At 70.0% G+C, this 57671-nt stretch carries 45 protein-coding genes (2 of these 45 cut by a window edge); 25 read left to right on the top strand and 20 right to left on the bottom strand.

Translation table 11 applies throughout. The features are described 5' to 3' along the window. The 4 genes from HND91_RS16290 to HND91_RS16305 form a co-directional block, all read right to left on the bottom strand. On the bottom strand, positions 1-2405 hold the beginning of the coding sequence (locus HND91_RS16290) for a carbohydrate-binding protein (RefSeq protein WP_181707662.1). 13393 nt of this gene lie to the left of the window's left edge; the window shows 2405 of its 15798 coding nt (coding positions 1-2405); its start codon is at positions 2403-2405; the stop codon falls past the left edge of the window. Between the two features lie 339 nt (positions 2406-2744). After that, positions 2745-3386 carry a response regulator transcription factor gene (locus HND91_RS22475; RefSeq protein WP_210272753.1) on the bottom strand — a complete coding sequence of 214 codons (642 nt, stop codon included), beginning with the start codon at positions 3384-3386 and terminating at the stop codon, positions 2745-2747. 185 nt (positions 3387-3571) lie between these two features. Next, positions 3572-5635, bottom strand: coding sequence for a TRAP transporter permease (locus HND91_RS16300; RefSeq protein WP_181707663.1), 2064 nt, complete (start codon positions 5633-5635; stop codon positions 3572-3574). A gap of 75 nt (positions 5636-5710) precedes the next feature. Next, complete coding sequence (locus HND91_RS16305) at positions 5711-6694, bottom strand: TAXI family TRAP transporter solute-binding subunit (RefSeq protein ID WP_181707664.1); 984 nt, start codon at positions 6692-6694, stop codon at positions 5711-5713. 124 nt (positions 6695-6818) lie between these two features. On the opposite strand from HND91_RS16305, the gene dgcN reads away from it, so the two are divergent. The 4 genes from dgcN (at position 6819) to HND91_RS16325 (ending at position 9928) form a co-directional block, all read left to right on the top strand. Next, the gene (gene dgcN, locus HND91_RS16310; protein ID WP_181707665.1) at positions 6819-7826 is read left to right on the top strand and encodes an N-acetyltransferase DgcN; all 1008 of its coding nucleotides are present in this window, start codon (positions 6819-6821) and stop codon (positions 7824-7826) included. Between the two features lie 94 nt (positions 7827-7920). Next, the gene (locus HND91_RS16315) at positions 7921-8130 is read left to right on the top strand and encodes a hypothetical protein (protein WP_181707666.1); all 210 of its coding nucleotides are present in this window, start codon (positions 7921-7923) and stop codon (positions 8128-8130) included. 374 nt (positions 8131-8504) lie between these two features. Next, positions 8505-9584: a GNAT family N-acetyltransferase gene (locus HND91_RS16320; RefSeq protein ID WP_181707667.1), complete on the top strand. Its 1080-nt coding sequence runs from the start codon at positions 8505-8507 to the stop codon at positions 9582-9584. 131 nt (positions 9585-9715) lie between these two features. Continuing rightward, positions 9716-9928 (top strand): YMGG-like glycine zipper-containing protein, encoded by a 213-nt coding sequence (locus HND91_RS16325; RefSeq protein WP_181707668.1) that lies wholly within the window; start codon positions 9716-9718, stop codon positions 9926-9928. Positions 9929-10010: 82 nt separating this feature from the next. Here HND91_RS16325 and HND91_RS16330 read toward each other — a convergent pair whose 3' ends face one another. After that, positions 10011-11381, bottom strand: a complete 1371-nt coding sequence (locus HND91_RS16330; protein ID WP_181707759.1) for a hypothetical protein — start codon at positions 11379-11381, stop codon at positions 10011-10013. Positions 11382-11668: 287 nt separating this feature from the next. Here HND91_RS16330 and HND91_RS16335 point away from each other — a divergent pair, with 287 nt between their 5' ends. After that, positions 11669-11884 carry a hypothetical protein gene (locus tag HND91_RS16335; RefSeq protein WP_181707669.1) on the top strand — a complete coding sequence of 72 codons (216 nt, stop codon included), beginning with the start codon at positions 11669-11671 and terminating at the stop codon, positions 11882-11884. 57 nt (positions 11885-11941) lie between these two features. On the opposite strand, the gene HND91_RS16340 is transcribed toward HND91_RS16335, so the two are convergent. After that, positions 11942-13930: a BCCT family transporter gene (locus HND91_RS16340; protein ID WP_181707670.1), complete on the bottom strand. Its 1989-nt coding sequence runs from the start codon at positions 13928-13930 to the stop codon at positions 11942-11944. A 65-nt stretch (positions 13931-13995) separates the two neighbouring features. Next, positions 13996-15066: an FUSC family protein gene (locus HND91_RS16345; protein ID WP_181707671.1), complete on the bottom strand. Its 1071-nt coding sequence runs from the start codon at positions 15064-15066 to the stop codon at positions 13996-13998. Between the two features lie 166 nt (positions 15067-15232). Between HND91_RS16345 and HND91_RS16350 the strand changes: the two genes are divergently transcribed. From HND91_RS16350 to HND91_RS16360, 3 genes are all read left to right on the top strand, one after another. After that, positions 15233-16528 carry a cation:proton antiporter gene (locus HND91_RS16350; RefSeq protein ID WP_181707672.1) on the top strand — a complete coding sequence of 432 codons (1296 nt, stop codon included), beginning with the start codon at positions 15233-15235 and terminating at the stop codon, positions 16526-16528. Between the two features lie 49 nt (positions 16529-16577). Further along, positions 16578-17591 (top strand): ribonuclease Z, encoded by a 1014-nt coding sequence (locus HND91_RS16355; protein ID WP_181707673.1) that lies wholly within the window; start codon positions 16578-16580, stop codon positions 17589-17591. 144 nt (positions 17592-17735) lie between these two features. Further along, positions 17736-18242 carry a hypothetical protein gene (locus HND91_RS16360; protein WP_181707674.1) on the top strand — a complete coding sequence of 169 codons (507 nt, stop codon included), beginning with the start codon at positions 17736-17738 and terminating at the stop codon, positions 18240-18242. A gap of 333 nt (positions 18243-18575) precedes the next feature. On the opposite strand, the gene HND91_RS16365 is transcribed toward HND91_RS16360, so the two are convergent. Then, the gene (locus HND91_RS16365) at positions 18576-20180 is read right to left on the bottom strand and encodes an FAD-dependent oxidoreductase (protein WP_181707675.1); all 1605 of its coding nucleotides are present in this window, start codon (positions 20178-20180) and stop codon (positions 18576-18578) included. 652 nt (positions 20181-20832) lie between these two features. On the opposite strand from HND91_RS16365, the gene HND91_RS16370 reads away from it, so the two are divergent. Further along, positions 20833-21831 carry a transporter gene (locus HND91_RS16370; RefSeq protein ID WP_343057365.1) on the top strand — a complete coding sequence of 333 codons (999 nt, stop codon included), beginning with the start codon at positions 20833-20835 and terminating at the stop codon, positions 21829-21831. Between the two features lie 7 nt (positions 21832-21838). On the opposite strand, the gene HND91_RS16375 is transcribed toward HND91_RS16370, so the two are convergent. The 6 genes from HND91_RS16375 to HND91_RS16400 all read right to left on the bottom strand — a co-directional run bounded on the left by HND91_RS16375 (position 21839) and on the right by HND91_RS16400 (position 28672). Further along, positions 21839-22519, bottom strand: coding sequence for a hypothetical protein (locus HND91_RS16375; RefSeq protein ID WP_181707677.1), 681 nt, complete (start codon positions 22517-22519; stop codon positions 21839-21841). 240 nt (positions 22520-22759) lie between these two features. Further along, a complete protein-coding gene (locus HND91_RS16380) occupies positions 22760-23731 on the bottom strand; it encodes an NAD(P)-dependent oxidoreductase (RefSeq protein ID WP_181707678.1) in 972 nt (323 codons plus the stop codon). Positions 23732-23978: 247 nt separating this feature from the next. Next, the gene (gene sucD, locus HND91_RS16385; RefSeq protein ID WP_181707679.1) at positions 23979-24881 is read right to left on the bottom strand and encodes a succinate--CoA ligase subunit alpha; all 903 of its coding nucleotides are present in this window, start codon (positions 24879-24881) and stop codon (positions 23979-23981) included. Between the two features lie 11 nt (positions 24882-24892). Then, the gene (locus tag HND91_RS16390; protein ID WP_181707680.1) at positions 24893-26074 is read right to left on the bottom strand and encodes a malate--CoA ligase subunit beta; all 1182 of its coding nucleotides are present in this window, start codon (positions 26072-26074) and stop codon (positions 24893-24895) included. Positions 26075-26283: 209 nt separating this feature from the next. After that, a complete protein-coding gene (locus tag HND91_RS16395; protein WP_181707681.1) occupies positions 26284-27243 on the bottom strand; it encodes an HpcH/HpaI aldolase/citrate lyase family protein in 960 nt (319 codons plus the stop codon). A gap of 241 nt (positions 27244-27484) precedes the next feature. After that, positions 27485-28672, bottom strand: coding sequence for an aminotransferase class V-fold PLP-dependent enzyme (locus tag HND91_RS16400; RefSeq protein WP_181707682.1), 1188 nt, complete (start codon positions 28670-28672; stop codon positions 27485-27487). Between the two features lie 533 nt (positions 28673-29205). On the opposite strand from HND91_RS16400, the gene HND91_RS16405 reads away from it, so the two are divergent. Continuing rightward, complete coding sequence (locus HND91_RS16405; RefSeq protein WP_181707683.1) at positions 29206-31110, top strand: glycoside hydrolase family protein; 1905 nt, start codon at positions 29206-29208, stop codon at positions 31108-31110. A 22-nt stretch (positions 31111-31132) separates the two neighbouring features. On the opposite strand, the gene gcvA is transcribed toward HND91_RS16405, so the two are convergent. Then, complete coding sequence (gene gcvA / locus HND91_RS16410) at positions 31133-32020, bottom strand: transcriptional regulator GcvA (RefSeq protein ID WP_181707684.1); 888 nt, start codon at positions 32018-32020, stop codon at positions 31133-31135. Positions 32021-32229: 209 nt separating this feature from the next. On the opposite strand from gcvA, the gene amaB reads away from it, so the two are divergent. The 10 genes from amaB to HND91_RS16460 all read left to right on the top strand — a co-directional run bounded on the left by amaB (position 32230) and on the right by HND91_RS16460 (position 45747). Further along, positions 32230-33765: an L-piperidine-6-carboxylate dehydrogenase gene (gene amaB / locus HND91_RS16415; RefSeq protein ID WP_181707685.1), complete on the top strand. Its 1536-nt coding sequence runs from the start codon at positions 32230-32232 to the stop codon at positions 33763-33765. A gap of 10 nt (positions 33766-33775) precedes the next feature. Further along, a complete protein-coding gene (locus HND91_RS16420; protein ID WP_181707686.1) occupies positions 33776-34987 on the top strand; it encodes an acyl-CoA dehydrogenase in 1212 nt (403 codons plus the stop codon). An 870-nt stretch (positions 34988-35857) separates the two neighbouring features. Next, positions 35858-36205 carry a DUF559 domain-containing protein gene (locus HND91_RS16425; RefSeq protein ID WP_181707687.1) on the top strand — a complete coding sequence of 116 codons (348 nt, stop codon included), beginning with the start codon at positions 35858-35860 and terminating at the stop codon, positions 36203-36205. Continuing rightward, a complete protein-coding gene (locus HND91_RS16430) occupies positions 36202-37395 on the top strand; it encodes a CaiB/BaiF CoA transferase family protein (RefSeq protein ID WP_181707688.1) in 1194 nt (397 codons plus the stop codon). Before HND91_RS16425 ends, HND91_RS16430 begins: the two co-directional genes overlap by 4 nt. Next, positions 37392-39059 (top strand): thiamine pyrophosphate-binding protein, encoded by a 1668-nt coding sequence (locus HND91_RS16435; RefSeq protein ID WP_181707689.1) that lies wholly within the window; start codon positions 37392-37394, stop codon positions 39057-39059. Before HND91_RS16430 ends, HND91_RS16435 begins: the two co-directional genes overlap by 4 nt. A gap of 295 nt (positions 39060-39354) precedes the next feature. After that, positions 39355-40533 carry an NAD(P)/FAD-dependent oxidoreductase gene (locus tag HND91_RS16440; RefSeq protein WP_181707690.1) on the top strand — a complete coding sequence of 393 codons (1179 nt, stop codon included), beginning with the start codon at positions 39355-39357 and terminating at the stop codon, positions 40531-40533. A 164-nt stretch (positions 40534-40697) separates the two neighbouring features. Further along, positions 40698-42770, top strand: coding sequence for a penicillin-binding protein 1C (pbpC, locus tag HND91_RS16445; protein WP_181707691.1), 2073 nt, complete (start codon positions 40698-40700; stop codon positions 42768-42770). Between the two features lie 88 nt (positions 42771-42858). Continuing rightward, positions 42859-44208 (top strand): pilus assembly protein TadG-related protein, encoded by a 1350-nt coding sequence (locus HND91_RS16450; protein WP_181707692.1) that lies wholly within the window; start codon positions 42859-42861, stop codon positions 44206-44208. A gap of 46 nt (positions 44209-44254) precedes the next feature. Then, positions 44255-44929: a glutathione S-transferase N-terminal domain-containing protein gene (locus tag HND91_RS16455; protein ID WP_181707693.1), complete on the top strand. Its 675-nt coding sequence runs from the start codon at positions 44255-44257 to the stop codon at positions 44927-44929. Then, positions 44926-45747 (top strand): SGNH/GDSL hydrolase family protein, encoded by an 822-nt coding sequence (locus HND91_RS16460; protein WP_343057367.1) that lies wholly within the window; start codon positions 44926-44928, stop codon positions 45745-45747. Before HND91_RS16455 ends, HND91_RS16460 begins: the two co-directional genes overlap by 4 nt. Before the next feature lie 147 nt (positions 45748-45894). Here HND91_RS16460 and HND91_RS16465 read toward each other — a convergent pair whose 3' ends face one another. Next, on the bottom strand, positions 45895-47364 hold the full coding sequence (locus HND91_RS16465) for a catalase (RefSeq protein ID WP_181707694.1): 1470 nt from the start codon (positions 47362-47364) through the stop codon (positions 45895-45897). Positions 47365-47505: 141 nt separating this feature from the next. On the opposite strand from HND91_RS16465, the gene HND91_RS16470 reads away from it, so the two are divergent. Together HND91_RS16470 and ndk are read left to right on the top strand one after the other, a co-directional pair. Further along, positions 47506-48402, top strand: coding sequence for a LysR substrate-binding domain-containing protein (locus HND91_RS16470; RefSeq protein ID WP_181707695.1), 897 nt, complete (start codon positions 47506-47508; stop codon positions 48400-48402). A gap of 357 nt (positions 48403-48759) precedes the next feature. After that, complete coding sequence (gene ndk / locus HND91_RS16475) at positions 48760-49182, top strand: nucleoside-diphosphate kinase (RefSeq protein ID WP_181707696.1); 423 nt, start codon at positions 48760-48762, stop codon at positions 49180-49182. A 97-nt stretch (positions 49183-49279) separates the two neighbouring features. On the opposite strand, the gene HND91_RS16480 is transcribed toward ndk, so the two are convergent. Beyond that, entirely contained in the window at positions 49280-50038 is a 759-nt protein-coding gene (locus HND91_RS16480; protein ID WP_181707697.1) for a DUF2243 domain-containing protein, read from the bottom strand. 236 nt (positions 50039-50274) lie between these two features. Between HND91_RS16480 and HND91_RS16485 the strand changes: the two genes are divergently transcribed. Both HND91_RS16485 and HND91_RS16490 read left to right on the top strand, forming a co-directional pair. Continuing rightward, positions 50275-51951: a methyl-accepting chemotaxis protein gene (locus HND91_RS16485; protein WP_181707698.1), complete on the top strand. Its 1677-nt coding sequence runs from the start codon at positions 50275-50277 to the stop codon at positions 51949-51951. Positions 51952-52121: 170 nt separating this feature from the next. After that, a complete protein-coding gene (locus HND91_RS16490; RefSeq protein ID WP_181707699.1) occupies positions 52122-54209 on the top strand; it encodes a molybdopterin oxidoreductase family protein in 2088 nt (695 codons plus the stop codon). Positions 54210-54224: 15 nt separating this feature from the next. On the opposite strand, the gene HND91_RS16495 is transcribed toward HND91_RS16490, so the two are convergent. The 3 genes from HND91_RS16495 to HND91_RS16505 all read right to left on the bottom strand — a co-directional run bounded on the left by HND91_RS16495 (position 54225) and on the right by HND91_RS16505 (position 57072). Continuing rightward, complete coding sequence (locus HND91_RS16495) at positions 54225-54473, bottom strand: hypothetical protein (protein WP_181707700.1); 249 nt, start codon at positions 54471-54473, stop codon at positions 54225-54227. A 107-nt stretch (positions 54474-54580) separates the two neighbouring features. Then, positions 54581-55483, bottom strand: coding sequence for an alpha/beta fold hydrolase (locus HND91_RS16500; RefSeq protein WP_181707701.1), 903 nt, complete (start codon positions 55481-55483; stop codon positions 54581-54583). Between the two features lie 137 nt (positions 55484-55620). Then, the gene (locus tag HND91_RS16505; RefSeq protein WP_181707702.1) at positions 55621-57072 is read right to left on the bottom strand and encodes a UPF0149 family protein; all 1452 of its coding nucleotides are present in this window, start codon (positions 57070-57072) and stop codon (positions 55621-55623) included. A gap of 263 nt (positions 57073-57335) precedes the next feature. Here HND91_RS16505 and HND91_RS16510 point away from each other — a divergent pair, with 263 nt between their 5' ends. Continuing rightward, positions 57336-57671: the beginning of an efflux RND transporter periplasmic adaptor subunit gene (locus HND91_RS16510; protein WP_181707703.1), read on the top strand. 948 nt of this gene lie beyond the right edge of the window; only the first 336 of its 1284 coding nucleotides appear in the window; it begins with the start codon at positions 57336-57338; its stop codon lies beyond the right edge, outside the window.

Below are 57671 nucleotides of genomic sequence, written 5' to 3' on the forward strand. Positions count from 1 at the left end.
GGGACGCCCGCGGAGGCGAGCGTGCCGTCGGTGGCGAACACCTCGACCGCATAGGTGCCCGGCGCGACCGTGCCGGCCACGCTGAGCGCGCCGTTCACGACCGTGATGCCGACCGGCAGGGTGCCGCCGGCCGGAGCGCGCACGCCGAGGGCGAGGGCGTCGCCGTCCACGTCCGCGGCTACGAGGCCGGTCAGGTCGACCGTGCCGCCCGTCGACGGCAGGGTGGCGGCCGCCAGGGAGCCGGTGAGAGTCGGGGCGTCGTTCACGGCCGAGACCGAGACGGTGGCCGTGGAGGAGGCGGTCAGGCCGGCCGCGTCCTTGACGGTGTAGCTGATGGTGGCGGTGCCGTTGAAGTTGGCGGCCGGGGTGAAGACCAGGCTGGCGCCGTTCACCGCGACGGTGCCCTGGGCGGCGGGCACGCTGGCGGTGATGGTCAGCGCGTCGCCCGCGTCCGGATCGGCGATCGCGCCGGAGAGGTCGATCACGACCGACGCGTCCTCGGCGGTGGAGGCCTGCACCGCGGCGGCGGTCGGAGCCTCGTTCACGTCGGCCGGCGTGTCCAGCGCGACGACGATCTTGTCGATGTTCGGGCCGGTGATCTGGGACCCGAGCGAGGTGAGGCGCAGGGTGGTCGTGCCGGCAGGCAGGGTGACGAGCCGCGTCTCGGTCGTCCAGGCCTCCCAGCCGCTGACGATGGTGGTCGGGTTGGCGTCGTTGGTGCCGGGCGCGGTGTCGAGCTCGGTGATGTCGTGCGGCAGCCGCGCGGGCGCCGACCAGGCGGTGGGGCTGAACTGGAAGGTGGTGAGGAGCGCGGAGGACTGGGCGTCCACCAGTTCGAGCTGGCGACCGGCGTTGCTGCCGTTGGCGTAGGTGATGCTCACCGCGTAGGTGCCGGCTCTCGCCACGTCGACCGTGAAGTCCGCGAAGGCGGCGGCGCCGCCCCAGTCGAGGTAGGCCTCGCCCTCCGCGCCGACCCGGAAGGTCTCGTCGGACGTGGTGACGGCGTTCTTGGCGGCCATGAACGCCGGCGTGATCGGGCGGTTGGCGTCCAGGGACGTGGTGGGCGTGGCGGCGGGGGCGAGATCCTCGGCCTGGAAGACGAACACGTCCGGGTTGGGGGCGCGGACGTCCAGGTAGTCGATGTTCGGGCCGCTGTAGCCGTTCGAGGTCAGGCGGATGGTGTTCTCGCCGGCCTGAAGCTCCACGCGCGTCCAGACTTCCCGGTAGGTGGTGTTCGCGCCGGTGTTCGGCATGTCGAACAGGCGGTCCCAGAGAGCGCCGTTGACGTCGAGCCGCATCGGACGGTTCGCGACGCCGGCGGAGAAGAAGGCGTAGCCGAAGGCGAGGTCATAGGCGCCGGCCGCGTCCACCGTGAAGGTCCACTCCACGTATTCGCCGGCGCCGTTGTTGAAGTCGCCGTTGAGGCCGCTGAAATCCACATAGGAGTCGCCGTCGGCGGCGTCCGCGTTGGCGGCGTCGGCTCCGGTCGCCGTGCCGACGGACACGATGGTGGGCGTGGTCGCGATGGAACCGGTGCCCGAATTGCCGCGCACGGCGGATTCCGCCTGGAGGCGCATCGGCAGGGCCGCCGTCGCCTCGGCTTCGACCGCGAGGAGCGTCATGGAGGCGTCGGCGATCGCGGTGTCGCTGTCGAGCGGCTCCTCCACCGAAAGGGTCTCGATCTCCTCGACCGGAGGCAGGGAGCGGGCGACCATCTGCGCCGGGCGGGAGCCGGACGAGGTGGCCTCGTCACCGGCTTCGTCAGTCGTCGGCTCGTCTGTCGGAGCGGGGTCGTTGGTGGCGATCGACGATGTCGTCTCGCCGTCGCCGGACGGATCGCCGGCCTGGTCGTCGGACGCCGGGGGCACCGAGGTGTCCGGGTCGTCGAGGGTGGCGGCGTCGTCGGGCGCGGGCCGCGCGGAGGCTTCGGACTGCGCTACGGTCATCAGCGCGAGCGCCGCGATGGCGGCGACTTCGAGCGACGCGCCGTCGCCGCCGATCCCGCCCGGCAGGCCGGCGGCGGGCGTCTGGTCGTTCACCGTCAGGTCCAGGATGTCGGCGCCGGAGCCGTTCCGGCCGTTGAAGACCAGCTTGGACGCGCCGGACGGCAGGTCCAGGTGGATGGACAGGACCGCCGCCGTGGACCAGGAGCCGGTCGACGGGAAGGTGATGGACTCCGGCTTGCCGCCGGCCAGGACCAGGTCCACCGCGCGGCTGGTCGGCCAGCCGTTGGCGTAGCGGATCAGGATCTCATGCCGGCCCGCCTCCTCGACGACGACGTCGAAGCTCTGGGCGCCCTTCGGGGCAGGCGACACGTCGACGCCAAGGCTCGACTGCAGGTCGGCCACCGAGGTGTCGTGGCCATGAGCGTTAACGTTCGAGGCGTTGTCGAAGCTCTTGTCCATAATATCCCCCCGCGCGGAACAAATCGGTTCGCGCATTCTTGTAGAAAGGACTTGGTCGCTGAAAATCTGCAGCCAGTGGTGGAAGTCTCACCCGATCAACATCGGGACGAAATAGCGTATTCGATTGTTAACCGAGATCATTTTGGGTACCTGTTGTCGGTCCGATAAACGAAACGACTAGGTTACTGGTTGTTTTCGACGTGTCTTCCCGGTTATTTCTCTCCGGTTTGACTGACGGACACGGCGCAGGATCGGGCAAAATCGGCCTCGGCCGGCGAACAGGTCGCCGGGGAGCACAGGTCATCGACAGGGTGGGCGGCGGACCGGCCGCGACCGGCGTCAGCTGGGGGCGACGGCCGCGGCGGGTCTGGTCCTGGCTGCGAAGAGAGCCGCCTGGGTGCGGTTCTGCATGCCGAGTTTCTTCAGGATCGAGCGCACGTGCACGCGCGTGGTGCTGTCGCTGATGTCGAGCCTGCGGGCGATGGTCTTGTTGCTGGCGCCCTGGGCGATGAGGTCGAGGACCGTCTGCTCGCGCTCGGTCAGGCGGTTCAGGTCGTCAGGGCGCTCGGGCGCTTCGGGGCCGGAGGCCATCACCGAGGCCAGGATGTCCGACGGCAGGAGAACCAGGCCCTGGCGCACGATCCGTGCCGTGAGGGCGATCTCGTCGGCGGTGCAGTCGCTGGGCAGGATGGCGCCGACGAGCCCGACCAGCGATCGCAGGGGCGCCACGTCCTGGTTGCCGCGCAGCAGCAGGACGACGCGGCCGAGCTGGTCGGTTCCGGCGCCGTCGAGCGCCTCCGCGATCGCCGACGGCCGGATCGCCTCGACGATGTATACGGTTTCATCGTCAGGCTCGGCCGCCGCGACGTCATCGAGGCAGGACGTCGAGGCGACCCGCTCGAAGTATGGGGCGACGGATTCCCGGATCACGGACACCAGAATGGAGCTGTCGCTGACGATGCACGCTTTAGTCTCGGCCATCGAACTCATCCCGAGGACTGTTGCGTGCAATATGCATCTATTTTTATCTTTTGAGTTGCGAACCTGTTGTTAAGATTAAAGCGCAACGGAGAATTGCGGTGGCGTCCGGCTCGACCGCCTCTCCTTACGATATCCGGAGCTTGACGATCGCATGCAATGGACCTGGCGCGGTCGCCACCGCGGCGTCAGCCCGCGGCGAGCGCGTCGGCGCTTCGCCAGGCGGTCCACTGCCGGATCGCCACGGGTGCGATAAGGGCCGCGCCGACCAGGGTGGAGTAGAGCTCGGGCGCGACCAGGAGAAGCGACGCGAGCCCGAGGAGCACGCGCTCCCAGGTGGCCGTCCGGACCAGGAGCCAGCCGGAGATGGCGGCGCCGAGGCAGGCGATCCCGAGCATGCAGCCGACGAAGGCGAGCACGAAGGCCGTCCAGGTGAACCCCGTCGTGACCAGGAGGAGCGACGGGGAGAACACGAACACGAACGGCACCAGGACCTTGCCGAGACTGAGCCGGAAGGCCGTGTTGCCGGCCTTGAAGGGGTCGGCGGCCGCCATGCCGGCCGCCGCGTAGGCGGCGAGCGCCACGGGCGGCGTGATGTCGGCGAGGACGCCGTAGTAGAAGACGAAGAAGTGGGCCACGATCGGCTCCACGCCGAGGAGGCCCAGGGTCGGGGCCGCGATGGTCGCCATGATGATGTAGTTGGCGGTCGTCGGGATGCCGCAGCCCATCAGGATGCAGACGACGCCGGTCATCATCAGGGTGAAGAGGAGCGTCAGCGTCTGCGGCGCGAACAGGGCCGCCGGGAGGATCTGGCCGAGGGCGGCGGACAGGTCGGCGGCCGTGGACGTGACGATGAAGGAGATCTTGAAGCCGACGCCGGTCAGCGTGACGACGCCGACCACGATGCCCACCGTGGCGGCCGCGGCGCCGACGGCGAGCGCGTATTTCGCGCCGTCGCGCAGGCCCGCGAACACCTCGCCGATCGACATGCGCCGGCGCGGGTTGAGAAGGCCGACCGCGATGCAGAGGGTGATGCCCCAGAAGGCCGCCAGGTAGGGCGTGTAGCCGGCGAGGAGGATGCCGACGAGCACCACGAGCGGGATGACGGTCGGCCAGTCGCGCCGGAACGCGTCCTTCAGGTCCGGCATCTCGTCCGGGCGCAGGCCCCGGAGCCCGTTGCGCTTGGCTTCGAAGTGCACCTGCACGAGCACCCCGAAGAAGTGCATGAAGGCCGGCACGATCGCGGCCAGGATGATGGTCGTGTAGGGCAGGCCGAGGAATTCGATCATCAGGAAGGCGGCCGCGCCCATGATCGGCGGCGTGATCTGCCCGCCGGTGGACGACGACGCCTCCACGGCGGCGGCGAACTCGCGCTTGTAGCCGAGCTTGATCATGGCCGGGATGGTGAGCGACCCCACCGTCACCGTGTTGGCGACGGACGATCCGGAGATCATGCCGAACAGCGCCGATCCGAAGATGGAGACCTTGGCGGGCCCGCCGGCGTAGCGCCCGGCGACCCAGGCGGCGCAGTCCAGGAAGAGCTGGCCGAGGCCGATCCGGGTGGCGAACACGCCGAACAGCACGAAGTGGAACACGTAGGTGGAGACCACGCCGAGCGCGATGCCGTAGATGCCCTGGGTCGTCAGGTAGAGGTGGTCGACGAGCTGGGCGACCGTCGCGCCCGGATGGACCAGGATGCCCGGCATGGACGGGCCGAAGATGGCGTAGCTCATGAAGATGAGCGCGATGATCGGCAGCGGCCAGCCGACGGAGCGCCGGGTCGCCTCCAGGAGGAGGAGGATCAGCACGCCGCCGAGGACCACGTCGGCGGTGGTCGGGTTGCCGACCCGGAAGGCGAGGGCGTCGAGCGGGATCAGCGGCACGTGGAGCACGGCCACCACGGCGGCGGCGGCGAGCGCCCAGTCGTAGAGCGGGATGCCGGTCGGGCGGAACCAGGAACCGGGACGCGCCTCGAACCCGCGCCGCGTCGCCGGGAAGACCAGGAAGACGAGCCCAAGCACCAGCGACAGGTGGATGCCGCGATGGACCATCTCGGACAGGAGCCCGAAGCCGGCGGTGTAGTAGTGGAAGATTGACAGGGCCACCAGGATGCCGCCGACCAGCCAGTTCGCCCGCGGTGAGAGCGGCCGGAACCGGATCTCGGAATCGAATCTCTCCTCCAGCTCGCGCGCCTTCGCCTCGTCGAGTTCGAGGGGCGGAAGCGTGGTGTCCGGATTGGTGGGTGACGTCATGGTCTGGGTCCGGTCGGCAAGGGAGATCCTGGGAAGGTCCGCGGCCGGCGGCCGCGGACCCGAGGCGTCGGCGGCTTACTTCAGCACGCCCTTCTCGCGGTAGAAGCGCTCGGCGCCCGGATGAAGCGGGATGCCGAGGCTGGTGGTGGCCGTGTCCAGCGTGATCAGCTTGCCCTTGGCGTGGCCGGCGTCGAGGGCGGCCCGGGAGGCGTCGTTCCACAGCACGCTGACGATGTTGTAGACGAGATCCTCCGGCAGCTTGGCGCTGGTGACCCACTGGGCGGCGACCGCGATGGTCGGCGTCTCGCCGACGCCCGCATAGGTCTCGGCCGGGACGGTGTCCTTGCTGAAGAAGGTGTACTCGCCGATCAGCTTGTCGATCTCCGGCCCGGTGATGGGGACGAGCTCGATGCCGCTGGAGGTGGCGAGTTCGGAGATGGCGCCGGTCGGATAGCCGCCCACGAAGAAATAGGCGTCGAGGGCGCCGTCGCGCAGACGGTCGCCGGCCGGGCCGGGCTTCAGGTATTCGGCCTCCACGTCGTCTTCCGACAGGCCGAACGCGCCGAGCACCAGACGGGCGTCCACCAGGGTGCCCGACCCGGGCTCGTCGAGCGACACCCGCTTGCCCTTGAGGTCCGCGACCGACTTGATGCCGGATCCCTTGGCGGCCACCAGGTGGATCGTCTCGGGATAGAGCGTCGCGATCAAGCGAAGATCCTCCACCTTGCCCTGGTCGGCGAACAGGCCGGTGCCGGTGTAGGCCCAGTAGGCCACGTCCGACTGGCTGAACCCGGATTCCAGCGAACCGCCCTTGACCGCGTTGATGTTCGCGACCGAGCCGTTGGACGCGACGGCGGTGGCGACCAGGCCCTCCACGCCCTTGCCCTCGGCGCCGGAGATCGCGTTCGCGATGAGGCCGCCGATCGGGTAGTAGGTGCCGGCCGTGCCGCCGGTGCCGATGCGGAAGAACTGCGGGCTCTGGGCCATCGCCACGCCCGCGGTTGCGGCGACCGCGCCGACGACGGCGACGGCTGCTATCTTTTTCAGGACCGTGAACATCGGGACTCCTCTCCTGTACAAAGGAAGGAAGCTAGCATGTATGACGCATAAGTCACCGCCCTTCCTGTACCGATCCGCGTTTTCGGTGGTAACGGTCGAAACCCAGCCGTAAAGGTCGCCGTCGATGGAACTGAAGCAGCCCTATTTCCTCTTCCTCGGAGACGTGCAGGACCAGCTCGCCGCCAAGGTGGCGCATGGCCTGGTGGAATGGCGCCGCGACTGGTGCGTCGGGCAGCTGCGGCTGCCGGGGTGCCAGGCGGACACCGGCATGCCCGACCTGACGATCCGGGAGGCGGCCGACCGCGGCGCCCGGACCTTCGTGGTCGCCGTCGCCAACGCGGGCGGGTTCATCGCGCCGTCCTGGGTGCCGACCATCCTGGAGGCCATCGAGGCCGGGTTCGACGTGGCGTCGGGGCTGCACACGCGGCTGTCGTCGGTTCCCGAGATCGCCGCGCGGGCGGCCGAGCGGGGCGTCGCGCTCCACGACGTGCGCCACGCGGAGCGCACCTTCGGGACGGGCAAGGGAACGATCCGGTCCGGTCGCCGCCTGCTGACGGTCGGGACGGACTGCTCGGTCGGCAAGAAGTACACCGCGCTCGCCCTGGAGCAGGAGATGCGCCGCCGGGGCATGGACGCGGACTTCCGGGCGACCGGCCAGACCGGCGTGCTGATCTCCGGCAGGGGCGTCGCGATCGACGCCGTGGTGGCGGACTTCATCTCGGGCGCCGTGGAATGGCTCTCCCCGGCCGCCGACGAGGACCACTGGGATCTGGTCGAGGGGCAGGGCTCGCTGTTCCACCCGTCGTTCTCCGGCGTGTCGCTGGGCCTCCTCCACGGCGCGCAGCCGGACGCCTTCGTGGTCTGCCACGAGCCCACCCGGCGGACCATGCGCGGCGTGCAGACGCCGGTCCCGTCCATCGCGGACGTGGTGGACATGACATTGCGGCTCGGCCGGCTGGTGAACCCGGCGATCCGCTGCTGCGGGATCGCGGTGAACACGGAAAAGCTCGACGACGCCGCGGCCAGGGCCTACCTCCGCCGGACGGCCCAGGAGCACGCCCTGCCGGCCACCGACCCGATCCGGTTCGGCGTGGGTCCGATCGTCGACCGGCTGGCCGACCTGTCGATCTGACGGCGCGGGCTGGGGAGCGCGCGACGGGGGCCGCGCGCGGAACCTCGGCCGGGCGGACCTGTTCGTCAGGGGTGGCACGAGCAGGAGAGAGCTGATGAGCCCGAACCGGAAGGAAGTCGCCGACCAGGTGACGGACGAGGACAAGGCGTTGATCGAGAGCGACCCCGAGGCGGACCTCGCCCGCGGCCGCGCGCGCCCCGAGACGCCGCCGACGGAACGCGCGCAGCACAAGGGCGACATCGTCCACGAGGAACTCGACCCGATGGAGCCCTCGCCGGGGCACAAGCCGCGCAGCCCGATCTGACGTCGGCCGGCGCCCCGCCTGTCGGGGCGCCTCGGCCTTCGGCCTGATCCGGTCGGGGGGGCGTGGCGCTCGCCGGCGGCGCGGCGGCCGTCTGATTAACGAAGACTAAATGTGCAATCGGTGTCTGCTGACACATACAGTTTAGAAAATGTATTGTCGGCGCCTCTGCAAAGGGGCGCACACGCATGCTGGGCATCGATAGTCCGTCCGCCGTTGCCGATGCCGCGTCGGCGCCGGGGAGTCCCTTCCCCGACGGGCTGCGGGCCAGCGACGCGGACAGTTTCTCGGCACGGGCCGTTCGGGACTTGGACGACCCGGCGCTGCTGTCCTTCCTTGGCTGCGCCCCCCGATCGGCGCCGACTCCCTTCCAGGACATGGATTTCCTGGCCGACGTGTTCGCCACCCTGGGCCGGGAGGCGAACGCGGAGCCGCTGGTGGTTGTCGTCGCCGACCGGACCGGCGAGCCGGTGCTGGCGCTGCCCTTCGCCCTCCGCCGGCGAGGGCCGTTCCGGGTGGTGGAGGGCATCGACTTCGACGTCTGCGACTACTGGATGCCGCTGCGGTCCGCCCGCGCCCACTGGACCGACGCGGAGATGACCTCCGTCTGGGCCGCCGTCCGGGCGGCGCTGCCGCCGGCGGATGCGATCACGCTGAAGAAGGTGCCCCTGTCGGTCCACGGCACGCCGCATCCGTTCGCCGCCTGGTCCAGGCTGAAGCCGATGGGCGCCATCGCGACGCGGGTGCCGCTCGTCGGCGAGGACGGCGCGCCGGTGGCGCTCTCGTCCCTGTCGGTGGTGAAGGAGACGCGGCAGAAGCTGCGCAAGATCGAGAAGTCCGGCCTGACCGTGGTGGAACTGGCCGCCGACCCGGCGACCGTCCGGAGCCGGCTCGACGACATGTTCCGGCAGCGCCGGGAGCGGTTCAGCCGCAAGGGGCGGCCGGATCTCCTGTCCCGCGAGACCGCCGAGACCTTCTACCGGACGCGCGCCGAGAAGGGCCTCGTCGACGGCTCCGTCCGGGTCTTTTCGCTTCGGGTCGGGGACGAAAGCCTCGCGGTCGTCTACGGGCTCAGCCACGGCGGCGTGTTCACCATCCTGATCCCCACCATGACCTCCGACGAGCGCTGGCGGACGGCCTCGCCGGGCCTCGTGCTGTTCGTGAAGACGATGGAATGGGCCCAGGCGAACGGGCACCACCTGTTCGACCTCAGCGTGGGGGCGCTCGCCTACAAGGCCCGCTTCGGCGGGATCGAGACCGACCTCGCCGAGCTGCAGCAGGCCCTCACCCTGAAGGGCGAAGCGCTCGTGCTCGCCGAGGCCGGCAGGCGCGGGCTCCGGCGCTTCGGCCGCAGCCACCCGGCGGCCGACCAGTGGATGCGCGACCCGACCGGGATGCTGGACGCCGCCTGGCGCCGCCGGGTCGGCGGAGCCTCGGGCTCGACGCCGAGGACGTGACGGGCGGGCGGATCGGCGCGTATGCAGACCGCGGCGGTGCGATCCGTGTGGAGCCGATACCTCGTCGGGAACAGTTGGCGGCTCAGCCGGTTGCGGGCTTGTCTGACGGTTCTTGCAAGGGATGGTTCGTCATGAAGCACCTCATTACGTTCGCCGCCGTGGTCTCGCTCGGTCTCGGGCTCGCGGGCTGCGGGAACACGCAGGGTCAGCGCACGGCGACCGGCGCTCTGATCGGCGGCACCGGCGGCGCGGTCGTCGGCAATGCGGTCGGCGGCACGGGCGGGGCGATCGTCGGCGGCGTCGCCGGCGGAACCGCCGGCGCGGTGGTCGGCAACAGGATGTGACCGGACGGGCGGGGCCGGCCCTTCGGCCAACCCCGCCCGGTCCCACTTCTCCTGCATCAGGCTTTCGGGCCGATAAGCCCGGTCACGGCGTGGCCGGGGCGAGCGGCGTCTCGGTCGCGACCGCCGCGTCGTCGGCGTCCGCCACCAGCGTGGACGTATCCGCGTCCGTTGATGCCGTATCGTCCGTGACGTCGTCGGCCGGCGCATCGACCACGTCCGTCGGATCGTCCGTCACGGCGCCGTCCGTGACGTCGTCGACATCGTCGGCCGGCGCGTCGACCACGTCCGTCGGATCGTCCGTCACGGTGCCGTCCTCGACGGGCGCCGGGGCCGGGGCGGCGGCCTGGTCGCGGAGCGTGTCCATGTAGCCGCTCTCGTCGATCAGGCGATCGACTTCCGCCTGGACGAGTCCGTCCTCGGTGATCTCCCCCGGCTTGTTCGCGGCGGCCTTCAGGGCGTCGAGTGCGCCGGCGGCGGCGGTTTCCACGGCGAGACCCGCCGTGGCGGCGTCCGCCGCGGCGAGCGCCTGGGCGTCCGCGGCGGTGGCGAGCGCGGCCGCTTCCGGGCTGGCGAGGGCGGCCCCGATGGCGTCTCGGCGGGCGGCCTCCTCGGTGGTCGGGGCGGTCAGCGACGACAGGGCCGCGTACTCCGCCTCCAGCGCGTCGAGCGAGACGCCGGCCACGTCCGGATGGGCGGTGCCGAAGGCCGCGGTCGCGTCGGTCACGGCGAGATCGGCAGCCGCCAGAGCCGCCCCGGTGGCGGCGGCATCGGTGACGGCCTGTTCGGCTGCGAGGCGGGCCGCCGCATAGGCGGCGATGCGGCCGACGCGCGAGTTCGGGTCGGCGTTGACATAGGCGTTCAGGTTGGCATGGGCCGCGTTGAGGGCGCCGAGGCGGGCCGCGAGCGGCTTGGCCTTGGGGCCGGACGGCTTGGCCGGCGGGGTCGGCACGGTGGCCGGCGAAAGGGCGACGGTCTCGGTGCGGGCCTTCTTCGTTTCGGCCTTGGTCACCTTGGTGGCGCGCTTGGCGCGAGTCTCCGCGGTCTCGCGCTTCTTCGCCTTGGCGGTCTCGGCCTTGCGGGACTTGGTGGTCTCCGGTTCGGGAGAGCGGAAATAGTCCGCCAGGGAGCGGATCTCGCGGCCGCTCTCGCGGCGGGAGCCCTTGGCGTCGCCCTTCCGACCGGCGGAGCCGGCGTCCGCCGACGAGCCGCGGCCACCGCCGCCGGCGCTCCCGCCGCCGCCGTTGCCTTTGCCGCCGCCATTACCGTTGCCGCCGCCGTTCCCGCCGCCATTGCCGCCACCGTTCCCGCCGCCATTGCCGCCGCCGTCCTTGGCGTAGGCCGACGGGCCGCCGATGCCGGCGACGTCCGGCATGGGAATCGTGGTGAGAACGAGCGCCAGGGCGGCGCCGAGAGAGAGGGAGCGGGCGAAGGCGCGAATGGCAGTCCGGGTCATGACGAGGTCTCCAGGGGAGCGTGGCCTTCTGTCATACAATTGACCCGAGGAGCCGTGGTGGACGACCGCGCAATGCCGTTCACGAACCGTCAACGACACCGGTCGAGTTCGACCGGTCGCCCGGGGAAAGGCGCCACCGCCCGACCCGCCGGGCTGGCGACCTCGGGCGGGATCGGGCGGAGTGGGCGCTGAAATCGGCCATTTCGCCGGGCCGGTTTGATCGACATCAATGTCACGATATGCGTCATGCACGACTGTCCGGGCCGGGGGCTGTGGAGGATCGGGTCATGGATGTGCGTGCGGAGCAGCTTGTTCAGGCGATCGAATCGGTCGGAGGGACGATCACGGCGGTCGGCCCGGCCCACTATGTGATCGAGCCGCCGAACGCCCCGGGCGAGCGGGAGAAGATGGAGCGGGTGCTGGTCCAGATCGGCAACCGCGAGCCGTTCCGCGGCGATCTTCTCCGCTACCTGATCGGCACGGGGCGCATGATCGGCCTGTGAAGCGCCCCACCCCTCCGACTCCCGGTCCGATCGGGATGCGGGCGGCGGCGGCGGAGGTCAGACCCTCGCCGGATCCGGCGAGATGGCGAAGAGGGCGGTACCCTCCGACGTCACCAGGTGCTGGTAGACCTCGAACTGGCCGAGCACGTCGGCCACCAGTTCGTCGCCGGTGAAGCCCATCACGTCATAGCCTCGACTGCCGTCGTTGAACCGCGTCTGGGCCAGCCACATCGACGACGACGTGGACCGTCCGCGCCCGGTGTCGGCGGCGCTGAAGGCCGGCAGCGGACGGGACGCGGGCACGACCGCATAGATGAAGCTGCGCACCGTCTCGCTCGGAACGACGAGGGCGAACCCGCCGTCGTCATGGGGCTCGGTACCGGCCGCGATGCCGCGCTCGCGCAGGGCGGCCGCCACCTTGGTGAGGTTGGGCTCGACCACGGACCGGATGAAGGTGTCCACGTCGGAGCGGGCGGGCTCCTCCAGGATGCGCTCCAGACGCCGGGTCCACGGGATCTGGGCGACCGGATGGGCGACGAGCGGTCGCGCGCCGCCGCCGGAGCGGGCCGCGTCGGCGGCCATGCCGCGCAGGAGCCCGACCGTGAGGGCGATCATGATGAAGGTGAAGGGCAGGGCGCTGATCAGCGTCATCGTCTGGAGCGCGCCGAGCCCGCCGGACAGGAGGAGGAGCGCGGCGGTCACGCCCTCCAGCGAGCACCAGTAGACCCGCTGCCAGACCGGCGTGTCCTCGGCTCCGCCGGCGGCGATCTTGTCGATCACCAGGGATCCGCTGTCCGACGAGGTGACGAAGAAGACCGCCACCAGGATGATGGCGAGCGTGGACGTGACCGCGCTGAAGGGCAGGAGGTCCAGGAACCGGAACAGCGCCACCGGCACGTCCTCGGCTACCGCCGACGAGATGGCGCCGGCCGCGGAGCCCATGTCCAGGCTGATGGCGCTGTTTCCGAACACGGTCATCCACAGGAAGGTGAAGGCGGCCGGCACCAGGAGGACTCCGACGACGAACTCGCGCACGGTCCGCCCGTAGGAGATGCGGGCGATGAACATGCCGACGAAGGGCGACCAGGAGATCCACCAGGCCCAGTAGAAGAGCGTCCAGCCGCCGATCCAGTCGGTGGGCCGGTAGGCGTAGAGGTTGAACGACACCCGCATGAAGGCGTCGAGGTAGGCGCCGATGTTCTGGGCGAAGGCCTGGAGCAGGAAGGCCGTCGGCCCGACGGCGAGCACGAACAGCATCAGGACGACGGCGGTGACGAGGTTGAGCTCGGAAAGTCGGCGGATGCCCGCGTCGAGGCCGGTGAGGACCGACACGGTGGCGGCCGCCGTGACCACGACGATGAGGAGGACCTGCACGGAGGCAGTGTTCGGGATGCCGGTCAGATAGCTGAGGCCCGCGTTGATCTGGAGCACGCCGAAGCCGAGCGAGGTGGCGATGCCGAAGAGCGTGCCGCACACCGCGAAGATGTCCACCGCGTTGCCGACCGGCCCGTGAATGCGCTCCTTCAGAAGCGGATAGAGGCCGGACGAGATCGTCAGCGGCAGGTTGTAGCGGAAGCCGAAATAGGCGAGCGACAGGCCGACGATGCCGTAGATGCCCCAGGCGTGGACGCCCCAGTGGAAGAAGGTGATGACCATCGCCTCGCGGGCGGCCTCGACGGTGCCGCCCTCGCCGACCGGCGGCGACGAATAGTGGAGGACGGGCTCCGCCACCGCGAAGAACATGATGCCGATGCCCATGCCGGCGGCGAACAGCATGGCGATCCAGGACAGGTAGGAGAATTCCGGTTCGCTGTCGTCCGGGCCCAGCTTGAAGGTGCCGTAGCGGCTCGCCCCCACGTAGACGACGGTGAACAGGAAGCCGGCCACGGCCAGGATGTAGAACCAGCCGAAGCCGTGGAAGATGCCGGACTGGATGGCCGTGAACACCCGGTTGCTGCCCTCCGGCATCAGGATGCCGACGAGCACCAGCGCGACGATGATGGCGCTCGCGCCGATGAAGACGGGTGGGTTCATCCTGGTGGTCATGGGGGCCTCCCGCGGACGGCCGGTTCGGCTCGTCGTCCGCTTCCGGCCCGGATCCTTGCTAACAGCTACTGTGCTGGAACGTTCCTGGGGTGAACGGCCGCCTCGTCGCCGGCCGGCGTCACGAGCGCCTCCACGTGGCGGGCGACCTCCTCCAGCGCGAAGGCGAGCGTCATCACGTGGACCATGTCCTCCTGGTCGAGGCCGGTGAAGGCCGGCTTCCCTCTGAGTGACGCCAGCGCGTCGTTGACGGCCGAGACCTCGCCCGAAAGGTCGGTCGGCTTCGGCGGGCGGCCGTGCTCCGTGTCCGAGGCAATGCGCCTGATCGCCTCGGCGGAGGACCGGCCGGCGGCGGCGATGCGGCCGGCGAGGTCGGCGCCCACGGCGGCGGGAATGCGCTGGGCGCTCAGCCGGTCGAGGACCGCGAGGGTGTACCAGAGCCGCTCGGCGGCGGCGTCGGTCGGCACCGGCCCCGAGCGCCGGCCGCGCAGCCGGCGCTCGCGCCGCGCGGCCGGGTTGGTTCGGCGCGCCCTCTCGAGCGCGGCCTCGATCGACTGGTGCACGGCGAGAAGGTCCCGGCGCTCGCCATGAAGGGTCGCGGCAAGCGAGCGGTCCAGGAGTTCGGCCGAACCGCGGAGGACCTCCGCCACCGCCCGCCGGGCCTCGCCGACGGCGCTCCTCGGGAAGACGACGACCGACGCGAACGCGCCCGCCGCCGCCCCGGCGACGATGCCGGCCGACTGCTCGATCGCGCTTTCCAGGACGTCGAAGCCGGGAGCGACGACCAGCATGGCGGTGGGGACGAGGCCGTAGGACGTGGACGGCGCGTAGCCCGACACCAGGGCCATCACGCCGATGCCGATCGCGAGCGACACGACCGTGTGCCAGCCGCCGGTCCCGACCGTGTGAGTCACCGCAAGCGCCACCAGGACGCCGATCATGGTTCCGAGCAGCCGGTCGAGCGCAATCCCCAGGGTGCCGCCCACGTTTCCGCTGATGACGAACACGGCCGAGAAGACCGCCCAGGATTCGGAGTCCTTGCCGATCGCGCTGCCGAGCGCATAGGCGAGCGTCGCGCCGACGGCGGTCTGGACGGCGAGCCGGACGGGCTCGTGTCTGTACGGGAAGACATGGGGCATCGTGAACCGCCTCGCCAGAACGCCAGGGGATGCGCGGCCCGGACCGCGCCGAAGGTCAACGCGACCGGGAGGGCATTGCTCCCGCGAGCGGCTGGCGCCACGGACGAGACGCGCAGGACGACCTTCGGCGAGAGGAACGCAATCGGCGGCGGCACGTTCGCGGCTCATGGATTCCTATATCGTCGTCCTCACCGGTTTCGGTGTCATCGTCCTCCTGACAGCCTGGCTTCCGATGGTGCTGAGGGAGTTGCCTCTGTCGCTGCCGATCTGCTGCATCGCGCTCGGCGCGGCGGTGTTCTCGCTGCCCGCGCTGCCCGGCATCGCCCCCGACCCGCTGGATCATCTGGCGCTGACCGAACGGCTGACCGAGTTCGTGGTCATCGTCGCCCTGATGGGCGCGGGCCTGAAGCTCGACCGGCCGCTCGCCTGGTCGAGCTCGGCGCTGACCTGGCGGCTCCTGGTGATCGCCATGCCGCTCACCATCGCGGCCATCGCGGTGCTCGGGGTTGGCATGCTCGGGCTCGGGACGGCGGCCGCGATCCTCCTCGGCGCCGCGCTCGCGCCGACGGATCCGGTGCTCGCCAGCGACGTGCAGGTCGGCGCGCCGGGCGAGGGCAAGGAGGACGAGGTCCGCTACGCGCTGACGAGCGAGGCGGGGCTCAACGACGGGCTGGCCTTCCCGTTCGTGCACCTCGCCATCGCGCTCGTGGCGCTCAAGGACGGCTGGTTCGTCGACTGGGTGTCCTACTCGGTGATCTGGAAGCTGGCGGCGGGCGTCGCCATCGGCTGGGTGGTGGGGCGTGTGCTCGGCTGGGTCACGTTCCGGCTGCCGAACCGGGCGCGCCTGTCCCGCACGGGCGACGGCTTCGTGGCGCTCGGCATCACGGCCATTGCCTATGGCCTCACCGAGATGGCGAGCGGCTACGGCTTCCTGGCGGTGTTCGTGGCCGCCATCAGCTTCCGTTCGGTGGAGCGGAACCACGACTACCACGACCGCCTGCACGACTTCATCGAGCAGCTGGAGCGGCTGCTCATGATGGCGCTCCTGGTGATCTTCGGCGGAGCGCTGGCGGCCGGCAACCTTCTCTCCGAGATCAGCTGGCCGGTGATCGGCTTCGCCGTGCTGGTGCTGTTCGTGGTGCGGCCCGTGATCGGCTGGATCAGCCTGATCGGCAGCCCCCAGTCCGCCGGCGAGAAGGGGATCATCAGCTTCTTCGGCATTCGCGGGCTGGGTACGGCCTACTATCTCGCCTACGCGTGCAATCACGAGAATTTCGGGCAGACCGAGCTGCTCTGGACAGCCGCGTCGGTGATCGTGCTCTTCTCCATCGTGCTCCACGGCGTGACGGTGACGCCGGTGATGCGGCGGCTCGACCACCACCTGGCGACGAAGCCCGAGCCGGACGGGCCGGACGCGCCGGAGCCCGCGCTCCTCCACGACGACGGGGCGCGACCGGCGTGACCGGCGGGCGCGCGTCCGGGCCGGCCGGCTCCGGATCGGGGAGGGCGTGATGGTGGGGCTCGTGGAGGCGCGTCTGACGAACCCGGCGTTCGGCGATCCGGGCTTGGTGCTGGACGTGCGCTTCGGCCGGCAGGCGGTTCTGTTCGACATCGGCGACATCCGCGCGCTGCCGACGCGGATCCTGCTGCGGGTCGACACGGTGTGCGTGTCGCACCGGCACATGGACCATTTCTCCGGGCTCGACGACCTGCTGCGCCTCCGGCTGAACCGGCCGGGCGTCCTGCGGATGTTCGGCCCGGCGGGGTTCGTCGACGGGGTCGCGGCCCGGCTCGGCGCCTACACGTGGAATCTCCTCGGCCCTCGCAGCGCCGACTTCCGCATCCTGGCGAGCTCGATCGACGACACCGGCGAGACGGAACGGGCGCTGTTCGCCGCCCGGGAGGGCTTCCGGCGGCGGGATCGTCCGGCGGACCTCCCGCCCGGCCTGCTGATGGACGGGCCGGACATGCGGATCGAGACCACCGTGCTCGACCACGGCACGCCGGTGCTGGCCTTCGCGCTCCAGGAGAGCCGGTCGGTGCACGTGATGCCGGAGCGACTGGCCGACCTTGGCCTCGCAGTGGGGCCGTGGCTCGGCGCTGCCAAGCGCCTGGTCCGCGGGGAGGCAGCCGACGACACGCCGGTGGACGTGGGCGGCGGGACGATACCGCTGGGGCTGCTGCGCGACAGGGCGTTCCGGATCGATCGGGGCCAGCGCATCGCCTACGTGACGGACGTCGCGTTCACGGACGAGAACGCCCGGCGCATCCGGGCGATCGCCGCGGGGGCGGACCAGCTCTTCATCGAGGCGGTGTTCCTGGACGAGGACCGCGCGTTGGCGGTCGCCCGAAAGCACCTGACGGCCGGCGACGCCGGGCGGCTCGCGGCCGAGGCGGGCGTCCGCCGGGTGACGCCGTTCCACTTCTCGCCGCGCTACGAGACGCGCGAGCAGGACCTGATCGACGAGGTTCAGGCGACATTCGCGGCCGGGACGGCTGCGATGGTGGCGCTCGTGGCAGGATGAGGCGCCGGCCGGCTTCGCGACCGGGCGGAGGCCCGGTCCAGAGCGCTGCTCACGCCGACCCGGGCGCGCGGACCGGCGGAAAGGCGCGGACGGGCGCGGGGCGTCCGTCCGTCGTGGCGGAAGCGGTGGTCAGCGGCGGCGGCCGTGGCGCACGCGCTTGTAGAGCCAGCCGAGAATGAGGGTCTTCACGATCCGTCCGAACATGAGGTCTTCCTTCGCATCGGGATGAAGCGCCAGAGAGGGCCGGCGCTTCGGCTGTCCGGTCAACCGGATCGCGAGGCGTTCGTTCCGCCGCCCGCGAGCCGGTCAGGCGGCGTGTTCGGGATGGCGGATCCGCACCACGCGCCGGCGGGTGCCGACCCGGCGCGCGTGACGGCCTTTCGCCAGGCTGCGCCGGCCCGCATGGGCGACGCGGCGGCGCCGGGCGATCAGCCGCTCGACGGATCGGTCGTCGAGCCGGGCCTGCCGGTGCGCCTGGGCCATGGCGAGGTAGCCGGCGATCCCGGCGCCTATGACGACCGCCAACCCGACGACCATCGTGACAACGAGGATACTCATTCGTTCCTCACAGAACTCGTCGGACGACAAGCCCGCGAACTCGCGCTGCACTGCAGCAGACGCTGGGCGGTTTGTTTCATCACGCAAAGGTGAACACCGCCGGTGTCTGTCGAATGCGCTTCGTCGCCGTCCTCCAACACAGTCAACCAAGCTGGAAGCATAGACCCCGATTAATTGACATCTTCACAATACCGCGAAAATGCAAGCAAGCGAGGGTCGCCCGCGCCAGTTCTTGTAATTCGTTAACGCGAGATGTGGTCTTGGGATCCCTCGGAGGCAAGGATCAGACCAAAGGCGGAGGCCGCGTCAGCGCTAGAGCGTTTTCCGACCTGACTGAATCGTCAGGTCGACAAGAAATCGCTCCAGATTCAAAAAGCCGGAGCATTCTCTCGGCGATCAAGTCGTGCAACTTCATCGGAGAATGCTCTAGGCGACGGCCGGGCGGTCGTCGGGAAGGAACCCGTCGGCTCGATGGGTCTCGGCGAGCCGGGCGCCGAGCCGCAGCGCCAGCATTACGATGGTCATGGTGGGCGGGCCGACAAGCCCGGTCGGGAAGACCGAGCTGCCGGTGACGTGGAGGTTGCCGATGCCGTGCACCCGCCCGTCCGGATCGACGACGCCCCGGGCGGGGTCCGGGTGCATGCGCGTGGTGCCCATGTGGTGGGACGTGGACAGGATCTCGCGCTCCTCGGGCGGCGTTTCGATCACCACCCGGCCGAGCCCGCGGCTCTGCAGCTCGTCCCGCATCAGGTCGAGCGCGCGGGCGAGGCTGCGGCGCTCCAGGTCGCCCACCGACCAGCGGACGGCGGCCTTCGGCATGCCGACCAGGTCCCGCGCGGTGGAGAGGGTGACGCGGTTGTCCGGGTCGGGCTCGGGCTCGACCACCGTCTCCAGCACGAAATGCTTGATCATGCGGCGGACGCTCGCCTTGCGCAGCCCGTAGGCGAAGGCGTTGGGCAGCACGGAGCCGGCGGTGCGCAGGGGGTCGGCCACGATGGCGGCGCGCGCCTTCGCGGTGGCGGCCCCGTGGCCGAGCGCGTCGCGTAGGCGGATCGCCCGCAGGGTGTCCTCGCCCACGAACACGGCGCGAAAGCCGATCTGGCATGGCAGCAGTCGCTCGCGCGCGGCCAGTTCGTCGGCGACGGTGAGGGACAGGCCGAACGGCACGTGGGTGCGGAAGTAGGAGCTGTCGTAGAGCCGGCTGAAGCGGGACGGGTCTTTCAGGGTGAGCAGGCCGGCCCGCACGCGCGGATGGTCCATGAAGTACCGGCCGACCAGATCCCGCCCATTGCCGATGCCGCGCTCGCCGTGGCCCTTGGAGGCGAGGAGCAGGCGCGCGTTCTCGATGCCGCCGGCGGCGAGGACGAAGTGCCTCGCGCGGCAGCGGGCCGTCCCGCCCTGGAGCGTGCGGATCGCGACGCTGTCGATGAGAGCCGGGTTCGGCGCCGGGACGATCTCCACCACGTTGGCGTGAAGGATCACGCGCAGCCGGTCGGCCCGGCGCATGGCGTCGCGGTAGATGGTGCCGAGCCGCGTGGGCGGGCTGATGAGGCTGAGCGTCGTGCGGAACTTGTCCGCCGACAGCGGGAGCACGTCCGCCCCGTCCGGCGCCCGTTCCAGGGCATTCGCGAGGTCGAGGTCCGGGTCCACCTCCAGGATGGCGGCCGCGCGGCGCGCATGAGCGATCAGGTCCTCGTGGGCGACGGGCCAGCCGCTGGCGCGCACCCAGTCGCGGGAGGCCATGTCCGTGCGGCTGATCGGCTGGCACCAGCCGGTCCAGCAGTTGGAACTGCCGCCGAGATAACGGGACCGGGACTTGGAATAGTCGTCGACGGTGCCCTCGACCCGGCAGTCGTAGAGCGCGTCCGAAGATGCGGAGCGACGGACGCCGCCGCCCTCCAGGACCACCACCGACAGGCCGCGCCCGGCGAGGTCGAGCCCAAGCGTGATCCCGGCGACGCCGGCGCCCACCACGCAGACATCCGCGATCACCGTCTCACCGGGGCTGAGCGACCGCGCGTCCTCGATCATGTCAGAGGCATGTCCCGTGGGAACTCAGGTCTGCGCCAACCTGAAAGGCGATTCGTCCCGTGCCATTCTCGTCTGCTCCCACCGTGCCCGGACCACCTCGTCGGGAGATCCTCGCCCGGACCGCATCGCCCATGGCCCGGCGACGTGGGGCTTTCGGCCGTTCACGGCCGATCCGGACCGTTTCGTCCGATTCTCTCCACGATAGCGCATGCGGACCGGGTGGGCAGTGGAAAACACGGGGTGGAAACCGGCCCGCCTCCGTCGATACGCCCGAGGCGGATGGCCGCGCCGAGGCCGGGCCACCCGGCCGTGCGGTGCGCGGCGGTCCCGGGGAGGACAGGGGGGACCGCCGCGCGCCGGCGGACGGGAAAGAGCCGTCCGCAGACCGACGGAGCTTCGCGGCCTCTCGGGGAGGAAAGGGGCAACGGCTCGACGCGTGCCTCCAACTGCGGCACGCCGCTCCCTGTTCCGGTCGAACGGAGCGATCCACAGGACCTTTTTCGCGCGCCGCCGGCGGTGTCGAAGCGCCTCACCGCCGAGCGGTGGCGCGCGGTTGCGAAGCTGTAGGACTTTGCGTGTACCGTCGAGGGCGCCGAGCGGGCCCATGGGGCCGGCCCGGCCTGGAACGCCTTGTCGGAAGGCCGGAGCCACCGTGTCGATCGCCGCCACCCTGAACGAAATCCCCGGCCTCGTCTGGGGCTACCGGTTCGATCCGGCGACCGGCCGCGCGACGGTCCTGCCGGCGGACGCCGGCCGCGACGTCGTCGGCCGCGACGACGGCATCCTGTGGCTGCATCTGGCGCTCAGCGATGCCCGCATCCCCGGCTTCCTCGCCGGCATCGCCGACCTGCCCGAAGCGGCCCGCCAGACCCTGACCGAGCGCGACACGCACGTGAAGCTGACCGTCACCGACGGGGTGGTGCACGGCGTTCTGACGGATCTGGAGCGGGAGTTCGACTACGAGACGCGGGACATCGGCTGGTTCCGGTTCGCCTTCTCGGACCGGCTGATCATCACCGCCCGGCTGCATCCCCTGCGCTGCATCGAGACGGCCCGGCACGCGGTGGAGAACGGCCGGGCGCACAGCCATCCGGTCCACATCTTCGAATCGATCGTGCTGGAGTTCCAGAAGACGCTCGTCCGGCTGGTGGTCGAGATGACGGACGAGCTCGACACCATCGAGGACCACGTGTTCGACGACGTGCCGCGCGACGAGCGGCGCCGGCTGGGGCCGGTGCGCCGGACCATCGTGCGGCTCCATCGGCAGTTGCGCGCGACGATCCAGCTGATGCGCCGGCTGGAGATCGAGGACCGGGAGGACGTGCCGCCGGGCATGGCAGAGACGGCGGAGCGGCTGGCGGACAAGCTCGGCGCGGTCTACTCGGACATGCAGGCGCTGCAGGACCGCGCCCGGCTGCTCCACGAGGAGATCGACAGCAAGATCTCGTCGGAGACCAACCGGCACCTCTACGTGCTCAGCGTCATGACGGCGCTTCTGCTGCCGCCCACCCTGGTGGTGGGCTTCTTCGGCATGAACACGTCGGACATGCCGTTCACCCTGGCGGTCGGCGGCACCTGGTACGCCTTTTCCGTCTGCGCGGCGAGCATCCTCGGCGCATGGTGGCTTCTGCGCCGGAACGGGATCTTCTGATCGGGCCTCACCGGGGCGCGATCGTCGCGCCCGGGGGCGGCTGCACCGTCGTCGCCGGCGCGGGCTGGGCGGGGGCGGGCGATACCGGCTGGACGGCGACGGGCGCGGTGGGCGAAGCGGCCGCCGTTGCGGGCGCGGCGGGCGCCTGGGCCGACACCGCGGGCGGCGCGATCCGCGCGGGCGCGGCGACGACGGCGGCCGGTTGGGACGAGGTTGCGGCGGGCGGCGCGACCGGGGCCGTCGTCGGCGCGAGCGTCGCGACCGGCGGGGTGGTTGTGCGCGGGGCCGGGCCGGGCAGGGCGCCGGAGGCGGGCGACGTGCAGGTGTAGTCGTGTTCGAACTGGGTGGTCAGGATCTCCCGCGAGGCGCCCACCAGGGTGCAGGCGCGGCCCCGGCTCGCCAGGAAGGCCTCCGCCACGGTGCGGTGGTGGACGACGTTCGGCGTCTCGTCCACGAGGCCTAGGGTCGCCTGGGACACGACGCCGGTGCGGACGGCGGACCGGATCGACGGCGCGGTCATGATCTTGCCGATGTCGGGGCGGTCGAACACGCGGAACTCGCCGCTCGGCACCACCATGGGTTCGGCCCGCACGTCCCCGTAGGTCATCACCACGTAGTCGACGCTGGCGCAGGCCGACACGCCGACGGCGAGCGCGAACCCGATCGAGACCCGTCCGATCCACCCCATTCCGAATGCCCCTCGCGCCATCGCGCTCTCCTCCGATCACCGGCCGTCCGCCGCGGACAAATCGCCGACGGCCCGGGTTGGATCCCGCAATCATGGCCAGGAGGAGACGGCGCAGAAAAAAGGGCTCTTCCGCGTGAACGGAAGAGCCCCCAAGGCGGGCCCGCATCCCCCATGACACGGACCGAGAGCGGGCCGGGTCGCCCCCGTCCCCCGACTGAAGCGACCCGGCCATCGACGTCCTCAGGCCACCCGGTCGGGCGGCGTGCGGCCGTCGAAGAAGGCTTCCAGATTGTTGAGGACCCGCCAGCCCATGGCCTCGCGGGTGGAGGCGGTGGCGCTGCCGAGGTGGGGCAGGAGCACGGCGTTCTCCACCGTGTAGAGGTCCTCGTCGATGTTCGGCTCGCCCTCGAACACGTCGAGGCCGGCGCCGGCGATGGTGCCGGCCTTGAGGGCGCGGACGAGCGCCTTGGCGTCCACCACCTCGCCGCGGGCGGTGTTGACCAGGATGGACGTCGGCTTCATGAGCGCCAGCCGCTCGTCGTTGATCAGGTGGTAGTTGTCCTTGCCGCCGGGCATGTGAAGCGACACCACGTCAGCCTCGCGGAGCACGTCCTCGATGCTGTCGCGCTTCTCCGCGCCCATCTCGGCGGCGAGTTCCGGCTTCACCGGGAACGGGTCGAAATAGATGACCTTCATGCCGAAGCCGAAGTGGGCGCGCTTGGCCGCCTCGCGGCCGATGCGGCCGAAGCCGAGCACGCCGAACACGCCGCCGGACACCTTGGTGCCGATCATGTGGGTGGGGCGCCACCCGGTCCACTTCTTCGCCCGCACCTCGCGCTCGCCCTCGCCGGCGCGGCGGGCGGCCATCAGCATCAAGGTGATGGCGAGGTCGGCGGTGCACTCGGAGAGCACCTCCGGCGTGTTCGAAACCTGGATGCCGGCCTTCTTGGCAGCGTCCGTGTCGATGTGGCTGTATCCCACGCCGTAGCTCGCCAGGATCTTGGCGCGCGGGTCCGTCACCTCGAGCACCGCCGCGTCCACCTTGTCGGAGACGGTCGGGCAGACCGCGTCGTAGTCCATCAGCGCCTGCCGCATGGCGGCGGCCGTCATGGGCACGTCGGCCTCGTTGAGCGTGACGTCGTAGAGCTCGCGCAGGCGGGCTTCGACGACCTCAGGCCAGCGGCGCGTGATGAGAACCTTCTTCTTCGACACGGGGGCGTTCCTCGGGGTTGGGGAGAGCGGCGCGTCGTTCGCGCGCCTGGGCTCTTTCGTATCATTATTGTCCACGATGGCGCACGTCACGCGCCGCCGTCCGTCATGGTCCGCGAAGGCGGACCATGACGCTCGAACGTCCAAGCAGCGAGAACCTCGGCGCTCTCCTGACGCTCCGGCGTCCGAGCCGGCACGGCATCGGCGGGTGGGGCGGCGGGTTCCGGGGTCCGCCGCCCCACCCGTCGGCTTACTCGGCGGCGACTTTCATGCCGGCGAGCATCTTCTGGACGGTGGAGCCGAACTCGGCCGGGGTCGGCACGATCGTCACGCCGCAGCCCTTGAGGATCTCCACCTTCTCGGCGGCGCTCTCGCCGAAGGCCGACACGATGGCGCCGGCGTGGCCCATCTTGCGGCCCTTCGGGGCGGAGAGGCCGGCGATGTAGGCGCAGACCGGCTTGGTCATGTGGTCGCGGGCGTAGGCGCCGGCTTCGGCTTCCTGCGGACCGCCGATCTCGCCGATCATGATCACCGCGTCGGTGTCCGGATCGTTCTCGAACAGCTCCAGGACGTCGCGGTGCGAGCAGCCGTTGATCGGGTCGCCGCCGATGCCGACGGAGGTGGAGACGCCGATGCCGAGCTCCTTCAGCTGCGAGGCGGCCTCGTAGCCGAGGGTGCCGGAGCGGCCGACGATGCCGATGCGGCCCGGCAGGTAGATGTGGCCCGGCATGATGCCGACCAGCGCCTCGCCCGGGGTGATGATGCCCGCGCAGTTGGGTCCGAGCAGCCGCATGCGGTTCTCGGCCTTGTAGCGCTTCATGTAGCGCTTCACGCGCATCATGTCCTGGGTCGGGATGCCGTCGGTGATGCAGACCGCGACCTTGATGCCGGCGTCGGCGGCTTCCATGATCGAGTCGGCCGCGAACGGAGGCGGCACGAACACGATGGAGACGTCGGCGCCGGTTGCGTCCACGGCTTCCTTGACGGTGTTGAACACCGGCTTGCCGTGGATTTCGGTGCCGCCCTTGCCGGGGGTCACGCCGCCGACGACCGGGGAGCCGTACCGGATCATGTCCTCGGCGTGGAAGGAGCCGATCTTTCCGGTGATGCCCTGGACGATGATCTTGGAGTTCTTGTTGACGAGAACGGACATGTCGGTGCTCCTCAGGCGGCCTTGGCGTTGCCGGTCTTGGCGGCGGCAACCGACAGACGGGCGGCTTCGGCCAGCGTGGTCGCGGAAATCACGTTGATCCCGCTCTCGTTGATGATCTTGCGGCCTTCCTCGACGTTGGTGCCGGCGAGGCGGACGACGAGCGGCAACTCCAGGCCGGAGATCTCGACGGCCTTCACGACGCCCTGGGCGACCCAGTCGCAGCGGTTGATGCCGGCGAAGATGTTGACGAGGATCGCCTTGACGTTCTTGTCCTGGGTGACCAGGCGGAAGGCCTTGGCCACGCGCTCGGGCGTCGCGCCGCCGCCGATGTCGAGGAAGTTCGCCGGGGCGCCGCCTTCCAGGAGGATCATGTCCATGGTCGCCATGGCGAGGCCGGCGCCGTTGACGATGCAGCCGACGTCGCCGTCGAGGCCCACGTAGGAGAGGCCGCGGTCGGCGGCTTGCGTCTCGCGCGGGTCCTCCTGCGACTTGTCGCGCAGCTCCGAGATGTCCGGGTGACGGAACATCGCGTTGTCGTCGAAGCTCATCTTGGCGTCGAGGGCGATCAGGTTGCCCTCGGCGGTGAAGACCAGCGGGTTGATCTCCAGCATGTTGCCGTCCTTGTCGCGGAAGGCACGGTAGGCGCCGAGGATCACCCGGGTGGCGTCCGCCACGGCCGAGCCGGGCAGGCCGAGCTTGAAGGCGAGCTCGCGGGCCTGGAAGGCCTGCATGCCGACCGCCGGCTCCACGGAGATCTTGATGATGGACTCCGGCTTGGTCTCGGCGACCTCCTCGATGTCCATGCCGCCCTCGGTCGAGCCGATGACGATGACGCGCTGCTCGGACCGGTCGAGCACGAAGCCGAGGTAGAGCTCCTTGGCGATGTTGACGCCGCCTTCCACGTAGAGGCGGTTCACCATCTTGCCCGACGGGCCGGACTGGTGGGTGACGAGCTTGCGGCCGAGCATCTTCTCGGCGGCTTCCTCCACCTCATGCTCCGACTTGCAGACCTTCACGCCGCCGGCCTTGCCGCGGCCGCCCGTGTGCACCTGGGCCTTCACCACCCACACCGAACCGCCGATCTCGCGCGCCCGGTAGGCCGCCTGCTCGGGGCTGTAGGCGAGGCCGCCCTTGGGGATCGGCACGCCGAACTTGGCGAGAATTTCCTTCGCCTGGTATTCATGGATATCCATGGGTCATGTCCTCTGGAACGATTGTGTTCGGTGGCCGTGGTGCCCGGGGCACCCCCCACCCCATCCCTCCCCCTCAAGGGGGGAGGGGGCGCTGCTTCGATGGCGGTGCGAACGGGTTCGGTATCGCTCGGCGTGTCCCCCGGCGAAACCCTCCCCCCTTGAGGGGGAGGGCAGGGTGGGGGGGAACCGCGCCCTGAACCGGCGATCGCTCACGCCGCCTTGGCGTTCGCCTTCGACTTCTCCTCGATCGCGTCCGCCACCATCACGATGTTCTGGGCCATGCGGGCGGAGGCGGCGTCGATGAGGCGGCCGTCGAGGGACGCGGCGCCCTTGCCCTGGGCGGCGGCCTCGTCGAGGGCGACAAGCACGCGTCGGGCGCGGTCGACTTCCGCCGGCGGGGGCGAGAAGACGTCGTTGGCGAGGGCGATCTGGCTCGGGTGGATGGCCCACTTGCCCTCGCAGCCGAGCACGGCGGCGCGCTTGGCGGCCTTCACATAGTCTTCCGGCGAGGAGAAGTCGCCGAACGGGCCGTCGATGGCGCGAAGGCCATAGGCGCGGCAGGCGGTGACCATGCGGTCGATGGCGGCGTGCCACTGGTCGCCCGGGTAGTCCGGGTTGAGGCCGCCGATGACGACGGTGCGCGACCGGCGCGAGGCGGAGAAGTCGGCGACGCCGAAGTGCAGGGCTTCCAGGTTGCGGGCGGCCGCGATCGCCTCCACGTTGGCCATGCCGAGGGTGGTCTCGATCAGGGCTTCCAGGCCGATCTCGTTCTGGATCGACTTGGCTTCGCGGATCTGCGCCACCATGGCCTCGACCATGTAGACGTCGCCCGGCACGCCGACCTTCGGGATCAGGATGGTGTCGAGATGCTGGCCGGCCTGCTCCACCACGTCCACGACGTCGCGGTACATCCAGTGGGTGTCGAGGCCGTTGATGCGCACCGACATGGTCTTGCCGCGCTCGCGCCACGGCATTTCCTTCAGCGCCTTGATGATGTTCTCGCGGGCGGTGACCTTGTCGTTCGGCGCGACGGCGTCTTCCAGGTCGAGGAAGATGAAGTCCACCTCGGAATTGAGGGCCTTCTCGAACATCTGCGGGTTGGAGCCCGGAACCGCCAGCTCGGAGCGCTGCACGCGCGTCTTGACCGGCTTGTACTGGGTGAAGCTCATGGGGTTTTCCTCCGGATGGCGCGGCGTTCGGGGCGCGCCGGGATTTTGGGTCGAGCGTCGGTGTTCACCCCCCACTCCAGCTCTCCCCCTCAAGGGGGGAGAGGGTCGGTCGGAGGGTGTTGCGGGCGTCAGCGTCTTTCACGTCTGCCGGTTCTGGTCCGGAACCGCCTCGGGGCCCTCTCCCCCCTCGAGGGGGAGAGTGGGAGAGGGGGGGTGAGCCACCGCCCCTCTCCGATCGCCTTCACGCCGCCGCGGCGGTCACGTTGCGGCGGGCGCCGTAGTAGGCCTGGGCGGCGGCGACGCCGGAGCCGAACTCGATCTTGGCGCCGCAGTCGACCAGGGCCATCTCGGCGGCCGCGATCGCGCCGAGCAGCATCAGCTCGTTGGTGGCGCCGAGGTGGCCGATGCGGAAGACCTTGCCGGAGAGCTTGTTGAGGCCCGAGCCGAAGGACACGCCGTAGCGGTCGTAGCCGCGGCGGATGACCTGAACGGCGTCCACGTTGGACGGGACCCAGATGGCCGACACGGTGTCGGAGTGCCACTTGGGCTCCTTGGCGACGAGTTCGAAGCCCCAGGCCTTCACTGCCTCGCGGACGCCGCTGGCGATGTGGTTGTGGCGGACGAACACGTTCTCCAGGCCCTCTTCGAACAGAAGGTCGAGCGAGGCGCGCAGGCCGCGTAGCAGAACGGTGGCCGGCGTGTAGGGGAAGTAGCCGTCCTTGTTCATGCGCGTCATGTCTTCGAAGGAGAAGAAGCAGCGCGGGAACTTGGAGGACTTGTGGGCTTCGAGGGCCTTCTGGCTGACCGCGATGATAGCGAGGCCGGTCGGCAGCATGAAGCCCTTCTGCGAGCCCGAAACGATGCCGTCGACGCCCCACTCGTCCATGCGGAAGTCGATGGAGGCGACCGAGGACACGCCGTCCACATAGAGGAGGGCCGGGTGGCCGGCGGCGTCGAGCGCCTTGCGGACGCCGGCGATGTCGGAGGTCACGCCGGTGGCGGTCTCGTTCTGGGTGGTCAGAACCGCCTTGATCTTGTGCTCCTTGTCGGCCGCCAGGATGTCGTGGAAGGTCTCGACCGGAACGCCTTCGCCCCACTCCACGTCCACCACCTGGGTGTCGAAGCCGAGGCGCTGGCACATGTCGGCCCAGAGCAGCGAGAACTGGCCGAAGGTGGAGATGAGGACCTTGTCGCCCGGGTTCAGGGTATTGGTGAGCACCGCTTCCCAGCCGCCGGTGCCGGAGGACGGATAGATGAAGGTCTGGCCGGTCTCGGTCTTGAACACCTTCTTCAGGTCGGCGAAGAGCGGCAGCGTCAGCTTCGGGAAGTCAGGAGAGCGCATGTCCTCCTGCGGCAGGTTCATTGCACGGCGGACCGGATCCGGGACGTTGGTGGGACCGGGAATGAAAAGGCCGGGGTGGTAGCGCATCGTTTCCTCGGGTGTCAGGCGGCCGTTTTGGCGTCCGCGGGGTTGTCGGCCCGGCCTCGTCCGTCGGCGTCGGCCCTTGGGGGGCGCGACGCGCTCAATGGGGCGACGGGACCGGGTTCCTCCTGGCGATGGAAGGTGATGCGGGGCGGTTCAGGAGACCAGCACGATTTTCTGCAAGGGAGGGCTAGGAAAACTGAAGGTGCAGTGCAGCATTCCGGTTGTTGGCGTAAGGTGAGCCACAAGCGCTGCTTATCGCTGCTGTTGGAACGATTAAGGCGGAGAGCGGCCGATGGCCTGATAGGTACTGGCGATCACATTGGATCGACCTGCGACCGCTGACCGCAGCACGGCGGGTGCGCGCGACCGTGCCTACCGAACAGCACTCGCCCCCAACGCCATGGTTCCGCCTGTCGTAAGCGAACCTTGGCGGTTTCCGCGAAAAGAATGACATATTCGACATAGCTTTATTTACATGTTCGGGTCATCTCTGGTTGCGGGCGGTCCGCCGGGCCGTGTGCGAGAGGAGGCTGGCCTTGTATCCAGATCGCCGACATCCGCTGTGCTCCTCCGGATCGTTGAACGCGGTCCGGGTGGCCGTGGCGGCGCTTCTCCTTGTGGTCGCTTCGTCCGGCCTTGTGAGCTGCCAGAAGGAAAGCCCGGCCGGGCAGATCAAGGATGCGTTCGATTCCGCCAATGGAAATGGCGACGGTGGTAACGGCGGCAACGCCGGCGACGGCGATACGGGCGACGCACCGCTCGACACCGCCGTCGGCGGATCGGGGAGCGGCGGCTCGGGCGGCAAGACCGGAGGCGGGTCGGAGTCGGGCGGCGACGCGGGCGGCGGCGCCACATCCGGCGGGACCGACGTCGCGGCCGGCCCCGGCGGCGGCACGACGTCCGGCGGATCGACCGCCGGCCCCGGCGGCGGCGCGACGTCCGGCGGATCGACCGCCGGCACTGGCGGCGGCACGACGTCGGACACACATGGCGGCACGTCGGGTGGGGCGAGAGCCGGACGAGACAGCGACGAAACGGATGCGGTCGACGAACCGCCGCCTCCCGATCTTCCGGTGATCACCGCAAACTTCTCGGCGCCGACCGGCCGCTTCGCTGACGATTTCGGCGGCGCGTTGAGCGCGACGCCTGGTCGAAGTGGAATGAACCAGACGACCTACGACAAGCTCGCTGCTTTGGATCTGGAGTACGTCCGCCTGTGGCTCATGTTGAATGTCGTGTACAATTTCGAAACCAAGCAGCTAAACCTCGGCAGCCCTATTATGATGAACTATTTCAGCAAGTACTCCAAAGTTGCTAAGCGGTTTCTAGTTATAATTTCATATGGTGGAGGGTATAATACCTTAGTCCGGACCGGGCGCTGGACCGAAGATGAGTACAACACAGCTTTTTACAATTTACTTATGCACTACAAGCGCAGATTTCCCAAGATGGAATTGATCGAGATCGACAACGAACCGAACACGGGCGGTTTCACGCCGGAATCCTACGCAGAGACGTACGTGAAAGCTTGCGAGATCATCGCCAAGGTGAACGCCGAGATCCGGGCGGGCCGCCTGCCGGGGCCGGAGCTGCAGGTGGGCGGGCCGACACTCTACAAGTTCGATCCCGTCGAGGCGAACGGCTGGATGCGCCGTTTCCTGGATGCCTACGCTGCGAACCCGTCACCCGAAAAGCGGCTCGATTTCATCACCTACCACCAGTATCTGTCGCGCGAGCGGCCGAGGACTGAGCCGGTGGAGATCAACAAGGCGTCGCCGGCTCGGGTCACGGCAGAGCGCGATCTGCTCAGACCGCTTCTGTCGAAGCACGGCCTCGACCCCGATATTCCGGTCCACGTCACGGAAGGCGGCGTATTCGGTGGCGGCCAACCGGAGCCGCCTCCGGACGTTGATTTCCATATCAAGGCGGCCAGCACGCTGGCGCTCGCCTACTTCTACGCCCAGCAGCCCGGCTTCACGCCCTACTACTGGAGCGTCGATGCGATCGACACCAACAAGGTCATGTTCGAGAAGGTCCCAGGCGGATATGCGTCGACCGGCGTGGAACGGCCTTTCTACAACGCCGCCCTGTTCCTGAGCCAGTTGCCGAAAACCCGCTATCCTGTCGGCGACATCCTGGATCCGCGCGGCACCGGCGTCGGCGCCATGGCGGCGGCGGAAGGCCGGCGCGTCGCGGTGCTCGTCTGGAACTACCAGTTCCGGGACACCGTTTCGCACCGCTTCAAACTGCGGCTGGAAGACCTGCCGCCGGCCTTCAGCGCGGGGAGCACGCGCCTGAAAATCCGCGCCGAGCGAGCCGGCCATCTGAAGGGCCCCCCGATCGAGGAGCGAAACGCCGTCCAGCCGGGTTCGACGACGCTCGACCTGGATCTGACGCTGGCCCCCAACGAGTTCGTCCTCGTCGAGCTGACGCCGGAATGAATGCCGGACCACCGGAGCCCGATCACGCGGCCTCGCGCTTCAGCCAGTCCCCGAACGCGCGCACCAGCCCGGAGCCGGCCTTCGCCTCCGGGTAGACGAACCAGTAGGCCGTGCCGGACGTCAGCGGCTCGTCGAAGAGCACGGACAGCCGCCCGGTCCGGAGTTCGTCCTCCACCAGGAAGCGCGGCACGAGCGCGACGCCGAGCCCCGCGACGGCCGCCTCGGCGCTCATGGCGAACTGGTCGAAGCGCGCGCCGCGATAGGGGGCGGGCGCTTCCACGCCCATGCGTTCGAACCAGTCGCGCCAGGCGGTCGGTCGGGTGGACTGGTGGAGCAGGGGCGCGTCGGCGAGGTCGGCCGGGGCGGCCACGCCGTGCCGCTCCACGAAGGCCGGCGAGGCCACCGGGTAGACCGATTCTCCGCACAGCCGCTCGCACACCGCGCCCGGCCACGTCGCCTCGCCGTGGTGGACGGCGGCGTCGAGCGCGTCGTCCGCGAACGAGAAGGGCTCCAGCCGGACGGCGAAGTTGACCGTCACGCCCGGATAGTCGGCCAGGAAGCCCGGCAGGCGCGGCATCAGCCAGCGGGTCGCGAACGTCGGCAGGACGGCGAGGTTGAGGACGCCCCCGGCGCCCGCGTCGGCCATCACCTGCTGGGTGGCGCGGGCGAGATCGGCCAGGATCGCCTGCACGTCCTTCAAGTAGCGCCGGCCGTCGTCTGTGAGGAAAACGCGCTGGTTCACCCGTTCGAACAGATCAAGGCCGAGGCTTTCCTCGAGCTGCCGGATCTGCCGGCTGATGGCGCCCTGCGTCAGGTGCAACTCCGCGGCCGCCCTGGAGAAAGACAGGTGCCGGCCGGCGCTCTCGAACGCCGTGAGCGCCGAGATGGAGGGCAGGAGAGGGCGGGGCATGGGCGGGTCCGTGCATGAGGTTTCGTCATGACCGTAGCAGAAAACATCGCTTGTGAGAGGAGGAGGGGCGGCCGATAAGAAGGGACGTTTCAAGACGCGCGCCGACAGGGTGCGCTCCGTCCGTCCGGCGCCAGCGGCGCCGCCTCCCGCGCCGGGAGGAGAGCGAGCGGGGCGATCGACCTTCGGCCGACACGCAGGGACCGACGCCCATGACCATCGCCCAGACATTCGACACCGCACCGGCCGAGGCCGCCGCGCTCCTCGCCCGCCTGGGCGTTCCCGCCTCGGCGCTCTCGGGCGGCTCGCTGACGGTGCGCTCGCCGATCACCGGCGACGTCGTCGCCTCAGTGCGCGACGCCTCGGCGGAGGACATGTCGGCGGCGATCGGCCGGGCGCACGCGGCCTACCTCACCTGGCGCACCGTGCCGGCGCCGAAGCGCGGCGAGCTCGTCCGCCTGTTCGGCGAGGAACTGCGCGCCGCCAAGGCGGACCTCGGCCGTCTGGTGACGCTGGAGGCCGGCAAGATCATCTCGGAAGGCCTCGGCGAGGTCCAGGAGATGATCGACATCTGCGACTTCGCGGTCGGCCTCTCCCGTCAGCTCTACGGCCTCACCATCGCGACCGAGCGCGTGTCCCATCGCATGATGGAGACCTGGCACCCGGTCGGCGTCGTCGGCGTCATCTCGGCGTTCAACTTCCCGGTGGCGGTCTGGTCCTGGAACGCGGCGCTCGCCTTCGTGGCCGGCGACAGCGTGGTCTGGAAGCCGTCCGAGAAGACGCCGCTGACGGCGCTTGCCGTTGAGGCCCTGTTCGCCCGCGCGGCCGAGAAGTTCGGCGGCGTGCCGGGCGGTCTCCTGGAGGTGGTGGTGGGCGGCCGGGCGGCCGGCGAGGCCCTGGTGGACGACGTCCGCGTGCCGGTCGTCTCCGCCACCGGCTCCACCGCCATGGGTCGCGCCGTCGGCCCGCGCCTCGCGGCGCGCTTCGCCCGGGCGATCCTGGAGCTCGGCGGCAACAACGCCGCCATCGTGACCCCGACCGCGGACCTCGACCTCGTCCTTCGCGGCGTCGCCTTCGCGGCCATGGGCACCGCCGGCCAGCGCTGCACCACCCTTCGCCGCCTGTTCGTGCACGACAGCGTCTACGACGCGCTCGTGCCGCGCCTGAAGAAGGCCTACGGATCGGTCAAGATCGGCGACCCGCGCGAGGCGGGGGTGCTGGTCGGCCCGCTGATCGATCCGCGCTCCTACGACGCCATGCAGGCGGCACTGGACGCGGCCCGTTCGGCCGGCGGCACCGTCACCGGCGGCGAACGCGTCCGCGAGGAGTTGGGCGCGGACGCCCGCTACGTGCGCCCGGCGCTCGTCGAGATGCCGTCGCAGGCCGAGATCGTCTGCCACGAGACCTTCGCGCCCATCCTCTACGTGATGCGCTACTCCGACTTCGACGAGGCGCTCGCGCTCCACAACGGCGTGCCGCAAGGCTTGTCGTCGTCGGTGTTCACCAACGACCTGCGGGAGGCCGAGCGCTTCCTGTCGGTGGAAGGCTCCGATTGCGGCATCGCCAACGTCAACATCGGCCCCTCGGGCGCCGAGATCGGCGGCGCGTTCGGCGGCGAGAAGGAGACGGGCGGCGGCCGCGAGGCGGGCTCCGACGCCTGGAAGGCCTACATGCGCCGCGCCACCAACACCATCAACTACGGCCGCGACCTGCCGCTCGCCCAGGGCGTGACCTTCGACGTGGAGTGAGGATTTCACCATGACCGCCATGCCGAAGCCCGCCTCCGAGAAGGCTCCCGCGTTCCAGTGGGACGATCCCTTCCTCCTCGACGACCAGTTGACCGAGGATGAGCGGATGATCCGCGACTCGGCCCGCGCCTACGCGCAGGAGAAGCTGCAGCCGCGCGTCATCGAGGCCTATGCGCACGAGAAGACCGACCCGGCCATCTTCCGCGAGATGGGCGAGCTCGGCCTCCTCGGCGTGACCCTGCCGGAGGAGTACGGCTGCGCCGGCGCCTCCTACGTGGCCTATGGCCTCGTCGCCCGGGAGATCGAGCGCGTGGACAGTGGCTATCGCTCCATGATGAGCGTGCAGTCGTCGCTGGTCATGTATCCGATCTATGCCTACGGCTCGGAGGCGCAGCGCAAGAAGTACCTGCCGAAGCTCGCCTCCGGCGAATGGATCGGCTGTTTCGGCCTCACCGAGCCGGACGCCGGCTCCGACCCCGCCGGCATGCGCACGCGGGCGGAGAAGGTGGCGGACGGCTACCGGCTGACCGGCTCCAAGATGTGGATCTCCAACTCCCCGATCGCCGACGTCTTCGTCGTCTGGGCGAAGTCGGAGGCCCACGACGGCCAGATCCGCGGCTTCGTGCTGGAGAAGGGCATGGCCGGCCTCTCCGCCCCGAAGATCGGCGGCAAGCTGTCCCTGCGCGCGTCCATCACCGGCGAGATCGTCCTCGACGGCGTCGTGGTGCCGGAGGACGCGCTGCTGCCGAACGTGTCCGGCCTCAAGGGCCCGTTCGGCTGCCTCAACCGGGCGCGCTACGGCATCTCGTGGGGCGTGCTCGGCGCGGCCGAGTTCTGCTTCCACGCCGCCCGGCAGTACACGCTCGACCGCAAGCAGTTCGGCAAGCCGCTCGCGCAGACGCAGCTCATCCAGAAGAAGCTCGCCGACATGCAGACCGAGATCGCCCTCGGCCTGCAGGCGTCGCTCCGCGTCGGTCGCCTGTTCGACGAGGGCCGCATGGCCCCGGAGATGATCTCCATCGTCAAGCGCAACAACTGCGGCAAGGCCCTCGACATCGCCCGCGTCTCCCGCGACATGCACGGCGGCAACGGCATCTCCGAGGAGTATCAGATCATGCGCCACATGATGAATCTCGAGACCGTCAACACCTACGAAGGCACCCACGACGTCCACGCCCTCATCCTCGGCCGCGCCATCACAGGGCTGCAGGCGTTCTTCTGAGGGAGGCCTTTTCGGGGAAAACAAGTATCGCGCCGATCATCCCTCCCCTCAGGGGAGGGTCCGGCGAAGCCGGGGGAGGGGTCGTCTTTGTGGGTCGGGGACGGGCGCGTTTTTCGTCCGGGTAGTATCCCCGCCCCGACCGAAGACAACCCCTTCCGGCGCTTCGCGCCACCTTCCCCTGATGGGAAGGATTGTGCGGCTCTTCTTTTGGGGAAGAATGGGGAGGCCGATCATCCCTCCCCTCAGGGGAGGGTCCGGCGAAGCCGGGGGAGGAGTCGTCTTTGTGCGTCGGGGACGGGCGCGTATTTCGTCCGGGTAGAATCCCCGCCCCGACCGAAGACAACCCCTTCCGGCGCTTCGCGCCACCTTCCCCTGAGGGGAAGGATTGTGCGGCTCTTCTATTGGGGAAGAATGGGGTGGCCGATTATCCCTCCCCTCAAGGGAGGGTCCGGCGAAGCCGGGGGAGGGGTCGTCTTTGTGGGTCGGGGACGGGCGTTTTCCGTCCGGATGGCACTTCCGCCCGACCGAAGACAACCCCTTCCGGCGCTTCGCGCCACCTTCCCCTGAGGGGAAGGATTGTGCGGCTCTTCTATTGGGGAAGAATGGGGTGGCCGATCATCCCTCCCCTCAGGGGAGGGTCCGGCGAAGCTGGGGGAGGGGTCGTCTTTGTGGGTCGGGGACGGGCGCGTTTTTCGTCCGGATGGCACTTCCGCCCGACCGAAGACAACCCCTTCCGGCGCTTCGCGCCACCTTCCCCTGAGGGGAAGGATTGTGCGGCGGCTCTTTCGCAGGGTCGGCGAGGACAATAACCAGATGGGGAGGGTCCGGATGCAGGAGGGGTGGGGACGACGACCGGGTGCGACCGCTTCCGTGCGTACGGCACGCCGTCTGCGCCGCTCCCTGACGCCGCAGGAGGTGAAGGCGTGGGTCTGGCTGCGGGAGCATGGACATCTGTTTGGCGGCCGTTTTCGCCGGCAGGTGCCGGTCGGCCCGTACATCGTCGACTTCGCGTGCCTCAACCCGAGGATCGCCATCGAGATCGACGGCGACTCCCACTGTCATCCCGACGCCCTCGCGCGCGACGGAGATCGGGATGCCTTTCTGCGGACCCAAGGCTTCGCCGTCGTCCGCATCTGGAACACCGAAATCGGCCGCGACGCCGATACCTTCCTCGACCTCGTCCGCACACGCATGTCCCCCGAGACCCTGGCATCATGACAACCCCCAAACCCCTCGCCGGCGTTCGCGTCCTTGAGCTCGCCCGCATCCTCGCCGGGCCGTGGGCCGGGCAGCTTCTGGCCGATCTCGGCGCGGAGGTGATCAAGGTGGAGCGGCCGGAGGTCGGGGACGACACGCGCGGGTGGGGGCCGCCGTTCGTGACCGCGGCGGACGGGTCGGCGTGGGGCGCGGCCTATTTCCATGCGTGCAACCGCGGCAAGAAGTCGGTCGCGGTGGATTTCGAGACGGCCGACGGGCAGGGCGTCGTCCGGGCGCTCGCGGCCGAGTGCGACGTCATCATCGAGAACTTCAAGGTCGGCGGCCTCGTCAAGTACGGCCTCGACATGGCGACCTTGCGCACGCTCCACCCGCGCCTCGTCACCTGTTCGATCACCGGCTTCGGGGCCGACGGGCCCTATGCGAACCGGGCCGGCTACGACTTCATGATCCAGGGCATGGCCGGCCTGATGGACATCACCGGCGATCCTGCGGGCGAGCCGCAGAAGGTGGGCGTCGCGGTCGCCGACATCTTCACCGGCATCTACGCGACGGTCGGCATCCTGGCGGCGCTCCGCCGGCGCGACACGACCGGGGAGGGCGGCCATGTGGACATGGCGCTCCTCGACAGCGCGGTCGGCATCCTGGCCAACCAGGCGATGAACTACCTCGTCTCCGGCCGCGCGCCGACCCGGCTCGGCAACGCACATCCGAACATCGTGCCCTATCAGGTGTTCGCCGTGGCAGACGGCCACGTGATCGTGGCGGTCGGCAACGACGGTCAGCACGCCCGCTTCTGCCAGGTGATCGGCGCGGAGCATCTGGCCGGCGGACCCTACGCGCAGAACCGCGACCGCGTGCGCCTGCGCGACGAGCTCGTTCCCCTCCTCTCCCCGTTCGTGGCCGGCTTCGGCCGCGACGACCTGCTCGCCCGGCTGGAGGCGGCCGGCGTGCCGGCGGGTCCGATCAACACCATCGCGGACGTGTTCGACGACCCGCAGGTGGTCCACCGCGGCCTGCGGCTGGACCTCCGGGCGGCGGACGGGTCGCGCGTGCCCGGCGTCGCCTCCCCCATCGTGATCGACGGCGTGCGCCAGGTGGCGGACGGCCCGAGCCCGCGGCTCGGCGCCGACACGGCGGCCGTCCTCCAGGCCTTCAACATCAGCCTTCCTCTCGCGGAGTCAGAGACTTGACGACGGATCTTCAACCCCGCAGCGGCGGCCGGCTGCTGGTCGATCAGCTTCTCGCCCAAGGCGTGGAGAGGCTCACCTGCGTGCCCGGCGAGAGCTATCTCGCGGTGCTCGACGCGCTCCACGACGCCTCCATCGACGTGCTCGTCTGCCGCAACGAGGGTGGCGCCGCCATGATGGCGGAGGCCTACGGCAAGCTCACCGGCCGGCCCGGCGTCTGCTTCGTGACGCGCGGACCGGGCGCCACCAACGCCAGCCCCGGCATCCACATCGCCGCGCAGGATTCCACGCCGCTCATCCTGTTCGTCGGGCAGGTGGAGCGCGGCATGCGCGAGCGCGAAGCCTTCCAGGAGCTGGACTACCGGGCGGTGTTCGGCTCCATCGCCAAATGGGTGGTGGAGATCGACGATCCGGCGCGCATCCCCGAACTGGTCGCCCGCGCGTTCCGTCTGGCGACGCAAGGCCGCCCCGGCCCGGTGGTGATCGCCCTGCCGGAGGACGTGCTCACCGACATGGCCGCCGTCGCCGACGCCCAGAAGGTGGAGCCGGTGGAGACATGGCCGGGCCTCACCGACATGGTGCGCCTGCAGAAGCTGCTCTGGGCGGCGGAGAAGCCGCTCGTCGTCCTCGGCGGTTCGCGCTGGACCGAGAAGGCAGTGCGCCAGATGGTGCGCTTCGCCGAACGGTTCGACCTGCCGATCGCCACCTCCTTCCGCCGCGCCCATCTGTTCCCGGCCAGACATCCGAACTACGTCGGCGACGTCGGCATCGGGCCGAACCCGAAGCTCGCCGCGCGGGTGAAGGAGGCCGACGTCCTGATGCTCGTCGGCGGCCGCCTGTCGGAGATGCCGTCGTCCTCCTACACACTCCTCGACGTTCCGACGCCCCGACAGACGCTGGTGCACGTGCATGCCGACGCGGAGGAGATCGGCCGCGTCTACCAGCCGGCGCTCGGCATCCACGCGTCCGCCGCGGCCTTCTGCGCCGCGCTCGAGACGGTGCACCCGCCGGTCACCATCCCCTGGGGCGAGCGCACCCGCGCGGGCCGCGAGGACTTCCTCGCCTGGACCGAGACGCCGAAGCCGCTGCCCGGCGCCTTCCAGTATGGCGACGTGATGCGCTGGCTGCGCGAGCGCCTGCCGGAGGACACGATCGTCTGCAACGGCGCCGGCAACTACGCCATCTGGGTCCATCGCTACTGGCGCTACAACAGCTTCGCCTCGCAGCTCGCGCCCACGTCCGGGTCCATGGGCTACGGCCTGCCGGCGGCGGTGATGGCCAAGCGCCAGCGCCCGCAGAGCCCGGTGGTCTGCTTCGCGGGCGACGGCTGCTTCCTGATGAACGGCCAGGAGTTCGCCACGGCCGTGCAATACGGCATCCCGATCGTGGTGCTGGTCATCGACAACGGCATGTTCGGCACCATCCGGATGCACCAGGAGCGCACCTACCCGGGTCGCCCCTCCGCCACCGCCCTCACCAACCCCGACTTCGCCGCCTACGCCCGCGCCTTCGGCGGCCACGGCGAGACGGTGCGGACGACCGACGCGTTCGCGCCGGCGTTCGAGCGGGCGCTCGAAAGCGGCAAGCCGTCCATCGTCCACTGCCTCATCGACCCCCAGGCGATCACCCCGGCGAAGACGCTGGACGAGATCAGCAAGGGCGGTTGAGGGCTCAACCCACGCCGTCATGGTCCGCGAAGGCGGACCATCAGCAACGGCGGGTGAGGAAGAGCGCGACCCGGGACGTCATGGTCCGCGAAGGCGGACCACCCACGCATTCTTCCTCCGCCCGCCTGATGCGTGGGTGGTCCGCCTTTGCCGACCATGACGGTGCAAGTTGATCACCACGGCTCAAATTGACCACCACGGCGCAGGATGATCACAACGACACGATCCGACCTTGACGGCGCAAGCACCAGCGCTTCACCCGACCAACACCGCGTCTGACCTCCACGAGTCCCCCATGCCCTCCTACGACGTCGTCATCATCGGTGGCGCGGTGACCGGCTCCTCGGTCGCCTATCACCTCGCGGCCGATCCGGCCTTCACCGGCCGCGTCCTCGTGGTGGAGAAGGATCCGTCCTATCAGCGCTGCGCGTCGGCGCTGTCGGCGGCGTCGATCCGGCAGCAGTTCTCCACGGCGGTGAACGTGGAGATCTCGCTCTACGGCATCGACTTCCTCCGCCGCATCGGCGACGTCCTCGCGGTCGACGGCGACCGGCCGGACGTGCAGCTGCACGAGGGCGGCTACCTGTTCGTCGCCACCGAAGCCGGCATGCCGGTGCTCGCCGAGAACCACGGGCTCCAGACCCGCCTCGGCGCCGACATCGCGCTCGAAGACCCGGCGGCGCTCGCCCGGCGCTTTCCATGGCTGAACACGGAGGATCTCGCCGTCGGCTCGTTCGGCCGGTCGGGGGAGGGCTGGTTCGACGGCTACGGGCTGATGCAGGCGTTCCGGCGCAAGGCCCGGTCGCTCGGCGTCGAATACCGGGCCGCGAGCGTGGTCGGCCTCGGCATGGACGGCGAGCGGGTCACGTCCGTCACCCTGTCCGACGGCGAGACGATCGGCTGCGGGGCGGTGGTGAACGCCGCCGGTGCAGGGGGCCGCGCGATCGCCGCCCTGGCGGGGCTCGACATCCCCGTCGCGGTGAAGAAGCGCATCATCTTCACCTTCAAGTGCGCCGAGCCGGTGCCCGCCTGCCCGCTCCTGATAGACCCGACCGGCGTCTACGTCCGTCCCGAGGGCGACGGCTTCCTCTGCGGCACCCAGCCGCCGGAGGACCGCGACCCGGAGGTGGAGGACGACTTCGAGGTGGACTGGGACCTCTTCGAGGAGATCGTCTGGCCGACCCTCGCCCACCGGGTGCCGGCCTTCGAGCGCATCAAGCCGGGGCGTGCCTGGGCCGGCTACTACGACATGTGCGCCTTCGATCACAACGTGCTCCTCGGCGCGCCCGCGGCCCGGCCGAACCTCTTCCTCGCCAACGGCTTCTCCGGCCACGGCCTGCAGCAGTCGCCCGCCGTCGGGCGCTACCTCGCCGAAGCGATCGTCCACGGCCGGCCGCTGACCCTGGACCTCTCCGAGCTGTCGCCGGACCGGGTGGCCGAGGGGCGGCGCGTGGTGGAGAAGAACGTGGTCTGAGCGGGCCCACCGGTCCCGCTTGAGTATTCTCCGACCAGTGGAACGACCTGGCCGACGAGACAATGCTCCAAGGTCTTCATCCGGAGCGGCGTCTTGTCGACCTGACGTTTCCGTCGGGTCGAAAAGCGCTCTAGACTGCGGCCTCCACCCGGAGCCCCGCCCTGATGGTCCCGCGTCGCCGGTCCCGCCTTCTCGTCGCGCTCGCGGCCGTCCTCGGGCTGACCGCGACGGCGGCTCCCGTCGCGTTGCGCCAGGCCGTGGAGGCGGCGCGGCCGGCGGATCTCGCGATGCCGACCGCCCGGCTCGTCGTCGACCGCAACGAACGGCTGCTCCGCCCTTTCGTCGTCGAGAACGGTCTCTGGCGGCTGCCGGCGACGCCGGCGGACGTCGACCCGCTCTACCTCGCCATGTTGACCGAACTGGAGGACCGCCGCTTCCGCGAGCACAGGGGCGTCGACGGACGGGCGCTTCTGCGGGCCGCGTGGCAGATGGCGACCAGCGGGCGCATCGTCTCCGGCGGATCGACGCTGACCATGCAGGTGGTGCGCCTCGCGGAGCGCCGGCACACGCGCACCATGCCGGGCAAGCTCGGCCAGATCGTCGGCGCGCTCGCCCTGGAGCGCGTCGCGTCCAAGGACCGTATCCTGGAGGCCTACCTGACGCTCGCCCCCTTCGGCGGCAACGTGGAGGGGGTGAGGGCGGCCTCGCTCGCCTGGTTCGGCCACGAGCCCAGACGCCTGAGCGCCGCGGAGGCTGCCCTGCTGGTCGCGCTGCCCCAGGCGCCCGAGGCCCGCCGGCCGGATCGCTTTCCCGAGGCGGCGCGGGCCGCGCGCGACCGCGTGCTCGACCGGGCCGAGGCGGCCGGCCTTCTCACCCGAGAGGCGGCCGCCACCGCCAAGGCGGAGCCGATTCCGACCGTCCGGCGCGACTTCCCCATGCTGGCGCCCCAGACCGCCGAGCGGGTGGCGCGCGAAACGCCGGCGGAGGCCCGCATCCGGCTGACACTCGACCGGGACCTGCAGGCGCGGCTGGAAAGCCTCGCGGCCGAGCGGGCGCGGGCGATCGGCGACCGCGTTTCGGTGGCCATCCTGGTGGCCGACATCGCCACCGGCGAGATCCTCGCCGACGTGGGCACCGCCGGCCTCCTCGACGCCAGGCGCGACGGCTTCGTGGACATGACGCGCGCCGTGCGCTCGCCCGGTTCCACCCTGAAGCCGTTCATCTACGGGCTCGCCTTCGAGCACGGCATGGCCCACCCGGAGACCCTGGTGGAGGACCGGCCGACCGCCTTCGGCTCCTACGACCCGAAGAACTTCGACAAGACCTTCCACGGCACGGTCACGGTCCGCCGGGCGCTGGAACTGTCGCTGAACGTGCCGGCGGTGCAGACGCTGGAGGCGGTCGGGCCGGCGCAGCTCGTCTCCCGCTTCCGGCGGGCCGGCGTGGAGGCTCGCCTGCCGGACCTGTCGCCCGCCGGCCTGGCGGTCGGTCTCGGCGGCGTCGGGCTGACGCTCCGCGATCTCACCGCCCTCTACGTGGCGCTCGCACACGGCGGCATGCCGGTGCCGCTGGTGGAGCGGTGGACCGCGCCCGGATCGGCGGAGCCGCGCAAGCCCGTGCTCGACGCCCGGGCGGCCGCCTACGTGACCGACATCCTCGCCGGCACGCCGGGCGCCGCCAAGGGCGACGCGCGGATCGCCCTCAAGACCGGGACCAGCTACGGCTACCGCGACGCCTGGGCCATGGGCTACGACGGCCGCATCGTGGTGGGCGTCTGGGTTGGCCGGCCGGACGGGGCGCCCATGCCGGGGCTGATGGGCGCCGACGTGGCGGTGCCGATCCTCGGCGACGTGTTCGTGCGGGCAGGGGGCGTGACGCCGCTGCCCGCCCCTCCTCACGGCCTTCTGGCCGCCACCTCGTCCACCCTGCCGCCGCCGCTCCGGCGGCTGCGGACGCCGCGCACGGAGGTGTCGGCGCGCCGAGCCGGCCCGAGCATCGCCTTTCCGCCGGACGGCGCGCGCGTGGACCTCGGCTTCCGGGCCGGAACCCCCGCCCCGCTCGCCCTGCAGGTGCGCAACGGCCGCGCGCCGTTCACCTGGTTCGCGGACGGCGTCCCGATCGGCCGGGAGCCCTTCGGCCGAGACTTCACCCTCCGGCCGTCCGGCGTGGGCTTCCTGACCGTGTCGGTGGTGGACGCGGACGGCCGCGCGGACCGGATCACGGTGTTCGTCGAGTAGCGCGACCGAAAAAAAACTGACGTGTGTGCTATATAAGAAAATATCAATGACTGAATGATCTATTTGTTGGCGTCTGGAGGCCGCAGACATGTGGATCTTTTCAGTGTTTCCGAGAGCGCGGACCTTCGCGGAAGCGAAATCCGGTACGGCGGCGGTCGTGTTCGCCGTGGCGCTGGTGCCGGTCCTGGCGATGGTCGGGGCGTCCCTCGACTACGTCCGGGCGTCCGGTCTGCGCGATGTCATCCAGTCGGCGGCGGATGCCGCGGCCCTGGCGGTGATCGAGGCCGAGCTCGACGGCAAAGCGGCCGACAGGCTCGGCGCCCAGGTGTTCCAGGCGAACATCCCGGCCGCGGTGCGCCACCGGATCCTCGACATGGACCTCAGCGTCGCGATCATCACCGAGAAGAACGTGCGGTCCGTCGAGGTCACCTACACGGCGGACATCGAGACCTCCTTCCTCAGCGTCGCCAGCATCGACACCATCCAGCTGGGCGGCAGCGCCGAGGCCCGATCGGGCCTGCGCAAATACGTGGACATCCACGTGCTGCTGGACACGTCCGACTCCATGGGCCTCGCGTCCGACCTCTCCAATCGGGAGAAATTGAAGACCGCGACCAAGAAGGAGAAGGACAAGGGCAAGACGAGCTTCATCGAGCCGTCCTGCGAGTTCGCCTGCCACCGGAGGCAGGGTGACCTGTCGACCCTGGAGATCGCTCGGAGCGAAAAGGTGGAGTTGCGGATCGACGTGGCGAAGTCCGGGATCCGGACGGTCATGGATCTGGCGAAGGACGCCGAAAAGGACAACACCTTCGTCCGGATGGGTCTCGACGCGTTCAGCTCGACGCATGTCCACGTCCAATTCATGACGCGCGACTGGTCGACCCTGGCCGGCAAGATCGACGGCGTGGAGCTCGGGCTCGGCGCAGCCCCCGTTCCGGACAACGAGTGCCACGACAACTACGCGAACACCTGGTTCGACCAGATCGTCCGCCCCTACGCGGAGACCGTGGAGGACTCGATCGCCACGGCGGCGTCGAGCAACGCGGACAAGAAGAGCCCCTCGCAATACATCGTCCTGGTCACCGACGGACTGCAGTCGCAGAACTGCGCGGCAAGCAAATCCAAGCAGGACGTCTTTCCGTTCCGGCCGGCGGATTGCGACGTCCTGAAGGCGACGGGCGCGCAGATCGCCGTCATCTACACGGAATATCTCGTCTCCAACTCCAGCACCTACAAGGATCACGCCCAGCACGCGGTGGAGAAGTCGAAGAACTTCATCTACACCGATTCCTCCAAGAGCGCGGGCGTGGAGGAGAACCTGCGCGAATGCGCCTCCACCGACAGGCTGTTCGCCAAGGGCAACGACCCGGACGAGCTGGAGGCGGCGTTCCGGACCATCTTCGAGAACATCAAGGTGACGACCTTCCTGTACAACTGAACGGCGGGCGGGCTATCGTCCGGCCGCTTCACCACAGGACCGAGCCATGCCCCTTCGCCTCTACGATCTTTGCGGCGCCGACGACCTGCGCTTCAGCCCCTATTGCGCGCGCGCGAAGATGGCGCTCGCCCTGAAGGGCCTCGCCTACGAGACGGTGCCGGTGCCCTTCACCGGGATCGCGGCCATCGCCGGAGGGGGTCACGCGACGGTGCCGGTCCTGGAGGACGGCGATCGCCGCGTCTCGGACAGCTTCGCCATCGCCGAATACCTGGAGGACCGCCATCCGGAGCCGCCCATCTTCGCGCCCGGCCCGGCCGGGCGGGCGGCGGCGCGCTTCGTGGAAGGCGCCCTGTTCGGAATCGTCCACGCGGCCGCCATGCCGATCGTCGGAAAGACCATCCACGACCGGCTCCAGCCCGCCGACCAGCCCTATTTCCGGGAGACCCGCGAGGCGAAACTGGGCCGCAGCCTGGAGGCGGCCCATGCCGACCGCGAGAGCCGCCTCCCGGAGGCCCGCAAGCTGTTCTTCCCGCTGCGCCACACGCTCGCCCGGTCCGCCTGGTTCGGCGGCGACCGGCCGCTCTACGTGGACGCGGTCGTCTACGGCACGGCGCACTGGCTGCACGCGGTGAACGACGCCGACTGGTTCGCCGGCGACCCGACCCTCACCGACTGGTTCGAGCGGTGCCGCGCCATCGTCGGCGCCGGAGCGCCGGCGTGACCGACGAGCCGACCGACCCCGGGGCGCCCGGCCGGAAAGCCCGCTACCGCGAGGGCTTCGAGATCCCCGCGACGGCGCGGGTGGGGGCGGCGGTGCGCCGGGCGGTCGGCCGCATCCTCGCGCCGCGCCGGCCCATGCTGTCCATCTGCGGCGACAGCCACCTGCTGCCGATCGAATACGCCTACAAGGCCGGCTGGTTCGGCCCGGTCCGCTGCCGGTTCCGCCGCGTCGGCGGGGCGACGGCGGTCGGCCTGCGCCATCCCACCTCCAAGACCGAGGCGCTGACCATCTTCCGCCGGGCGCTGCTGCCGGCCCGGCCCGGCGTCGTGCCGGTCTTCCAGCTCGGCGAGGTGGACTGCGGCTTCGTGATCTGGCACCGCGCCGCCAAGTACGGCGAGAGCGTAGAGGCGCAGCTGGACGCCTCGGTCGCCGCCTACATCACCTTCGTGGACGAGCTTCGGGCGGCCGGCTATCCCACCGTGATCCTGACCGCCGCCACCGTGCCGACCATCGTGGACGGCGCCCTCGACAGGCCGGAGAGCGCCGGCGAGGTAGCGCTCCTGCGCGCCTCCGTGACCGCGTCCCTCGCCGAGCGGACCGCGCTCACCGCCCGCTACAACGAGCGGCTCCGGTCCGCCGCCGCCGCCCGCGGCCTGCCGTTCGTGGACCTGACGCCGGACCTGATCGACCCGTCGACCGGCGTGGTGGCCGATCGCTTCCGCCACGTCCGCGCCGAGGATCACCACCTCCATCCGGTGGAAGGCGGCCGCCTGTGGGCGCGGCGGCTGACCGAGGCGCTCGCGTCCCTGTCGCGGTGACGCGCGACGCCCGACCGAGCACCGCCCGCCGTCCTTGTATCTTCCGTCCACACCCCGAACGTAAACCGCCGCCGGGCGAGGGAGCCCGGCGGCGGCCTTACGAACGCCCGGTAGTGTCAGCCAGGAAGGTCCCGGGCGACGCAGCTCCTACTCGGCCGCGACCGGCATCGGCGGGATGCCGACGCCCATGCGGCGCGCGACGCCCTCGCCATAGCGCGGGTCGCACTTGGCGAAGTGGGCGACCTGACGCTCCACGATCTCGGCCGGCACGCCCTGCATGGCGGCGGCGATGTTGTCCATCAGGCGCTCGCGCTGGTCCTCGGTCATGAGACGGAAGAGGGCGCCCGGCTGGCTGTAGTCGTCGTTGCCGGCGCGATGGTCGTAGCGGTCGGCGTCGCCGGAGATCCTGAGCGGCGGCTCCCGGTACTCGGGCGCCTGGCGCGGGCCGGAGAAGCTGTTCGGCTCGTAGTAGGCGTTCGGGTTCGGGTTGTTCGGGAAGAACCGCATGGACCCGTCCTTGTGGTAGTGGTGGACGGGGCACTTGGGCTGGTTCACCGGCAGCGCCTCGTAATGGGTGCCGATGCGGTAGCGGTGGGCGTCCGCGTAGGAGAAGATGCGCGCCTGCAGCATCTTGTCCGGCGAGAAGCCGATGCCCGGCACCACGTTCGAGGGCGAGAAGGCGGCCTGCTCGATCTCGGCGAAGTAGTTGTCCGGATTGCGGTTCAGCTCCATCACGCCGACCGGGATCAGCGGATAGTCGCCATGCGGCCACACCTTGGTGAGGTCGAACGGGTTGTACGGCGTCTTGTCGGCGTCAAGCTCCGGCATGATCTGCACGAAGACGTCCCACTTCGGGAAGTCGCCGTTCTCGATCGAGTAGAACAGATCCTCCTGGGTGGACTCGCGGGTCCGGCCCACCACCTCGGCGGCCTCCGCGTTGGTCCAGTGCTTGTGGCCCTGCTTGGTCTTGAAGTGGATCTTGAACCAGAAGCGTTCGCCGGCGTCGTTGATGAACGAGAAGGTGTGCGAGCCGTAGCCGTTCACGTGGCGCACGCCCACCGGAAGGCCGCGGTCGGAGAACAGGATGGTGATCTGGTGCAGCGCCTCCGGCGACAGGGACCAGAAGTCCCACATGGCGGTCGGCGAGCGCAGGTTGGTGCGCGGATGGCGCTTCTGGGTGTGGATGAAGTCCGGGAACTTCACCGGGTCGCGGACGAAGAAGACCGGCGTGTTGTTGCCGACCACGTCCCAGTTGCCTTCCTCGGTGTAGAACTTCACCGAAAAGCCGCGCACGTCGCGCTCGGCGTCGGCCGCGCCGAGCTCGCCGGCCACCGTGGAGAAGCGCACGACCAGGTCGGTCTGCTTGCCGACCTCGGAGAAGATCTTGGCGCGGGTGTACTTGGAGATGTCGTGGGTCACCGTGAAGGTGCCGAACGCGCCCCAGCCCTTGGCGTGGACGACGCGCTCCGGGATGCGCTCCCGGTTCTGGTGGGCGAGCTTCTCGATCAGCTGCCAGTCCTGCAGCAGCAGCGGGCCGCGCGGGCCGGCGCTCAGCGAGTTCTGGTTGTCGGCGATCGGCGCGCCGGCCGTCGTCGTCATGATCGGGCTGTCGGTCATGGTTCTTGCTCCCCATTCGTCCAGATCGGCTGGAACATGTCCGTGTGCGCCGGCGTTGAAGCGTCGGCTCGGGGTGCACTGTGATGCCCGTCGGCCATAAGGTCCAATTGCAAGTTCGGTGGAATGCGATAACCTTTTCCTATGAAGGTGACGCTCCGCCAGCTCCGCTACCTGGAAGCCCTTGCATCCGAAGCGCATTTCGGCAGAGCCGCCGAACGATGCGCCGTCAGCCAGCCCGCCCTGTCCACACAGATCCGCGACCTGGAAGCCGCGCTGACGGTGACGCTCGTTGAGCGGACGCCCTCTGGCGCGCGGCTGACGCGGGTCGGCGAGGAGGTGGTGGCCCGCGCGCGGCGGATCCTCGCCGAGGTCGGCGACCTGGAGGCCTTCGCCCGGGCGCGCGGCGCGGCGCTTGCTGGCCCGTTGCGGCTCGGCGTCATTCCATCGATCGCGCCCTACCTGCTGCCGAAGCTGCTGCCGCGCGCGGCCGAGCACTTCCCGGACCTGCAGCTGGAGATCCGCGAGACCGTGACGGCGACCCTGGTGGACGAGCTCTCCTCCGGCGACCTCGACCTTGTCGTGGCGAGCGTGCCGCTCGATCACGCGGCTTTCGCCGAACTGCCGCTCTTCGACGACGCGTTCGTGCTCGCCGCCCCGCGCCGCGGCCCGTTCGCCCTCGCCGACGTCTCCACCGCCGCCGACATTCCGGCCGACGCGCTCCTCCTCCTGGAGGACGGCCACTGCCTGCGAGACCAGACCCTCGCCGTCTGCGGCGCGATCGACGCCCGGCGGCTCCGCTCCAGCGGCGTCACCAGCCTGACGACGATCCTCCAGCTGGTGGCCGCGGGGCAGGGCCTGACACTCCTGCCGGACCTCTTCCTCGCCACCGTCCCCTTCGACACGGAAAACATCCGCCTCACGAGGTTCGACGGCGTGGAACCCCGCCGGACGGTGGGGCTGGCGTGGCGACGCAGCAACCCGCTCGGCGAGGAATTCCAGCGCTTCGGCAACCTGGTCCGGGCCTGCGCGCCGGGCTGAGGGAAGGGGAGGGGAAGGCAGGAAGGGCGCATCACCCGCCCAAACCCAACCGCCGTCATGGTCCGCGCATGCGGACCACCTACGCATTTACCCAGCTCGAACCGGTTCCATGCGCGGGTCGTCCGGATGAACCGGACCATGACGGTCAGGCGGTTCAGGCGCCCGCCGGTCGCAGGGTACGCTCCGCCGCCCGCCGCCGCTCGTCCCGACTCCCCATTCCCTCCCGCATTCCTCCACGCGGCCTCCCTTGCCGCTCTCCCGCCCGAAAGCTATAAGCCGCGCGACGCCGAAGCCTCGGCCGACCGTTTCGACCGGCGCCGCTCCCTCCGGGGCCGTGCCCGACCTTCAGGAGATCCCATGGCGATCGAACGCACCTTCTCGATGATCAAGCCCGACGCGACCCGCCGCAACCTGACTGGCGCCATCACGGCCAAGCTGGAGGAGGCCGGCCTGCGCGTCGTCGCCTCCAAGCGCGTCTGGATGTCCCGCCGTCAGGCCGAGGGCTTCTACGCGGTCCACAAGGGCCGGCCGTTCTTCGACGAGCTGTGCGAGTTCATGTCCTCCGCCCCGACCATCGTGCAGGTCCTGGAAGGCGAGAACGCCATCGCCAAGAACCGCGAAGTGATGGGCGCCACCAACCCGGCGAACGCCGCCGAGGGCACCATCCGCAAGGAGTTCGCCCTGTCGATCGGCGAGAACTCCGTGCACGGCTCGGACGCCCCGGAGACCGCCGCCGAGGAGATCCGCTACTGGTTCTCCGAGACCGAGATCGTCGGCTGATCCAAGCCGCGCGGCCATGCCGCCCTGACCGACAGACGCCCGCGGGAACCGATCCCGCGGGCTTTTTTGTTCGGCGTCGATCCATGCCCCGCCGTGGTCAGCCGCCAAAGCAGGCAGCCTGCGCGATGCCGGCGCCGACGAAGAGGGCGCCCTCGGCGTAGAGCGTCGAGGCGGTTGCGCCCGCCACCTGCCAGACGCCCGCCTCCGCGTTCGCCGCCATCACCGTGCCGCCGGCCCTCGCCACGGCCACCAACGCCGCCTCGGGCGCGACGCCTTCGCGGAACACCACCACGGAGGCAGGCGCGCCGAGCGGCTGCAGGGCCACTGCCCCGGTCGCAACCACCAGCATGGCCAGGGTCGGTGCCGTTTGTCGGCCGAACGACACGGCGGCCGACCGTGCCTTCAGGCCGGCGACCGTGAACACCAGCCCGAGGGCGAAGAAGACCAGATCCCACACGATCGGCGTCGCGCTGTCCTGCCGGATGCGATGAAGGCCGAGGACCCAGTGGACCAGCACCGCGTCAACCAGGTGCCAGGCGCCAAACCCGACCATGAACCAGGCGACCAGGTGCAGGCCCGCGCCCGGTCGGTTGAAGCCGGTGCGCACGCTCCACAACAAGGCGAGCCCCACGCTGCCGATCGCGTACATGGCCGCGTGGAAGAGGCCATCGGCCAGCACCTGGAAGCGCAGATCGGCCGGGTCCGACACGCCGGACAGGAGATGGTGCCACTGGAAGATCTGATGCAGCAGGATCCCGTCGAAGAAGCCTGCGAACGCGAACCCGAGGCAGCCCGCACCCCAGGCCTGCCCGGCGGGTCGCGACATCACAGGGTGGTCGATGGCAACGTACGTCATGCAACGAAGGTCCCGGAGAGCGACCGGATGAGCCGTGGAGGTCGGGGGACGATGCCCCACGGACCACCTCGAACGGCAACCCTTCATAAGCGAAAAGGATCCAGGACCGGGATGTCGCAAATGTTGTTATTGATTCGCCGTGTCTATTGGTAGAAACACTGAATTGGTCTTTAAAACTAACAGATTGTTAGCAGGTGAACGGCAACGATGGTGACTCCTGGTCCAGGAGACATACCATGCGCCTAACCGTCAGAACGTCCCTCATCGCGTGTTTCTCGCTCATCCTGCTCGCTGTGGCCGCTCTCGGTTTCGCAGCCGTCGCCGGCTCCAACGCACTCCGGGACAACACAGCCGCAATTGCGACGAACTGGTTGCCGAGCGTCCGGATTGTGAACGTGATCAACACGGCCACGTCCGATTACCGCATCGCGGAAGCGTCGCACATCATGTCCAGCTCCGACGCCGGCATGGCCAAGGCGGAATCGGACATTCGCGTCGTCTCCCAAGCGATCGAGGACGCTCGCCGGACCTACGAAGCGCTGATCAGCTCCGACGAGGAGCAGGCGATCTATGACACGTTCGGAAAGCTCTGGGGCACCTACCTGACCCAGAGCGCCGCGATTCTCGATCTGTCCCGGAAGAACCGCAACGAAGAGGCTTCCACCCAGTTCGGCACGGTCACGCGGTCGACCTTCGAAAAGGCTTCCGAGGTGCTGGTGCAACTGATCGCCCTCAATGATCGGGGCGCCGCCGAGGCCTATGACAGCGCCCAGGCGACCGCCGCGTCCACGTCCATCGCCATCTGGACCACCGCCATCGTCTCGCTGCTCGTCATCGTCTGCGGCCTCGGCTATGTGGTCGTCGGCGTCACCAGGCCGCTGAACGCGGTCGCCACCGTCATGAGCAAGGTCGCCGGCGGGGCTCTCGACGCGACGATTCCCTTCGTGCAGCGCGGCGACGAGATCGGCGATGTCGCCCGCACCTTGGAGACGTTCCGCGCCAGCCTCGTCGAACAGGAGCGTATGCGCGCCGGTCAGGCGGCCGCTCGGGAGGCCGAGGCGCGCCGTGTGGTCGAAGAAACCGCAGCCGTGAAAACGTTCGAGGCGAACCTCACGCGCCTTGCCGACGGCTTCGTGAAGGCCTCCACGGAAGTCGCGGACGCGGCCCGCAACCTGTCCGCCACCGCGGAGGAGACCAGCCGGCAGGCCCAGTCGGTGGCTGGCGCCGCCGAGGAGACAGCCGGCAACGTCCAGACCGTAGCGGCCGGCGCGGAGGAACTCAGCGTCTCCATTCGCGAGATCACCAACCAGGTTGCCCGTTCGGCCACCATCGCCACCGCAGCCGCCGAAGACGCCGGTCGCACCAGCGACAACATCCGCTCGCTGTCCTCGGCCGCCCAGCAGATCGGCGAGGTGGTCGAGCTGATCAGCAACATTGCCGCCCAGACCAACCTGCTCGCCCTCAACGCCACCATCGAGGCGGCGCGCGCGGGCGAGGCGGGCAAGGGGTTCGCGGTGGTCGCCTCCGAAGTGAAGCAGCTGGCGACCCAGACCGGCAAGGCCACCGAAGAGATCGGCCGCAAGGTGTCCGAAATCCAGAGCGCCACCCAGACCACGGTGGAGAGCATCAACCGGATCGTCGACACCGTGCGGACCATCCGTGAAGTCACGGGCGCCATCGCCAGCGCCGTGGAGGAACAGGGCGCGGCCACCGGCGAGATCGCCAGCAACACCCAGCGGGCGGCCGCCGGCACGTCGGACGTCACGCAGACCATCGCGGGGGTCGGGACCTCGGCGGAGCACACGGGCGCAGCCTCGACCCAGCTGATGAGCCTGTCCCGCGGTCTCCAGGAGCAGAGCGACCTCCTGAAGCAGGAGCTCGCGCGCTTCGTGAGCCGCAACAAGGCGGCTTGACGCGAGGGTTCGCCGTGACCGCGGGCGAACTCGGGGACCGAAGGTCGGCCCCGTCCTGTCAGGCTGTCCGTCGCACCTGCGACGGCATGCTTGACGGGGCTGGGCCGAGCGCCGATTTTGGCCGGCCCGGACCCGACGGGGACGCCCGCCCGCCAAGGAAGCCAGCTTAGATGAACGCCCCCGTCCTGCCCGCCATCCGCCATTCCGCCTGCCCGCACGACTGCCCGTCCACCTGCGCCCTCGACGTGGAGGTTCTGGACGGCCGGACCATCGGGCGCATCCGCGGGTCCGTGGACAACGACTACACGGCCGGCGTCATCTGCGCGAAGGTCGCCCGCTATTCCGAACGCATCCATCACGCCGACCGGCTGACGAAGCCGCTCCTGCGCACCGGCCCGAAGGGCTCGGGCCAGTTCACGCCCATCGGGTGGGACGAGGCGCTCGACCGGGTGGCGGAGGCCTTCATCGAGGCGGAGCGGCGGCACGGGGCGGAGGCCGTGTGGCCCTACTTCTACGCCGGCACCATGGGCCTCGTGCAGCGGGACGGCATCAACCGCCTGCGGCACGTGAAGAAATACTCCAGGATGTTCGACACCATCTGCACCAACCCGGCCTGGACCGGGTGGATCGCCGGCACGGGCCGGCTCGCCGGGCCGGACCCGCGCGAGATGGCGCTCGCCGACTGCGTGGTGATCTGGGGCACCAACGCGGTCGCCACCCAGGTCAACGTGATGACCCACGCGGTGCGCGCCCGGAAGACGCGCGGCGCCACCCTCGTGGCGGTCGACGTCTACGAGACCGAGACCATCCGGCAGGCCGATATGGGCCTCGTCATCCGCCCCGGCACCGACGCGGCGCTCGCCTGCGCGGTCATGCACGTGGCCTTCCGCGACGGCTATGCGGACCGGGCCTACATGGCCCGCTACGCCGACGCGCCGGAGGACTTGGAGGCGCATCTCCAGTCGCGCAGCCCCGCCTGGGCCGCCGAGATCACCGGCCTTTCGGTGGAGACCATCGAGGCGTTCGCCAGGCTGGTCGGCACCACCAGGAAGACCTTCTTCCGCCTCGGCTACGGCTTCACCCGCACGCGCAACGGCACCGTGTCCATGCACGCGGCCTCGTCGATCGCCACGGTGCTGGGCTCCTGGCAGTACGAGGGCGGCGGCGCCTTCCACAACAACGGGGCGATCTACCGACTCAACAAGATGATGATCGAGGGCCTCGACGCCCTCGACCACGGCACCCGCCAGCTCGACCAGTCGCGCATCGGCGCCATCCTCCTCGGCGAGGACGACGCGCTCGCCGGCGGGCCGCCGGTGACCGCCATGCTGATCCAGAACACCAACCCGGTGTCGGTCTGTCCGGAGCAGGACAAGGTGCTGAAGGGCTTCGCCCGCGAAGACCTCTTCGTCTGCGTCCACGAGCAGTTCATGACCGACACCGCCCGCATGGCCGACCTGGTGCTGCCGGCGACCATGTTCCTGGAGCACGACGACATCTACAAGGGCGGCGGGCACCAGTACATCCTCTACGGGCCGAAGCTGATCGACGCGCCGGGCGAGGCGCGCGAGAACCACTTCGTCCATGTGGAGCTCGCCAAACGGCTCGGCGCGGAGCACCGGGGCTTCGCCATGACCCCGCGCGAGCACGTGGACTGGATGCTCCAGAAGTCCGGCTGGGGCACGCTGGAGGCCCTGGAGGCGAACCGCTGGATCAACGCCCAGCCGGACTTCGAGACCGCCCACTTCCTGAACGGCTTTGGCTACCCGGACGGCAAGTTCCGCTTCCGGCCCGACTGGACGCGCGTGAAGGCGTCGAACATGGGGCCGATGGGCCCGTGGGAGGCCATGCCCGCGCTGCCGGACTTCTGGCCCGTGATAGAGGCGGCCGACGAGACCCATCCGTTCCGGCTGGTGACGGCGCCGGCCCGGTCCTTCCTCAACTCCACCTTCGTGGAGACGTCCGGCTCGGTGAAGCGCGAGGGGCGGCCGACGGTGAAGATCCGCCCGGACGACGCCGCCCGCGTCGGCATCGCGGACGGCGACCCGGTCGTGCTCGGCAACGAGCGCGGCACGGTGGGCTCGACGGCGGAAATCTTCGCCGGGCTCCAGCCGGGCGTGCTGGTGGCCGAGGGGATCTGGCCGAACACCGCGCACCCGGACGGGCGCGGCATCAACACGCTCGTCGGCGCCGACCAGGTGGCGCCCTACGGCGGCGCGGCCTTCCACGACATCAAGGTCTGGATCCGGAAGGCCTGACCGCCGGCGAGATCGTCAGGCCGTCTTCGACGTGGTGATCGAGCCCTCCGGCTCCACCGTGAAGCGGAACTCGTTGCTGCCGGTGTTGCGTCCCCACCAGTAGCCTTTCGCCTCGTCGTAGCCGAAGAACTGGTAGGCCCGGCTGGCGTCCTCGGCGTTCGCCCGCGCCTGCTGCTCGGACGACGATTCGAAGCCGTCGAAAACGGCCTCGTCCACCAGGGTGTGGTTCACGAATTCGCGGCGGACCACGCAGTAGAGCGTCATGGTGATCTCCTTGTGAGGCACGGGCGGGCCATCGCTTCCACGGCGCGGCCCTCGCGGACTGGAACGGTCCTCCGCCGGATCGGTTGCGCCGGCGGACGTTCCGGGGCCTACGCGTCCACCGTGTCGCGCACCGCCTTCGACGGCCGCTTCGCGTCGCCCGGCCCGGCGGCCGCGCGGCGGATCAGCCGCCGCAGCGCGTCCAGCACCGCGCCGGGGTCGGCGTGGTGGGGCGTGTGGCCGACGCCCGGCATCACGGTCACCTCCGCGCCGGTGAGCAGCGAGGTGAGCCAGTCCACGTGGTGCAGCGGATCGGCGATGGTGTCCTTCTCGCCGACGATCACAGACACCGGCGCCGCCACGGCGGCGATCTCCGCCCAGGCGTCCGTGCTCAGGTTGTTGAAGGCGATCAGTTCGGCCGCCATGGTCTGGATCGCCACCGGCTGGGCCGCGTGGGCGAACGGGAAGTCCAGCAGGTAGTCCGGCACCCGGTCCGGGTGGAGGGCGACCGCGAGGCGGCTCGGCCCGATCAGCGGAACCAGGCGCGGCAGCACCGCGTGGCGCAGCACCCCGCCGATGACGGGCGTCATCAGGGCGCGCATCAGCGGCATCGCCGGATGGTCCGTCGGCCGGCAGAAGGGCGCGATCAGGCAGAGCGCGCGCAGCCTTTCCGGGTGGCGGAGGCCGAACTGGAGCGCCGTCGCGGACCCGAGCGAATGGGCGAGCACCACCGCGTCATCGAGCCCCAGATGGTCCATCACGTCCGCCAGCCAGTCCGCCTGCGCCGCAGGCCCGGCGCCGCCCTCCGGCAGCGGGTCGCTGAAGCCGTAGCCCGGCCGGTCCACGGCGATCAGCCGGAGCCCGCGGGCGCCCGGCTCCAGGGCGGCCATCATCTCCTCGGCGAGGCTGCAGCAGCCATGGAGCACCACCACCGGCGTGCCGTGCCCCGCGTCGATCGCGTGGACGGTCCGACCGTCGACATCGAGGAGAGTGCCGGTGCGCGGGGATGCCATGATGCGTATCGTCCGAAAAGCCCTGATCGCGCCTGCGGTTGCGGGCGCTTCCTCATGGCAAACGGACTTCGCCGGCTTTGGTTTCCACGCGGCCGATCACACCTTGGTGCGTCGCACCATGCTGCCGGACGCGGCTGTCAGGCCCCGTGGCACTTCTTGAACTTCCTGCCGCTGCCGCACGGGCACGGGTCGTTGCGGCCGACGCCCGCATAGCTCGCCTCGACCACGGGCAACGCCCTCGCGTCCATGGGCTGTCCGCCCCGCCTGGCGCGCGCGAGAGCCGCCAGAGCGGTCGGCAGCGTCGCGAAGAACTCGGCCCGGGCGTCCGCGGCCATCCGGCGCGTCATCTTCCGGCCCGGCGGCGCGGCGAGCACCACCAGCGTCTCCAGGATCGGAACCGCGCCCGCGCGCTGGATGAAGGCCGTCCAGCGGGTGTCGTCGAGGTTCACGGCGAACAGGAAGCCCGCGGCCCAGCCGGCGCCCGACCCGTCGCCCAGAGGCGCCACCGGTATCTCGTACGGCTGGTCCTCCTCGATCATGGTGCGGCGGGCGTTCAGGTGACGGCGCGCGATCTCGCGCGCCCTGGCCTCGATGGCTTCGTCCGGAAACGGCGGCACCGTTTCGGCGTCCGGCCCGGCCAGAAGGATCGGGAACCACTCGTCCTCCGGCACCGTGAGCGGACCCACGGCGACGCCGGTGAGGAAGCCGTCCATCTCCTCGAAGGTGAGGGCGTCCTCGCCGCCGACCAGGTAGAGCGTCTCGATCAGCCAAGCGATCTCGTCGCTGTGGGCCGGAAGCTGGGCGCGCACCTCGGCGACGCCGAACATGCCGGGCACATAGGCCTGCGGATCGAGGGGCGTCAGGCCGGCCGCCGGATCGGTCACCGGAACGACCTGGATCTCTTCGAAGTTGGTCGGATCGGACGGGTCCGCCACGGCCCTCGCGTACATGGCCTCCAGATCCGCGACCCCGAGGTCGTCTCCCTGCGCCGCAAGCTGCTTGTGGGCCTGACGGAGTTTCGCCATGGCGCGGGGCAGGCCGAGCCCCGCGATCACGTCCTCCATGACGATCCGGACGAGTTCGTCGTGGCGATCGAGCCTTAAATCGAACGCCGACAGCATCATGGTGTCGACGGCGGCCCGTTCGATCCGCCCGTCGAAGGCCAGGCGGGCGATGGTGTAGAGCAGCACCGGCCAGGTCGTCGGCGGCAGCCCGCGCGACAGGAACCGCGCCTTCAGGGCCTCCGCGTCGCCGTCATGGAGGGTCGCGAGGATCGACGCGAGCTCGGACACCATGGCGTCGCCGAAGAACCGCTCGAACGCGAGCGGGTTCGTGTCCAGCGCCTGGAGAAGCGGCCCGAAGAGGCCGGCGCGTCCCGCCGCGGCCATTGCCGGCAGCGCGTAGAGCATCATCTGCTCGTCCTCGGGCAGCGCGATGCCGCCGCGGCCCAGGGTGTCCAGCACGGCGCGGACCTGCGGCTCCAGGTCGTCCGCCCGCTCCACCGCTTCGCGCAGATCCTCGTCGCTCGGCCGCGGCTTCGCCCAGCGCAGGCGGTGCGGAAGATCATGGTTCTCGGCCCGGTCGCTCATCTAAAGGTCCCCGGCGTCAGGCGGCGCGGCGGCCTGCGGCCTTTCCGTTTGTGGCGATCCATCCCAAATGGGTAAGGACCGGTCGCAGTCTCGCGAGACCGGCGAACGGCCGTTTCCATAGCAGCATCAAGGCGCCGGCGCGACCGCTTGATCCAGCGCGGCGTTTCCTTCGCGACAGGTCGTTACATCTCCAGGCGAGCGCTGCCGCCGGCGCTTTGGCACACTCTTCGGTGCGCATCCGCGCACGCCAGATCGGATCCTCGATGACGACGCTCGATCACCCCGCCGCCACCCGCCCAGCCGTCAAGGAGGTGCTGGACCGGGCCGCCCGCGCCCGCCGGCCGCGCCGGATCGCCGCCCGCGTCGCCTGGACGCTGCTGGCGCTCGCGCTCGCCGGCGGCGCGGCGTCCTGGTGGATGGGGCGCGGCGAGACCGTGGTCGCCTTCGTGACGAAGCCGGTGAGCGAGGGCGGGCTGACCGTCACCGTCACGGCGACCGGCTCGCTCTACCCCACGAACCAGGTGGAGGTGGGCAGCGAGCAGTCCGGCACCGTGCGCCGGGTGGCGGTGGACTTCAATTCCAGGGTCGCCAAGGGCGAC

The organism is Chthonobacter rhizosphaerae, from assembly GCF_013839525.1.
In the GTDB taxonomy this organism is placed as follows: Bacteria; Pseudomonadota; Alphaproteobacteria; order Rhizobiales; family Pleomorphomonadaceae; genus Chthonobacter; species Chthonobacter rhizosphaerae.

What these genes read in the sequence shown, in the direction of transcription:
- HND91_RS16340 (WP_181707670.1), bottom strand. Translation starts at nt 13,930, where the DNA reads ATGACCACCAGGATGAACCCACCCGTCTTCATCGGCGCGAGCGCCATC.
- HND91_RS16345 (WP_181707671.1), bottom strand. Translation starts at nt 15,066, where the DNA reads ATGCCCCATGTCTTCCCGTACAGACACGAGCCCGTCCGGCTCGCCGTC.
- HND91_RS16490 (WP_181707699.1), top strand. Translation starts at nt 52,122, where the DNA reads ATGAACGCCCCCGTCCTGCCCGCCATCCGCCATTCCGCCTGCCCGCAC.
- HND91_RS16480 (WP_181707697.1), bottom strand. Translation starts at nt 50,038, where the DNA reads ATGACGTACGTTGCCATCGACCACCCTGTGATGTCGCGACCCGCCGGG.
- HND91_RS16300 (WP_181707663.1), bottom strand. Translation starts at nt 5,635, where the DNA reads ATGACGTCACCCACCAATCCGGACACCACGCTTCCGCCCCTCGAACTC.
- HND91_RS16470 (WP_181707695.1), top strand. Translation starts at nt 47,506, where the DNA reads ATGAAGGTGACGCTCCGCCAGCTCCGCTACCTGGAAGCCCTTGCATCC.
- HND91_RS16375 (WP_181707677.1), bottom strand. Translation starts at nt 22,519, where the DNA reads ATGGGGTGGATCGGACGGGTCTCGATCGGGTTCGCGCTCGCCGTCGGC.
- HND91_RS16320 (WP_181707667.1), top strand. Translation starts at nt 8,505, where the DNA reads ATGGATTTCCTGGCCGACGTGTTCGCCACCCTGGGCCGGGAGGCGAAC.
- HND91_RS16485 (WP_181707698.1), top strand. Translation starts at nt 50,275, where the DNA reads ATGCGCCTAACCGTCAGAACGTCCCTCATCGCGTGTTTCTCGCTCATC.
- HND91_RS16440 (WP_181707690.1), top strand. Translation starts at nt 39,355, where the DNA reads ATGCCCTCCTACGACGTCGTCATCATCGGTGGCGCGGTGACCGGCTCC.
- HND91_RS16365 (WP_181707675.1), bottom strand. Translation starts at nt 20,180, where the DNA reads ATGATCGAGGACGCGCGGTCGCTCAGCCCCGGTGAGACGGTGATCGCG.
- HND91_RS16390 (WP_181707680.1), bottom strand. Translation starts at nt 26,074, where the DNA reads ATGGATATCCATGAATACCAGGCGAAGGAAATTCTCGCCAAGTTCGGC.
- ndk (WP_181707696.1), top strand. Translation starts at nt 48,760, where the DNA reads ATGGCGATCGAACGCACCTTCTCGATGATCAAGCCCGACGCGACCCGC.
- HND91_RS16335 (WP_181707669.1), top strand. Translation starts at nt 11,669, where the DNA reads ATGGATGTGCGTGCGGAGCAGCTTGTTCAGGCGATCGAATCGGTCGGA.
- HND91_RS16505 (WP_181707702.1), bottom strand. Translation starts at nt 57,072, where the DNA reads ATGAGCGACCGGGCCGAGAACCATGATCTTCCGCACCGCCTGCGCTGG.
- HND91_RS16500 (WP_181707701.1), bottom strand. Translation starts at nt 55,483, where the DNA reads ATGGCATCCCCGCGCACCGGCACTCTCCTCGATGTCGACGGTCGGACC.
- dgcN (WP_181707665.1), top strand. Translation starts at nt 6,819, where the DNA reads ATGGAACTGAAGCAGCCCTATTTCCTCTTCCTCGGAGACGTGCAGGAC.
- HND91_RS16420 (WP_181707686.1), top strand. Translation starts at nt 33,776, where the DNA reads ATGACCGCCATGCCGAAGCCCGCCTCCGAGAAGGCTCCCGCGTTCCAG.
- HND91_RS16325 (WP_181707668.1), top strand. Translation starts at nt 9,716, where the DNA reads ATGAAGCACCTCATTACGTTCGCCGCCGTGGTCTCGCTCGGTCTCGGG.
- HND91_RS16315 (WP_181707666.1), top strand. Translation starts at nt 7,921, where the DNA reads ATGAGCCCGAACCGGAAGGAAGTCGCCGACCAGGTGACGGACGAGGAC.
- HND91_RS16395 (WP_181707681.1), bottom strand. Translation starts at nt 27,243, where the DNA reads ATGAGCTTCACCCAGTACAAGCCGGTCAAGACGCGCGTGCAGCGCTCC.
- pbpC (WP_181707691.1), top strand. Translation starts at nt 40,698, where the DNA reads ATGGTCCCGCGTCGCCGGTCCCGCCTTCTCGTCGCGCTCGCGGCCGTC.
- HND91_RS16330 (WP_181707759.1), bottom strand. Translation starts at nt 11,381, where the DNA reads ATGACCCGGACTGCCATTCGCGCCTTCGCCCGCTCCCTCTCTCTCGGC.
- HND91_RS16430 (WP_181707688.1), top strand. Translation starts at nt 36,202, where the DNA reads ATGACAACCCCCAAACCCCTCGCCGGCGTTCGCGTCCTTGAGCTCGCC.
- HND91_RS16495 (WP_181707700.1), bottom strand. Translation starts at nt 54,473, where the DNA reads ATGACGCTCTACTGCGTGGTCCGCCGCGAATTCGTGAACCACACCCTG.
- HND91_RS16355 (WP_181707673.1), top strand. Translation starts at nt 16,578, where the DNA reads ATGGTGGGGCTCGTGGAGGCGCGTCTGACGAACCCGGCGTTCGGCGAT.
- HND91_RS16455 (WP_181707693.1), top strand. Translation starts at nt 44,255, where the DNA reads ATGCCCCTTCGCCTCTACGATCTTTGCGGCGCCGACGACCTGCGCTTC.
- HND91_RS16305 (WP_181707664.1), bottom strand. Translation starts at nt 6,694, where the DNA reads ATGTTCACGGTCCTGAAAAAGATAGCAGCCGTCGCCGTCGTCGGCGCG.
- amaB (WP_181707685.1), top strand. Translation starts at nt 32,230, where the DNA reads ATGACCATCGCCCAGACATTCGACACCGCACCGGCCGAGGCCGCCGCG.
- HND91_RS16350 (WP_181707672.1), top strand. Translation starts at nt 15,233, where the DNA reads ATGGATTCCTATATCGTCGTCCTCACCGGTTTCGGTGTCATCGTCCTC.
- HND91_RS16465 (WP_181707694.1), bottom strand. Translation starts at nt 47,364, where the DNA reads ATGACCGACAGCCCGATCATGACGACGACGGCCGGCGCGCCGATCGCC.
- sucD (WP_181707679.1), bottom strand. Translation starts at nt 24,881, where the DNA reads ATGTCCGTTCTCGTCAACAAGAACTCCAAGATCATCGTCCAGGGCATC.
- HND91_RS22475 (WP_210272753.1), bottom strand. Translation starts at nt 3,386, where the DNA reads ATGGCCGAGACTAAAGCGTGCATCGTCAGCGACAGCTCCATTCTGGTG.
- gcvA (WP_181707684.1), bottom strand. Translation starts at nt 32,020, where the DNA reads ATGCCCCGCCCTCTCCTGCCCTCCATCTCGGCGCTCACGGCGTTCGAG.
- HND91_RS16400 (WP_181707682.1), bottom strand. Translation starts at nt 28,672, where the DNA reads ATGCGCTACCACCCCGGCCTTTTCATTCCCGGTCCCACCAACGTCCCG.
- HND91_RS16450 (WP_181707692.1), top strand. Translation starts at nt 42,859, where the DNA reads ATGTGGATCTTTTCAGTGTTTCCGAGAGCGCGGACCTTCGCGGAAGCG.